58 protein-coding genes and 1 pseudogene (1 of these 59 only partly in view) are annotated in these 57671 nt (G+C 31.6%); 25 read left to right on the forward strand and 34 right to left on the reverse strand.

Annotation, left to right across the window (positions count from 1 at the left end; genetic code table 11):
* Window positions 1-67 precede the first annotated feature (67 nt).
* Window positions 68-725: pseudogene (locus ACAM25_RS08950) on the reverse strand (IS6 family transposase).
* Between the two features lie 186 nt (window positions 726-911).
* Between ACAM25_RS08950 and ACAM25_RS08955 the strand changes: the two are divergent.
* The 4 genes from ACAM25_RS08955 to ACAM25_RS08970 are packed head-to-tail and all read left to right on the forward strand — an operon-like array spanning window position 912 to window position 6994.
* Window positions 912-2501 (forward strand): ATP-binding protein, encoded by a 1590-nt coding sequence (locus tag ACAM25_RS08955; protein WP_369611652.1) that lies wholly within the window; start codon window positions 912-914, stop codon window positions 2499-2501.
* Between the two features lies 1 nt (window position 2502).
* Entirely contained in the window at window positions 2503-5391 is a 2889-nt protein-coding gene (locus ACAM25_RS08960; RefSeq protein WP_369609387.1) for a hypothetical protein, read from the forward strand.
* A complete protein-coding gene (locus ACAM25_RS08965; protein WP_369609388.1) occupies window positions 5391-6017 on the forward strand; it encodes a hypothetical protein in 627 nt (208 codons plus the stop codon). The genes ACAM25_RS08960 and ACAM25_RS08965 overlap by 1 nt, the downstream gene beginning before the upstream one ends.
* On the forward strand, window positions 6014-6994 hold the full coding sequence (locus ACAM25_RS08970) for a DNA double-strand break repair nuclease NurA (protein ID WP_369609389.1): 981 nt from the start codon (window positions 6014-6016) through the stop codon (window positions 6992-6994). The genes ACAM25_RS08965 and ACAM25_RS08970 overlap by 4 nt, the downstream gene beginning before the upstream one ends.
* Here the strand turns inward: ACAM25_RS08970 and ACAM25_RS08975 are convergent.
* On the reverse strand, window positions 6954-7313 hold the full coding sequence (locus tag ACAM25_RS08975; RefSeq protein WP_369609390.1) for a DUF4364 family protein: 360 nt from the start codon (window positions 7311-7313) through the stop codon (window positions 6954-6956). The two genes, ACAM25_RS08970 and ACAM25_RS08975, sit on opposite strands and share 41 nt — an antisense overlap.
* 91 nt (window positions 7314-7404) lie before the next feature.
* On the opposite strand from ACAM25_RS08975, the gene ACAM25_RS08980 reads away from it, so the two are divergent.
* A complete protein-coding gene (locus ACAM25_RS08980; protein WP_369609391.1) occupies window positions 7405-7737 on the forward strand; it encodes a hypothetical protein in 333 nt (110 codons plus the stop codon).
* Here ACAM25_RS08980 and ACAM25_RS08985 read toward each other — a convergent pair.
* Complete coding sequence (locus tag ACAM25_RS08985; RefSeq protein ID WP_369609392.1) at window positions 7708-8229, reverse strand: hypothetical protein; 522 nt, start codon at window positions 8227-8229, stop codon at window positions 7708-7710. The genes ACAM25_RS08980 and ACAM25_RS08985 overlap by 30 nt on opposite strands.
* A gap of 24 nt (window positions 8230-8253) precedes the next feature.
* Entirely contained in the window at window positions 8254-9027 is a 774-nt protein-coding gene (locus tag ACAM25_RS08990) for an AAA family ATPase (RefSeq protein WP_369609393.1), read from the reverse strand.
* A 160-nt stretch (window positions 9028-9187) separates the two neighbouring features.
* On the opposite strand from ACAM25_RS08990, the gene ACAM25_RS08995 reads away from it, so the two are divergent.
* On the forward strand, window positions 9188-9952 hold the full coding sequence (locus ACAM25_RS08995) for a CBS domain-containing protein (RefSeq protein WP_369609394.1): 765 nt from the start codon (window positions 9188-9190) through the stop codon (window positions 9950-9952).
* Here ACAM25_RS08995 and ACAM25_RS09000 read toward each other — a convergent pair.
* Window positions 9929-10684: a dioxygenase gene (locus ACAM25_RS09000; RefSeq protein ID WP_369609395.1), complete on the reverse strand. Its 756-nt coding sequence runs from the start codon at window positions 10682-10684 to the stop codon at window positions 9929-9931. The two genes, ACAM25_RS08995 and ACAM25_RS09000, sit on opposite strands and share 24 nt — an antisense overlap.
* A 177-nt stretch (window positions 10685-10861) precedes the next feature.
* Here ACAM25_RS09000 and ACAM25_RS09005 point away from each other — a divergent pair, with 177 nt between their 5' ends.
* A complete protein-coding gene (locus ACAM25_RS09005) occupies window positions 10862-11233 on the forward strand; it encodes a helix-turn-helix transcriptional regulator (protein ID WP_369609396.1) in 372 nt (123 codons plus the stop codon).
* Between the two features lies 1 nt (window position 11234).
* Here ACAM25_RS09005 and ACAM25_RS09010 read toward each other — a convergent pair whose 3' ends face one another.
* Genes ACAM25_RS09010 through ACAM25_RS09035 form a run of 6 tightly spaced genes read right to left on the reverse strand, consistent with a single transcriptional unit; the run spans window position 11235 to window position 17183 of the window.
* Entirely contained in the window at window positions 11235-11633 is a 399-nt protein-coding gene (locus ACAM25_RS09010; protein WP_369609397.1) for an SRPBCC family protein, read from the reverse strand.
* A complete protein-coding gene (locus tag ACAM25_RS09015) occupies window positions 11626-12135 on the reverse strand; it encodes a class I SAM-dependent methyltransferase (RefSeq protein WP_369609398.1) in 510 nt (169 codons plus the stop codon). Before ACAM25_RS09015 ends, ACAM25_RS09010 begins: the two co-directional genes overlap by 8 nt.
* Before the next feature lie 43 nt (window positions 12136-12178).
* The gene (locus tag ACAM25_RS09020; RefSeq protein WP_369609399.1) at window positions 12179-12844 is read right to left on the reverse strand and encodes a DUF72 domain-containing protein; all 666 of its coding nucleotides are present in this window, start codon (window positions 12842-12844) and stop codon (window positions 12179-12181) included.
* A complete protein-coding gene (locus ACAM25_RS09025; RefSeq protein ID WP_369609400.1) occupies window positions 12841-13314 on the reverse strand; it encodes a PaREP1 family protein in 474 nt (157 codons plus the stop codon). Before ACAM25_RS09025 ends, ACAM25_RS09020 begins: the two co-directional genes overlap by 4 nt.
* Window positions 13280-15397 (reverse strand): serine/threonine-protein kinase, encoded by a 2118-nt coding sequence (locus tag ACAM25_RS09030; RefSeq protein ID WP_369609401.1) that lies wholly within the window; start codon window positions 15395-15397, stop codon window positions 13280-13282. The genes ACAM25_RS09025 and ACAM25_RS09030 overlap by 35 nt, the downstream gene beginning before the upstream one ends.
* Window positions 15398-15431: 34 nt before the next feature.
* Window positions 15432-17183 carry a prolyl oligopeptidase family serine peptidase gene (locus ACAM25_RS09035; RefSeq protein WP_369609402.1) on the reverse strand — a complete coding sequence of 584 codons (1752 nt, stop codon included), beginning with the start codon at window positions 17181-17183 and terminating at the stop codon, window positions 15432-15434.
* 30 nt (window positions 17184-17213) lie between these two features.
* On the opposite strand from ACAM25_RS09035, the gene ACAM25_RS09040 reads away from it, so the two are divergent.
* Entirely contained in the window at window positions 17214-18326 is a 1113-nt protein-coding gene (locus ACAM25_RS09040) for an MFS transporter (protein ID WP_369609403.1), read from the forward strand.
* Here ACAM25_RS09040 and ACAM25_RS09045 read toward each other — a convergent pair.
* Window positions 18315-19430: a hypothetical protein gene (locus tag ACAM25_RS09045; protein WP_369609404.1), complete on the reverse strand. Its 1116-nt coding sequence runs from the start codon at window positions 19428-19430 to the stop codon at window positions 18315-18317. The genes ACAM25_RS09040 and ACAM25_RS09045 overlap by 12 nt on opposite strands.
* Before the next feature lie 17 nt (window positions 19431-19447).
* On the reverse strand, window positions 19448-21427 hold the full coding sequence (gene acs / locus ACAM25_RS09050; RefSeq protein WP_369609405.1) for an acetate--CoA ligase: 1980 nt from the start codon (window positions 21425-21427) through the stop codon (window positions 19448-19450).
* Between the two features lie 117 nt (window positions 21428-21544).
* Here acs and ACAM25_RS09055 point away from each other — a divergent pair, with 117 nt between their 5' ends.
* Together ACAM25_RS09055 and ACAM25_RS09060 are read left to right on the forward strand one after the other, a co-directional pair.
* Window positions 21545-22549, forward strand: coding sequence for a hypothetical protein (locus tag ACAM25_RS09055; RefSeq protein WP_369609406.1), 1005 nt, complete (start codon window positions 21545-21547; stop codon window positions 22547-22549).
* A 25-nt stretch (window positions 22550-22574) separates the two neighbouring features.
* On the forward strand, window positions 22575-23138 hold the full coding sequence (locus ACAM25_RS09060) for an ATP cone domain-containing protein (protein ID WP_369609407.1): 564 nt from the start codon (window positions 22575-22577) through the stop codon (window positions 23136-23138).
* Here the strand turns inward: ACAM25_RS09060 and ACAM25_RS09065 are convergent.
* Complete coding sequence (locus tag ACAM25_RS09065; protein WP_369609408.1) at window positions 23118-24407, reverse strand: ATP-binding protein; 1290 nt, start codon at window positions 24405-24407, stop codon at window positions 23118-23120. The two genes, ACAM25_RS09060 and ACAM25_RS09065, sit on opposite strands and share 21 nt — an antisense overlap.
* A 193-nt stretch (window positions 24408-24600) precedes the next feature.
* On the opposite strand from ACAM25_RS09065, the gene ACAM25_RS09070 reads away from it, so the two are divergent.
* Window positions 24601-24882 carry a transcriptional regulator gene (locus ACAM25_RS09070; RefSeq protein ID WP_369609409.1) on the forward strand — a complete coding sequence of 94 codons (282 nt, stop codon included), beginning with the start codon at window positions 24601-24603 and terminating at the stop codon, window positions 24880-24882.
* Here ACAM25_RS09070 and ACAM25_RS09075 read toward each other — a convergent pair.
* The 7 genes from ACAM25_RS09075 to ACAM25_RS09105 form a co-directional block, all read right to left on the reverse strand.
* Window positions 24879-25124 (reverse strand): STK_08120 family protein, encoded by a 246-nt coding sequence (locus ACAM25_RS09075; RefSeq protein ID WP_369609410.1) that lies wholly within the window; start codon window positions 25122-25124, stop codon window positions 24879-24881. The two genes, ACAM25_RS09070 and ACAM25_RS09075, sit on opposite strands and share 4 nt — an antisense overlap.
* Window positions 25090-25299 (reverse strand): STK_08120 family protein, encoded by a 210-nt coding sequence (locus ACAM25_RS09080; protein WP_369609411.1) that lies wholly within the window; start codon window positions 25297-25299, stop codon window positions 25090-25092. Before ACAM25_RS09080 ends, ACAM25_RS09075 begins: the two co-directional genes overlap by 35 nt.
* A gap of 75 nt (window positions 25300-25374) precedes the next feature.
* Window positions 25375-26301 (reverse strand): nucleoside hydrolase, encoded by a 927-nt coding sequence (locus tag ACAM25_RS09085; RefSeq protein ID WP_369609412.1) that lies wholly within the window; start codon window positions 26299-26301, stop codon window positions 25375-25377.
* The gene (locus ACAM25_RS09090; protein ID WP_369609413.1) at window positions 26298-27167 is read right to left on the reverse strand and encodes an FAD-binding protein; all 870 of its coding nucleotides are present in this window, start codon (window positions 27165-27167) and stop codon (window positions 26298-26300) included. Before ACAM25_RS09090 ends, ACAM25_RS09085 begins: the two co-directional genes overlap by 4 nt.
* Before the next feature lie 26 nt (window positions 27168-27193).
* Window positions 27194-27775: a hypothetical protein gene (locus tag ACAM25_RS09095; RefSeq protein WP_369609414.1), complete on the reverse strand. Its 582-nt coding sequence runs from the start codon at window positions 27773-27775 to the stop codon at window positions 27194-27196.
* Window positions 27776-27809: 34 nt separating this feature from the next.
* Window positions 27810-29930: a molybdopterin-dependent oxidoreductase gene (locus ACAM25_RS09100; RefSeq protein WP_369609415.1), complete on the reverse strand. Its 2121-nt coding sequence runs from the start codon at window positions 29928-29930 to the stop codon at window positions 27810-27812.
* A gap of 237 nt (window positions 29931-30167) precedes the next feature.
* A complete protein-coding gene (locus ACAM25_RS09105; RefSeq protein ID WP_369609416.1) occupies window positions 30168-30767 on the reverse strand; it encodes a hypothetical protein in 600 nt (199 codons plus the stop codon).
* A gap of 1213 nt (window positions 30768-31980) precedes the next feature.
* On the opposite strand from ACAM25_RS09105, the gene purE reads away from it, so the two are divergent.
* The 6 genes from purE to ACAM25_RS09135 all read left to right on the forward strand — a co-directional run bounded on the left by purE (window position 31981) and on the right by ACAM25_RS09135 (window position 37415).
* Entirely contained in the window at window positions 31981-32454 is a 474-nt protein-coding gene (gene purE, locus ACAM25_RS09110) for a 5-(carboxyamino)imidazole ribonucleotide mutase (RefSeq protein ID WP_369609417.1), read from the forward strand.
* Window positions 32426-33520 (forward strand): 5-(carboxyamino)imidazole ribonucleotide synthase, encoded by a 1095-nt coding sequence (locus tag ACAM25_RS09115; RefSeq protein ID WP_369609418.1) that lies wholly within the window; start codon window positions 32426-32428, stop codon window positions 33518-33520. The genes purE and ACAM25_RS09115 overlap by 29 nt, the downstream gene beginning before the upstream one ends.
* The gene (locus ACAM25_RS09120) at window positions 33517-33855 is read left to right on the forward strand and encodes a winged helix-turn-helix domain-containing protein (protein ID WP_369609419.1); all 339 of its coding nucleotides are present in this window, start codon (window positions 33517-33519) and stop codon (window positions 33853-33855) included. The genes ACAM25_RS09115 and ACAM25_RS09120 overlap by 4 nt, the downstream gene beginning before the upstream one ends.
* A gap of 49 nt (window positions 33856-33904) precedes the next feature.
* Window positions 33905-35107, forward strand: a complete 1203-nt coding sequence (locus tag ACAM25_RS09125; RefSeq protein ID WP_369609420.1) for a hypothetical protein — start codon at window positions 33905-33907, stop codon at window positions 35105-35107.
* 59 nt (window positions 35108-35166) lie between these two features.
* The gene (locus tag ACAM25_RS09130) at window positions 35167-37158 is read left to right on the forward strand and encodes a protein kinase (protein ID WP_369609421.1); all 1992 of its coding nucleotides are present in this window, start codon (window positions 35167-35169) and stop codon (window positions 37156-37158) included.
* Between the two features lie 68 nt (window positions 37159-37226).
* On the forward strand, window positions 37227-37415 hold the full coding sequence (locus ACAM25_RS09135) for a hypothetical protein (RefSeq protein WP_369609422.1): 189 nt from the start codon (window positions 37227-37229) through the stop codon (window positions 37413-37415).
* On the opposite strand, the gene ACAM25_RS09140 is transcribed toward ACAM25_RS09135, so the two are convergent.
* The 6 genes from ACAM25_RS09140 to ACAM25_RS09165 are packed head-to-tail and all read right to left on the reverse strand — an operon-like array spanning window position 37412 to window position 44061.
* The gene (locus tag ACAM25_RS09140; RefSeq protein WP_369609423.1) at window positions 37412-37789 is read right to left on the reverse strand and encodes a RidA family protein; all 378 of its coding nucleotides are present in this window, start codon (window positions 37787-37789) and stop codon (window positions 37412-37414) included. The genes ACAM25_RS09135 and ACAM25_RS09140 overlap by 4 nt on opposite strands.
* A 17-nt stretch (window positions 37790-37806) precedes the next feature.
* Entirely contained in the window at window positions 37807-38214 is a 408-nt protein-coding gene (locus ACAM25_RS09145) for a DUF3211 domain-containing protein (RefSeq protein ID WP_369609424.1), read from the reverse strand.
* 32 nt (window positions 38215-38246) lie between these two features.
* Window positions 38247-39068 (reverse strand): CBS domain-containing protein, encoded by an 822-nt coding sequence (locus ACAM25_RS09150; protein WP_369609425.1) that lies wholly within the window; start codon window positions 39066-39068, stop codon window positions 38247-38249.
* 45 nt (window positions 39069-39113) lie between these two features.
* Window positions 39114-40940 carry an amylo-alpha-1,6-glucosidase gene (locus ACAM25_RS09155; protein ID WP_369609426.1) on the reverse strand — a complete coding sequence of 609 codons (1827 nt, stop codon included), beginning with the start codon at window positions 40938-40940 and terminating at the stop codon, window positions 39114-39116.
* A gap of 14 nt (window positions 40941-40954) precedes the next feature.
* Complete coding sequence (locus tag ACAM25_RS09160) at window positions 40955-42805, reverse strand: glycoside hydrolase family 15 protein (protein ID WP_369609427.1); 1851 nt, start codon at window positions 42803-42805, stop codon at window positions 40955-40957.
* The gene (locus ACAM25_RS09165; RefSeq protein WP_369609428.1) at window positions 42802-44061 is read right to left on the reverse strand and encodes a DUF4954 family protein; all 1260 of its coding nucleotides are present in this window, start codon (window positions 44059-44061) and stop codon (window positions 42802-42804) included. Before ACAM25_RS09165 ends, ACAM25_RS09160 begins: the two co-directional genes overlap by 4 nt.
* 40 nt (window positions 44062-44101) lie before the next feature.
* Here ACAM25_RS09165 and ACAM25_RS09170 point away from each other — a divergent pair, with 40 nt between their 5' ends.
* The 3 genes from ACAM25_RS09170 to ACAM25_RS09180 are packed head-to-tail and all read left to right on the forward strand — an operon-like array spanning window position 44102 to window position 47786.
* Window positions 44102-45433, forward strand: coding sequence for a glycoside hydrolase family 57 protein (locus tag ACAM25_RS09170; protein ID WP_369609429.1), 1332 nt, complete (start codon window positions 44102-44104; stop codon window positions 45431-45433).
* On the forward strand, window positions 45430-47139 hold the full coding sequence (locus tag ACAM25_RS09175) for a glycosyltransferase (protein ID WP_369609430.1): 1710 nt from the start codon (window positions 45430-45432) through the stop codon (window positions 47137-47139). Before ACAM25_RS09170 ends, ACAM25_RS09175 begins: the two co-directional genes overlap by 4 nt.
* Window positions 47140-47183: 44 nt before the next feature.
* Window positions 47184-47786, forward strand: a complete 603-nt coding sequence (locus ACAM25_RS09180) for a sulfite oxidase-like oxidoreductase (RefSeq protein ID WP_369609431.1) — start codon at window positions 47184-47186, stop codon at window positions 47784-47786.
* A 2-nt stretch (window positions 47787-47788) separates the two neighbouring features.
* Here the strand turns inward: ACAM25_RS09180 and thsA are convergent, their stop codons facing one another.
* Both thsA and ACAM25_RS09190 read right to left on the reverse strand, forming a co-directional pair.
* Entirely contained in the window at window positions 47789-49423 is a 1635-nt protein-coding gene (thsA, locus tag ACAM25_RS09185; protein WP_369609432.1) for a thermosome subunit alpha, read from the reverse strand.
* Window positions 49424-49732: 309 nt separating this feature from the next.
* Window positions 49733-50047, reverse strand: coding sequence for a hypothetical protein (locus ACAM25_RS09190; protein ID WP_369609433.1), 315 nt, complete (start codon window positions 50045-50047; stop codon window positions 49733-49735).
* Window positions 50048-50238: 191 nt separating this feature from the next.
* Between ACAM25_RS09190 and ACAM25_RS09195 the strand changes: the two genes are divergently transcribed.
* Together ACAM25_RS09195 and ACAM25_RS09200 are read left to right on the forward strand one after the other, a co-directional pair.
* Window positions 50239-50643: a hypothetical protein gene (locus tag ACAM25_RS09195; RefSeq protein ID WP_369609434.1), complete on the forward strand. Its 405-nt coding sequence runs from the start codon at window positions 50239-50241 to the stop codon at window positions 50641-50643.
* Window positions 50644-50665: 22 nt separating this feature from the next.
* A complete protein-coding gene (locus tag ACAM25_RS09200) occupies window positions 50666-51385 on the forward strand; it encodes a CoA-transferase subunit beta (protein WP_369609435.1) in 720 nt (239 codons plus the stop codon).
* On the opposite strand, the gene ACAM25_RS09205 is transcribed toward ACAM25_RS09200, so the two are convergent.
* From ACAM25_RS09205 to ACAM25_RS09225, 5 genes are read right to left on the reverse strand one after another with little or no spacing between them, the layout of a single operon-like run.
* Window positions 51380-52135, reverse strand: a complete 756-nt coding sequence (locus ACAM25_RS09205; RefSeq protein WP_369609436.1) for a CoA transferase subunit A — start codon at window positions 52133-52135, stop codon at window positions 51380-51382. The genes ACAM25_RS09200 and ACAM25_RS09205 overlap by 6 nt on opposite strands.
* A 23-nt stretch (window positions 52136-52158) precedes the next feature.
* A complete protein-coding gene (locus ACAM25_RS09210) occupies window positions 52159-52767 on the reverse strand; it encodes a hypothetical protein (protein ID WP_369609437.1) in 609 nt (202 codons plus the stop codon).
* Between the two features lie 45 nt (window positions 52768-52812).
* Window positions 52813-53196 (reverse strand): CBS domain-containing protein, encoded by a 384-nt coding sequence (locus tag ACAM25_RS09215; protein WP_369609438.1) that lies wholly within the window; start codon window positions 53194-53196, stop codon window positions 52813-52815.
* A 10-nt stretch (window positions 53197-53206) separates the two neighbouring features.
* Entirely contained in the window at window positions 53207-53878 is a 672-nt protein-coding gene (locus tag ACAM25_RS09220; RefSeq protein WP_369609439.1) for a DsbA family protein, read from the reverse strand.
* Between the two features lie 27 nt (window positions 53879-53905).
* Window positions 53906-54988: a VWA domain-containing protein gene (locus tag ACAM25_RS09225; RefSeq protein ID WP_369609440.1), complete on the reverse strand. Its 1083-nt coding sequence runs from the start codon at window positions 54986-54988 to the stop codon at window positions 53906-53908.
* Window positions 54989-55174: 186 nt separating this feature from the next.
* On the opposite strand from ACAM25_RS09225, the gene ACAM25_RS09230 reads away from it, so the two are divergent.
* The 3 genes from ACAM25_RS09230 to ACAM25_RS09240 all read left to right on the forward strand — a co-directional run.
* Complete coding sequence (locus tag ACAM25_RS09230; RefSeq protein WP_369609441.1) at window positions 55175-56752, forward strand: NCS1 family nucleobase:cation symporter-1; 1578 nt, start codon at window positions 55175-55177, stop codon at window positions 56750-56752.
* Window positions 56753-56929: 177 nt separating this feature from the next.
* Window positions 56930-57643 (forward strand): FHA domain-containing protein, encoded by a 714-nt coding sequence (locus ACAM25_RS09235; protein WP_369609442.1) that lies wholly within the window; start codon window positions 56930-56932, stop codon window positions 57641-57643.
* Between the two features lie 13 nt (window positions 57644-57656).
* Window positions 57657-57671 carry the 5' end (the start) of a VWA domain-containing protein gene (locus ACAM25_RS09240; RefSeq protein WP_369609443.1) on the forward strand. It continues 1125 nt past the right edge of the window, so only the first 15 of its 1140 coding nucleotides appear in the window; it begins with the start codon at window positions 57657-57659; the stop codon falls past the right edge of the window.

Raw genomic sequence — 57671 nt, forward strand, 5'->3', positions numbered from 1 at the left:
TATTGAGTATAGTTAAACAGTATAAATATTTTACCTCTTTTGTCTCGAGTGTGTCCAACAATTTCTTTCACCTTTTATAAACGGAAAGAGTAAGGTTGAATATTAATAGGAAACTACCGAACCATGCCTTCAAACTTGTTTTACTTGAATTCCAAGGGAAGTGAAAATCCATCACGGAAAGTCTATGCTTTACACTTCTAAACACTTGTTCAACCACATTTCTCTTCCCAAATCTCACATGTTCGTGTTTTACCTTCAAGAGGGAGAAGTAGTTGTATGCTGGTAAACCATCGTGGATATAATAATCATCTAGTTCTTTATCAAGGATTTTAATCTTAATCCTCCTCATGTTATTTACAAGTACTATAACGTCTAATCCACTTCTTGCTTCTGTTATCATGAAGAAGGGAACAAAACCAGTGTTAACATCTCTAACAACCCATAAGTAGTATATTAACCCATTGACTAACAAGATCTTAGTCTCATCAACAGCATAATAACCAGAAAGAGAAATATTTGATAAGGCAAAGTTACTAAGCCTTCTCCAATAGTAATGTACTCTTTGGAATATTAGCCTTTCTCAAGGATAATCCCAAGTAGTATATAGCAAGAGCTTTAGCAATATTCATCAAGTCCCAGAATTTAGGAGAAAAAAGCTTATTATACAATAAAAAGTAATAAATTACTTGGGACAGGAGGGGGACATTAAGATTAAACTTGTGCATTTAATGTTTCCCCAAGTAGAACCTCTCCTGTCCCTTTATAAGGTATTACTACAATAAATTTCTAACAACTTAACAAAATTGTTGGACACACTCTCTCTTCATAAGCACATAATACTCTGTTAAATTAAAAACGAGGAAATACTAAGAAGTCAGAGAAATATAACTTAAGGTAAAAAAGCAAACCTTATCATTGTGGAAAGTGTAGGCATAGTACTACAGAGAGGTGAGAATAATAGCATTTCTGCTCTTCTTAAAGCAGACATTGAAATTACTAGCGGACAACTTTTCCTTATTGAAGATGGAAGTAAGAAAACCGTAGTTAGGCTTGATGAGTATTCTTACATTAATGAGTTCTTTGATGAGAAAGCCCCTTTCAGTAAGACATTATTAAATGATAAAATTGACGTTGAATTACTCCATATGAACACAGTAATAAAGGCTGAAATGTCTATAGTAAAAAGATATAATCATTCTTCAGTACCCAAGCCTGGGTCAATTGTTAAGTTATTACCAGAAATAAAAGATGAAAAAGATCTACTTTCATTTTATCAAATTCCTTCTCTTCAAGGTTACATAGAATATGGAAGACTAGCTGGATCAAAAATTCCCCTTTTACTTGATTTAAATGCAATAACTATGCATATAGGTATCTTTGGTGAAACTGGAAGTGGAAAAAGTTACAATATGAGATATTTAATCACACTTCTTTCTAACATAAAGCTAGGTGATAAATTAACTGCAATACCAATGATAATAATTGACGCTAATGGTGATTATTCTGATTTCACTTCCTTTAACATTGATTTAATTAGCGGTGGTAGAGGATGGATAAAGAAATATGTGATGAGAGATACTCTAAGTGATGCTGAAGTAAGGCTTTCCATTGACCTTTCATTATTTACAGCCAAAGACTTAGCTGACTTCATAATTTCATTAAAATATGGTGACTCAGCTCCAAACTCTCTTCAATCTAACTTATTAGAACAAGTTTTACTTCAGCATGATCCTCAAGAGTATAATTGGCTTTTAGGCAGCAGAGAAGGGATAGAAGCTTTAAAAACGGAGCTTGAAGAGCTAAAAACTTCGGGCTTCAGTCCTAGTACTATAAGAGCAGTTAATAGTTCATTAGAAGTCTTCTATGGAAAGGTTAAAAAGTACAATCTTGTCTCTTCATCTTCATCTATAAATGAACAAACTTTAGATGTAATTTGGAATACAAAAGGATTAGGAATAATAGACTTCTCCTCTGATGGATCTCCAGGGGTAGATATTTCAACTAAACAGTTAATAGTAAGTTACATTGCACGTTTAATTCTTGATTATCTTACTAAGTCTAAGTATTCTGGGAAGCAAAAGCTCTTAGCCTTAGTAATCGAAGAGGCACAAAATTATATTCCTTCAAGCGATTATCCAGTAAATGCAAGAATAACTAAAGATGTATTAGTAACATTAGCGACACAAGGAAGAAAGTTTGGTGTTTCACTATTCTTAGTTTCACAGAGACCAGCATTTGTTGATAAGTACGTTTTATCAATGCTTAACACTTTCTTTTTCCACAGGATTTATCATGAGGACGTTAAATATGTTATGTCAGCAACTGGAGGTTTACCAGAACATTTGTCAAAAAGCTTACCCTCATTGGACACTGGTTATGTAATAGTGTCTGGATTAATGTCAGCCTTAAGATCGCCAGCATTAGTTAAGATACCATGGGATGATAGGATTGGATCTTACGCTGGTTACGTTTCTGATATAGAAAGCATTTTGGTGGGTTAAAATGTGTGAGTTTAGGCTTAGTGAAACCTCTGCCTCGTCAGAAAGCATTTATAAACTATACGAGTGTGTAATGAGCAAAACTGAAGTAGTTAACAAACTTAAGTTCTTTAAACAGATAGGAGAAGAGATTCAAAGAATAAAAAGCGCTAGAGAATCACCAGAAATTATTGCTTTAGTTGCTGATTGGGGACAAGGTAAAACTACTTTGCTTAGTGTGATAGAGGAAGTAGAGAAGGTAACTAGATTAAACTTCGTTGATTTGCTTAAAGGAGAGATCAATTTTAACAATGAAAGTAAAGTAATCTTAATAGATGAAGTAGAGACAAGTATTGAATATTTACCAGAGTTTAGAGATAAAATAAGAGATTTCTGGGTAAAGATAAAAGAGATTGCTAATTCAAAGGGGAATAAAGTAATTTACTTATCCATGACTCCTAGTGCTTACTCTAGGATATTTGGAGAAATATTAAAGGATCTATTCCCAGAAACTTATGAGGCAATATCACAAAGAGTAAAGAGAATATTCCTTATGCCTCCCTCAAAATTGGAATTCTTAACTGTAATGGATTGTTTACTTGAGTTTAATAAAATTGACAAAAAACTCCTTGAATATATGGATTTACCTTATTGGACAATTGGACAAGAAAGAAGAAGACTAACGAGGTTCTTTAATGACGTAGTTTGCAAAAGTAGTGAAAGTGAGAATAAAGTAGATTCAATGTTTAAGTTAATTGAAGATAATCAGAATCTTAACGAAGAAGGAGAGACAATAAGGATAAATGAGGTTATGAAGTTTGAAAAAGAGTTAGATCAGGGTGAGATAAAGAGATTTCACGAAATTTTGCTTAAAAGAATATTCACTGAAAAACCCATAGAGGCGTTAAAAGACCATGTAGTAGAAGGTTACTTAGTTGACTATTATTCATGGTTAGAAGTAGCTAAGGAGTTAGACATGGTTGAAGACTTTTTATTAACTTACTTAGATGAAAAGGATTCTTTTGATAGAAATCTTTACGTATTTCTCTCTGACAATATAGACAAGGTAATATATGAAAATATAAACAAAGGGAATTTAGATGAGCTCATCAGTAAGCTAAAAGTTAGAAGTAAAAAGAAGGCTTATGCTTTAACCTGGAGTCTATTTGAGACATTAGTTAATACTAATGTTGGAGGTTCTGTAGTAGAATTTGAGACTAGAGAACTTAAGGAAAAAGCCATTAAGTTTGTTAACGAAAAATTACTTGATGAAGAGAAAGAAATTGAAGCCTTTATATCTTTCCTAAAGTACGGGATGAACCTCGAATTTAAGGAGAAAAAGATAGATAGTTTGCACGTTATCCTCTCGTTCCCTAAGTTTAATGTTATACTCACTAATAAGCCAGATAAAATACCAGAGAATGAAATTATTCACGGGATAATAATTCTTTCAGAAGATACATCCCTTGACGCATATTACGATTCTCTTTCAGTAAAAGTTCTGCATTTACCTTTATCAACTCCGTTAAAGAGGCAAATGCTTTACATTAACTTTTATGAATTGTATTCAAGAGGAATAAGATTAAGGAAAGAGGCACTTAAAATTAAGCTAGGAGATGTAATTGATACAGTTTCGATATTTCTTAACTCCATTAATGAAGAGCTAACATTACCTTCCCTACCTTTAACTAAAGGAAATAAGCGGCCTATTCAATCCCTTAATTGGATAGTTTTTGCACCAGAAATTTATCCAGCAAAAGCTGATGAGGTGTTTGTAAAAGTTAATGAAATAGTTAATGAAAGATTTAGAATCTTTGGTTCAAAACAATTCCACTTAGACGATATAGAGACCTCTGACACTTTCATAAACGATATAGTTCAATACTTTGCCGAGAACGAGATAATTAACGTAATAAAAGATAACGTGATCGATTATTCTAATCTGCCCGGGAAAAGAGTAAAAGAGTTTACTAAAATTATTGTGGGCTTACTTAGGCAGATACTAAAAGATAAGCTTGAAGCGGAAGTAGTTAAATTTGTTCAAGATGAGGAAAAGAGTGAATTACTTAATGCTTTACAAAAAATCTTTGGTACTAAGAAGAACAGTAGTTTAGAGTTCTTATTATATTCGTCAATTGCGACTGGTGAAATTGCGAATTATGTAAAACTTAGAAATTTAATACCCTTGAAGGCCATCAAGGAGAAATTAAGTAAAATTAACGTGAACAACGCATATTTTATAACTGCTAAAAAGAGGGAAGCTGGAATAAGGAATGTTTATGACATGATTAATGTAATACAAAGTTACATTGAATTAGCGGAAAGAAGTGATGACAAAAACTTCTTAAGATTTGCAATTGTCGTTTTTTCTCTATATAAACAACTAAACAAATTCCTAGATGAAATATCATTAGCAGAAGAAGAGATAGCAAAAATACAAAACGAGATTAACAAGAAAATTGAAATAATAAGAAGAGCTAAAAGTCTTGTCAATGTAGAAAAGATTGACGAAGAAGAACTTATTTCTAAGATACCAGATTTTGTCAATAAAATAAAAGACAGTCTAATGAAAGTTATAAAAGAAGAAGACCCAGAAAATATAATGAATTTCATAGAGACTGTTAAAAAAATTAATGGAAATGACTCCAATAATTTACTCTTGATAATCTGGGAAAGTATAAAAATAATCATGGATGGAGCATCATTACCACTTACTCAAAAATTGAAAGAAGTATTTTCTCCGATTTTACCTTTAGCAGGAATTAATAACTATTTAATTAAACTAGAAGCTGAATTAAAAGAAATAGAAAAAATTAGTCCGGAAATAGTTAAATTACAAAGTCAATTAAATGAGAAAAAGAAGGAAGTTGAGAAACTTGTAAAGGAAATTAAGAAGGAAATTGGTGAAGATTAATGCAACTAATTGAATTGGTCGAATTAATTTCTTCTAAAAAGAGAGAGTTTAGTAAGGATAAAATAGAATATGAGTTAAGGAAAACTCTTAATGATCTTTCTAGTTTAAGAAAATCTTTAGAGAAAATTAGGGATATAAAGGGCAAAATGCTATTCTGCAATGACTTAATAAAAGATGAGAAAGAAAGAATACTTAACTCTAATGACCCAGAATACATCTCTAAATTGATTGATATTATGTATGAAAAAGTTATTGCTTGTTATAGGAAAATGGAGGAAGAAAAAAGAAAGAAAATAGAAGAAGAAACTAAAGAAATAAGAGAGATTAATACAAAACTTTTACTTTATAAGAAAATATTAAAGAATATATTTAATGAAAATATCGATATTTATATGTTAAATGATAAATCAGAAGACTTAGAAGAAGAAATAAAGAAGGGTAAAGAGGAGTTAACTCAACTATATAACGTCTTAAAGTCTAAAGCAGGTGAAAACTTAGAGCTACTTATTGAATTAGTTGATAATAATGAGATAGAAATAGATAGTAGAAACTATGATGAAGTAATAGAATTAATAAAATTTTTAGTAAGCAAAGGAATTTCTCTGTCTTTAAGGTTTTCAAAATGAGTGACATAATTGATAAAATAAAAAAATTAGCAATAGAGGAAAAGGAAAAAGCAAATAAGTTAAAGGCTGATGTCATTCTCTTGGCTGAAGATATAAGAAAAGGGAGACTGAATATTGAATTCAAAAAAATAGATGAAAAAGTAAATGAACATAACGCATGTGCCATTGATGGTGGAAAATACGAGGTTGATCTTGGTGATTCGTATCTAATCATTGCAAAGGCAGTTACTGTTATGGGAAAATACGGTGAAGTGAAAGAAATTCCTCCTACAATAGTTAGGGATTTTAAAATAATTAGTGACTATTATGGAGAAGATGAGGTTAAAAAACATTCAATATCCTTAATGCTAACTTTAGAAACTAATTTACTTTCTCGAGCAAATTGCGAAAAGATCTTCATTGACGGGCCTTTACTTGATCCACCAGTTTATGAACCTTCATTAGAAGAATATTTCATAGTTAGAAGCAATATTATACAGAAAAAGAAACCTATTGGAATAGTGAAAAGATTTAGTCATAGGATTTTAATTAAAGAATTAGAAAATGAGGGATATAATTTATTAAACATGAGGGAAAGTTATCTTGTCACTACCTTAATTATGGAGTTAAGGAAAAATATGAAAAATAAGGATACTGTAATGCTTGGCTGGATAGATTGGGATGAGGTATTTAAGAGAGGGGAAATTATTTCCGATTTAGAGGGACTAAGTAAGGCTTATCAGAAGTTTAATACTAAAATTTATTCTGCATACTTTCAGTTAAGTGCTATATCTCCAATAGTAAGAATTGACTCTCTTATTCCTGAAGAGTTAGAGTACATAAAGGCATGGGGAATAGAAGGGGAAAAGGAAGTAACTATCTTAAATAAACTTGCTGATAGTTTAGCAAAAATAAAAAATGAGGAAGTTAAGAGTTATGTCACCCTATTTCAATCAATTAAAGGGACTGATTTCTTTTCATATCTGTCGAGGTTTTAGCTTTCTTTTTCGTTTTTATTAGCTTAATCAAATCTGAAACATTTTTCTTTTCTTTTTCGTACTCTTTTAATACTTCTACATATTTTCTCAACCTTTCAAGTGCATCTTTACCTTTTTCTGTTAAACTATACTTAGGATTCTTTTCGGTTTTTTCTTTTGTAATATAGCCTTCTTCTTCTAAAAATTTTAAATATCTATTGAGTTCAATCAAATTAATTCCAGAAGCATACATAATCCTAGTTTTAGTAACATTTTCGTTACAAGCATTAAGAATAGAAAAAAGTATCTCAAGAGAGCTCCTTTTAACTCTTTTACTCATTGTAATATTTATATCGCATAATGTATTTAAATGTTACGTGGTAAAAATAGTTACAGTTAACTCTTAGTTTCTTAAAAAAGTAGAAAATAACATGATTTATGATTTAAAAAGGATAGATAACAAATTTGTAGAATTATTATTGGAAGAGTACTTTTCAGATAACAATAGCGTGGTTAACGATTTTTATATAGTTAAGCTAGTTGAAGATGAGGAAAAGAAAGTATATAGGTTTAAAGTCTGGTTGTTTAGGCCAACTGATACTAAAGTTGATGGATTTACTGGTTATCTATATTTTTATAGAAATAAGGTTGTAATGAAACTGCCAGGTTTGAAAGAAATAAGAATTAGCGAGGAATTAATTGAAAAGATTATATATTTATTCGAGCAAGTATATTTAAGACTTGGTAGACAGAAAGTTCTTTAACCATTGTAAAACTTTCTCATCGTTATTATCTTCTAAAAATTTCATATAACTAACAATAAAGTCCTTTAGATCAGAACACCTATTTAAATAGTCTTTCAAGGCTTTTATTGCAAATGTTTTATTAATCTTATATTCTCTTCTTTCTCTCTCAAACTCTATCATCGTTCTATCCTCATAAAAAACTATCCTGCCAATGAGGCTATCTTCGTTCAGAATATCGTACTCCACACCATAAATAGTCTCGCTAATGTAACTCCCATCATCAAAGACCTTTACCGGTTTTTCCTTAAAGTAACTACCCTTAATTACAGTAATTCCTAAGATTCTTAAATATCTCCTAGTTAACTCTAGGACCTCATTCTCACTACATTTATTGCCCTTATTATGAGAAATCAAATGCTTTATATCATCTTCAAATACTTTTCTTCCTCTAATTAGTCCACTGTTAAATAATATATCTAAGATTTCTAATACTTCTTTTTCACATTCCATAACGAATTCTTTGATAGGAAGCTTTTAAACTATTATCTCCTCTTTCATATCGTTATTCATTACCCTTTCAGCTAAAACCTTTATTTCTGGCACTACTGGTAAATCCTCAATACTACCATAAAATTGGAAAATTGAATCATAAAATCTAACTATCACACCTTTGTAAAACCCTATGGAAGACATTAGTTTTTTCAAACTATCCACATATTTCTCTTTTTCCTCTATTGCCATATTTATTATACCAGCAAGAGGACTCCAAAATATTGGAGCTTCTGAGCTTATTCTCCTTAAGTATATTATTGAATCGTCTATTGAAAATGACAAAGGATCGCTTACTAAAATCACATAGGCTTTATCATTTGGGAATACCTCGTTATATGCTATTGTTTCATATTTGATCGGATTATGGTCCCAACTTAAAAACACTGGATTATCTAAGATGATATAATCAAACACTTTACTTCTTAGGAATTCTTTATATATTTCTTTAAATTCTTTCTCTTTATTAAATTCATAAAGAACTTTATAAAACTTTATTCCCGTAGAAAATAGTTTTACTACTTCAACGCTTCCACTTCCGATCTTAATCTCCTTAGAAAAGTTCTTTGGTTCTTTGCCTAATCCTATTTGAATAAGCAAACCATCTTCATTTATCTTAGCTAGCTCTGAAGCCCAACTCATTAGATCTCTATCTATAAAAAGAACTTTTTTACCCTCCTCTGCTAATGCTTTTGCAAACATTAATGATAATGTGGATTTACCTATGCCACCTTTGAATCCATGAAATGCAATTCTCATTATATATAAAAAAGTATCAATCTAATTAATCTTTTTATTTTAATATCTTCATATATATCCTAGAAATTTTAATGTGTATTAATACAGTTATCAATGCCAGTAAAGATAATTTATCATTATAATGCAAAAAGCTTTTCTTTTCATAGTCAATATTATATCTATGAGAGCAAAAGTCTCGGATTATATGAATACAGTTGTTGTGACAGTAAGTTTAAACTCCTCAATGGAAGAACTACTTAGTATTCTATCTAGAGAAAGCAGTGGAAGAGTTGTAGTATTAAACCAAGAAAAACCAGTAGGAATAATAACTACAAGAAGCATTGTAGCAGCGTTTTCAGAATATGGATTAGATGTTTTTAATCTAAAAGCGAAAGATCTTATGTCAGAAGATTTAATTTCAGTCTCACCAGATACTCCGATCATTGATGCAATAAAGATAATGATTAATAACAATATTGGTGGGTTACCAATAATTGAAAATCAAATTATTAGAGGATTATTTACAGAAAGAGAAGTTATCGATGTAATTACAGATCTAAAATTTTCCGGAATAATAGATTCAATTATGACAACTAAAATAGAGACAATTCCGCAAAATGCAAGTATATTGGATGCTGCAAAACTTATGACAATGAAAGGAGTAAGAAGATTACCGATAGTAAACGAATATAGGATGATTGGAATAATTACTGCAGCAGATATCGTAAAATATCTTGATAAGCACAAACAAATAGGAAATGTCTTAGATGCTGGAACAAGAAACCCATGGACTGTTAATAGATATATGAGTATTATTGATGCTGCAAAAATGATGAAAGAGAAGAAGATAGGAACTTTACCAGTGGTTGATGACTCTAAATTAGTCGGTATTGTAACAGAGAGAGATTTAATGTATTCCTTATTAACTGTAGAACTCAACAGCTAACATACTTACTCCTCCATATGGAACTTCATAGCCTATAATATTAGCTTTTTTTGGTTTTATTGCACCTAAAACTGTAAATAATGGTCTTAGCATTCCTTCTGGTTGAGCAATTTCCCATTCTTTTGTTCCTTCTAAATTAAATATTGAAGAGAATTCTCCTTTTTCTAACTTTTCTATTAAGATCTGATCAAATTTCGTTTGTTTAGGTTTTGCGTTAAGATACATTAATTCTAGTCTATGAGTTGGAGATCCAGTTCCCATAATAAGAACGTTTTTATTTTTAGTAACTTCACTAATTACCTCTCCTAGCCTAAAGTGTATTTCTGCTGAAAGGTCAGTAATTGAAATTGCTACAGCCTTAACTCCATCTGGAAACATATACATTAAAGGAATCCATGCACCATGATCTAAACCCCACTTATTATCCTCTTTAACAGGTAATCCTCGCTTTTGGCCTTCTATAACAATACTTCTAGCTAACTCAACGTCATTTTCAGCTGAATAACAATACTTATATAACTCATCTGGAAAACCGTAGTAATCTTGAATACATTCTAGTTTAGGTTGAATTTCCACTAAAAAACTGCTAGACCAATTAAAGAAATGTGGACTTATAACTACAACTGTATCAAATTTTCCTAATTTTTGTCCCCATTTTTTTAGCATATCTTTCCAAGGATCATTCTCTACCAATATCATTGGAGAACCATGTGATACAAAGATTCCTTTCATTAAACTAATTTTGTTTTATATTATTATTATACATTAAGTTTCTGAACAGAAAGTTAGTTCTTAGTATTTAATTTATATTCAAAAATCTCATATATAAAACCGTAAATAAACTTTCTTTCTTATTTATTTAATTTTTAAAAAGGTGTTAAGAGCGTTTGTTAACATATAATTATAAAAATGGCGACAATTAAAGTACTACTGATGAAAGGAGAGAAGATGATTATTCTTAGGGGATTGATACCAGTATTTATTGCTTATGTTATATATAAAAGAAATGGAAAAGCTTATGGTGGTGATATAAAGAAGGATATAGAAAGATTACTGCAGAAACCAGTTCCTAGAAGTCTAATTTACGGTACTTTAAAAAGAATGGAAAAATATGGGATAATAGAAAAGTGTAAGGAAAAGAATAAGATGGCTTATAAGTTAAATGAAAGAGGTAAAATTTTTCTTATTAAACACGTGGAAATATTAAGATATTTATCTCCAATAATTAATCAGGTAATTTATGATATGGATAGAAAGCTGACTATTGATAAAAGCGAGTAGATTACGTTATCTCACTTATAATTCTTTCAATTGCATGAATGGTTCCAGATTTAAAATGTTCCTCAGTTCTTTTCTCCATAGGTTTAAGAAGAAGTGATAATTCTACACTCCACTTAGAACATAATTGTTTATTTTCAATTGTTATTTCATGAATTCCTCTAATTGGTCCAGAGAGATAATTAATTATTACTCTCTTACTGTTGTCGTCTACCATTATTCTAACTTTTCCACTAGAAGGAAAAGCGAACTTTATATCTCCTTCGTAGATATTTCTCCCTATTTCCTTTATGTTAAGTTCTCTTGTTCCTTTCCAATAATTTGGTATTTTATAGGGATCCTTGATTATCTCCCAGACTTTATCTTCATTGCCTATCTCTTTACATATGGTAAACTTAATCATTTTTAATAAACACTAAACCATATTGATATTCACTAGGTTTAAACTTATCTATAAGCTTAAAATCCTTAAAATATTCTATGTATTCTTCCTCGCTCATCCTTATCCATGATGGAGGTCCAATACGTGTATTTCTCTTATCCCAATCAATAATAATAACTCTTCCACCTTTTTTCAAAATTCTTTTTACTTCTTTCACCACAAGATCCTTATTTTTCATGTCATGAAAAGAATTAGCAAATAAAACCACATCAACACTTTCTGAAGGAATTGAAGTTTTTGATGCATCTTCGCATAAAAATATAGCTGATGGAGCTTTTTTCTTAGCTTCCTCTAATGCAGGACAGAAAGCATCAACACAATAAAGTTTTGCTGCAAATTCCTTAAGAAATTGGCAATAAAATCCAGTTCCACAACCTAACTCAGCTATAACTTCTCCTTTAGTAAGAATGTTCCTAAGAAATGTTTCAGGGTTCTCAAAATTCTTTCTAAAATCTTCATTCATTCCATGATCATGCATGTTATAATAATATTCTATGGGCTAAATATTACTTCATGCTAAAGGCTTCTTCTAAGATCTTTCTCATTAACCTAGCATTTTCAAGCATCCAATGATCATTATTAAAGAATACAAAAATTTCCTTAGGTTTTAAACTTATTACTTTCTCAGCTAACTCCTTTAACTCTTCTTCCGAATAATCATACATATACCAGTTATCCTTTCCGTGTAATCGTAAATAAACGGTGCCTGAAGTATTAACTATGTAAGTTCCTATAGGGGAATCTATTGAAACTACTGTTACTTTCAAATCTGGAAGCTTTTTATACCATGAAGGATCTCTAAACTCTATGGCCATTTTTTCTCCAACAAGCTTTTCAAATTCCTTAACCCTTTTTATATTCTCTTCATTTAACTTAAACGTTGGTGGCATTTGGAATAAGTAAAACCTTGGGTTTAACTCGTCAACTATTTTTCTAAATTTCTCCCAACTTTCAATATCTTTTAACCTTTTTACATGAGTAATATATCTGTTAACTTTTACACTCCATACAATATTGTATTTTTTCCAAGCCTTTATTTGCCTCTCATAGGGGAAACGGTAAAAGCTCATGTTAAGTTCTACAGCGTTTAAACCAGAATTTTTTACATACCATTCTAAGTTTTCTCCTTCATTCCAATCATATAACCACCCGGATGTACCTACAAATATCATTGCAGGATCTCTCTCAATTTTTTAACTAATTTCTTTAGTTGTTCTTCTCTATATTCAAATTCTTTCTCTCCTTGAGGTCTTGGATGGTATTCTCCATGAAGTCTTTCAGAGTTAGTAAACATCACAACGAGTTCTCCATCATTATACTTGAAAGCAAGATAATCGACAAGCGAAAAATAATCTTGATAAGTTTGGATCTCAAATCCTAATCTTAATGCTACAGCCTTCATTAAATAAGATAATCCTCTCCAATACATTTCACCAGCAACAACAATATCTCCTCTGTTTTTTAGTTCATCACCAAGCTTTAGGTATTCGTCAGAGATATCTGCCAAATATTTGGGTCTATCCTTTATATCAATACTATTTAGAATTAATTCAACTACAATATCAGATGGAGTAAGTCTCTTAATTACTCCTAAATTTTCTAAATATTCATAAAGCTTGTCCGGAATCACTACTTCTTTCATTATTATTTAATATTTCTTTGAGCCTATTATAAACTTCGTTAGCACTTGGTCTTTTATCTGGGTGAACCATTTGCTTAATTAAGTCTACTAATTTTGAATTCACTTCTGGTATTTCTAACTTTTCATAAAACTCTTTGTATATCTTTCTAGCCTCTTCTAGAATAGGCTTTGGATCTCTTTTTTGAGAAAATGCAAAAGAAGCTTCATTAAAGAGCTTGATTAATTCCGGTGGATTAAAATCATTCCTAGTTAGCATTTTATAAAGAGTTGCTCCTAGCGCATAGATGTCCATTGAGGGATCTGCGCCTTTTCCTTCTATTATAGCTTCAACTTGATCTATTGAGCAATATTCTGGAGTGTATTGTATGAATTTTTCTCCTGTCTTTCTTGCAGAACCTAAGTCACTTATCTTAACTTCTACCTTATTATTATAAAGATTATCTAAAACCTCCTTTCCTGTTCTACCAGGGGGAGAAGAGAAAAGAATGTTAGAGGGTTTAATATCTAAATGTACAAATCCAGAAGAATGAATTTCATCTAACGCTTTAGCTACTCTTAAAGCTATAAGTATAACTATTTTTTGCCATTCATCTGAGTAAAATATGTTATCATTATTTATTAATTCCTTTACGCTTTTTCCTTCCATATATTCCATTACCAAAATCGGTGGATCGGAAAGATAAGCTAATACATCTCCTTGAGTTATTCTCTTTATGGCCTCACTATCTATTCTAGCATCAATAAACTTTACAATATTGTTTGACCTCTGTGACAGTTCTCTAAGTTGAGAATATTCGTTTATAAAATCATAATAGCTTTCAGTAGCATTGTTTGGGGGCATAAGTATTGGTATTTTTACTGCATACTTTTTCTCATCCTTTTCTCCTACTAATACATAAGCAGATCCACCTTTACCTAAATAATCAACAATTTTGTAACCAAAAATTTCTCTGTTTAGCCAAACTTTAGGATCCCAATTATACTTTAGGTGTTCTCTTCTAGATATTTCGATTTCATCCATTATTTTTATTAGTTTAGGGTTTGGGGTAACTGATAATGCCAGCTTACCAATTCTTTCAGCTAATTCTATGTCTTTCTCTTTAGCAACGGACAAAAAAGAAATAATATCTCTTGAGGGAACTTGATTTAATTTCTCAAAACAATTTGCAATTTTATGCAAATCACAAAGAGAATAATTTATTTTGAATGGCAATGCTTCAGGGATTTTAACTATAGCTTTACAATTTTCTTTTTCAGCAAGCTTACAGTAAAAGGAGGTAATGTCTCTTTTATAAAGCGAAAAGAGGTCTACTAATAAACTCTGATTATCAAGATTACTTAAGATTAGTTCTTCTATGTCATCATTAGAGAGAGTTGAAGAGGCTACTATAGCTGAAGAAGAGGAATACATTAAACTAAAATCTGGCTTAATGAAGAGGAATGCTACAGCAACACCTAGAGATGCTATAATAACTAATGTACTTAAGGAAGTATATAATGAGTTTCTTTTCAAAAAGGATATTATTAAAACTATTATATCAGCTGGTAACATGAACTTAGAAAGTTTTGCCATCTCATTTAAGATCAAAAAGGGAGAAAAGCCTACTCTCATAATAGAAAAAGAGTATAAAAAGAACAACTGAGTTAAAAAGAACGGAAGAGCTAAAAGTAACAATAAATTAGGATAAATTTTTCTCTCAAATAAGATGAGAACTGATCCTAGAACAGTAAAAGAGTATAGATAGAGAGAAATATCAGGAGAAAATATATAAAGTAAAATAGAAAGTGGTAGAGGAATAAATCTAGCAATTTTAATCTTTAATGATAAGATAGATAGTACGGTTAGAATTAAAGCTTGTAAAAGTAAGAATAACGAAAGAATTCTTATAAAGAGTATTGATAAGTCCAGTGAACCTATAATTAATCCTAAGCCTAGAATTTGCGGAGAAGAAGAAATAGTGGTCATAACAGAAAAGACTAGTAAAGGGAGAAATTGAATTTGTATTCCCTTTTCTAGTATAAAATATGCTACTACAGCTAAATTAGCTAAACCTATTAATCTATTAAGTTTATAGTAGTCCACATATAAAATAATTTAGCCTTTAATTTAAAGCTTATTAGTTATTCAAATATTTGCTAAACCATTCTAACTTTCTTTTTAGCCTATCAATCATGTTTTTAGGGTTCCCTCTTCTTGCGTGTTCATGACCATCACCTAGATATCTGACTAGCTCTGTTGGCACTCCATTCATTTTAAGTGCCATAAAGAACTGTTCAGCTTGTTCAATAGGACATCTATAATCAATCTCCCCATGAATTAACATAGTCGGAGTTTTAACGTTTTTAACATAATAGATTGGTGACATTCTCATTAGCTTTTCAATTCCATCTTTACTCCATGGATCTTGTACATTAGCCTCAATTGCGTTAAACCAAAAACCTATATCACTAGTCCCGCACATACTAACTAAATTCGATATACTCCTTTCGCTTATTGCTGCTGAGAAAATATCTGTCTGAGTAACAATCCAATTTGTCATAAAACCTCCGTAAGAGCCACCAGTTACTCCAAATTTACCAGTCAAGTTAAACTTTTTCTTTACCTCACTTACGAAATTAATTAACTCTCTCATATCTTTTCCACCCCAGTCTCCTACACATGCTTTCGCAAATTCTTCACCATATCCTTGACTACCACTTGGATTTGCATAAATTACATTAAATCCGTTTTTAGCAAAAAATTGAAACTCAATGAAATAAGCATACCCATAAGCCATATGTGGACCTCCGTGAATGAAAAGTATAGTAGGTTTAGAAGGATCTGTAATGATAGCCCATCCTTCAATTTCTCCCTTTATATGCACTGGAGAAATTCCCTTAACGTTAGGATTAGGATCATAAATCTCTCCATCTTGAACCATTAATACTGGTTTTTCTGGAGTAGAATAGAAATAGACTAATTTCTCATGCTTATAATCAAAACCTCTTACAACTATTTCTCCTTCAGTTAGTTTATTTACCTTATCTGCTACAGAGTAAAGGTGAGCTTCACCACCAACTTGACCTAATGTAATTACCTGATCATTTTCATAAATAATTTTCTCTTTCACTCCATCGAAAAGGTCCGAAAGTACTGTACTTCCACATGTATTGCCACAAAGATAACTCTTTTCTTCCTCTGGGAAAATTATTTCTCTTATTGCCCATGGTGTTTTACCTTTCCTATGACCTAAGTAAGCAATTTTACCCTCCTTGTTCATTGATATAGCTGATATATTTCCCTCTCCTTTGGTTATCCTTTTTAGTTCTCCCGTATTAACATCAACTTCATAAATGTCAGCTAAACCGTAATCATCATTTTCTTTTGTCGCAGAAATTATAACTCTATTACCATTAGTTGCAATATCAGTAACGTCAAAGTTTCCATAAACTAACTTTCTAAGCTCTTTATCAAAAATGAAAAGTGATTGTCTAGTCCAAAAGAAACCTTTTCCATCAAACCTATATTTAAGTTTGTTAGCAATAAAAGGAGAGCTAGGTCTTACTTTCTCTTCACCAATTATTAGTATTCCTTGTTTATGGAAGACATACTTATGAATCTTCCCTAATGAAAGTATTTCTTCAGCTTCTCCGTAAGGTTTCTGTCTAATTAACTTAGCCTCTTTTTTAGTGCTTTTCACGTAATATAAATAACCTTCATGATATACTGGAGATGCTTCGTTTCCGCTGAAGGTTATTTGTTGTTTATTAAGAAATATTGCAGATTTATATTTCTCTTTTTCAATCCATGTTTCAACATGAAATAAACCGATTTCACTAATTTTTACATCTGAAATTAATCTTAGTGAATATGCTTCCTCTGGCGTCATGCTTAAATCTAGTTTTTCATTTTTATAAATATGACTCTTAAAAGAAGAGGAGAAGTATTAAAAATATCTTTTTCAGCCTTCTTTGCTGATTTAGGGTATCAAGCTGCCGTTGCCTCATTTCCCATAATTTTTGTATTCTATTTTCATGCTCCTATTTTTCTTTATGGCATAGCAGAAGCCCTAAATTATGGTGGAGGAAGTTTAATGTCAATTTTAGGAGGTTATTTAGCTGATAAATATGGAAGAAAAATCATTGCTGTTTTAGGTAACTCACTCATCATAATCCTATCTTTTACTGGTTTAGCCGTAAATTACATACAAGCTCTTTTCCTTTTCATGTTTGGCTGGTGGTTTAGAAATTTTAGAACTCCAGCACGGAGAGCTATGTTAGCTGAGGTAACTGATGACAATGAAAGAAAAGAAGCTTATGGAATCTTACATGCTTTAGATATTGGAGGAGCAACTTTAGCTGTTGCTTATTTAACCGTAGCCTTATATCTAGGTATAAAGGCCACAGTTATCTTAATTTTTACAGCAATTCCCTTGTTAATTTCTACCGTCTTTTTAGTTTTAGTTAAGGCTGGAGGTAAGGGATCTCCAAAACGACCTGGAAGATTGGCTTTAACTATAGTAATATCAACTATGTTCTTTGCTTTTACTCAATATAGTTTTGGTTTTCCAATAATAACAACGGAAGAGTTTACTCAAAAGTTTTATCTAGCAACGCTTACTTATGGTATATTTCTTGCTTCATCTTCCATTTTTGGATATATTTTTGCAAAAATTAAGCTTGAAGATATAAAAGGTTTAGCTTTCTTAGGATATCTTCTTGCCGGTTTAATCGCATTTGGTTATGCTTTTCTCTCTCCTTATGGAATTATTACTATTTATCCTCTTTCAGCAATTATGGGGATTGCTGTTGCATCTACAGAAACTTTCGAACCAACAATAATTTCTAAGCTTTCTAAAGGTGAGACTGGGACAGCAATGGGGGCTCTATCGTTTGGCAGAAGTATTGGGGTTTTAATCGGAAATACAGTAATGGGGTTTCTTTATCAATTTAGTTTCTCGTATGCATACATATTCGCTGGAATAATGGGTTTGATAGCCTTTATGATAGTGTTAAGTTTATTAAGGAAATAAATAGGCTTTAATAATGAGTGGAAATATAGAAAATATACTGCTAAGGTTAAGCTTTTTTAAATACTCACCTTTAGTCTCATAGTTCTTACGAAGAATGTAGTCAATTACCCTAGAGAAAGGTACTTTTATTATCTTTCTATCGTGATTCCATACGTCGAGCAATATTTTAGAAATATCTTCATCATCGTTTTTAGGCAAAGGAATAATTATAGTCTTATACGTCATTAAATCATAAACGTTAGATACGTCAGTATAAATCATGGGATAAATAAAGTTCTTATTTAGTTCTTTAATAATTTCGCTTTCTATTTTAAATATACAGCTACCTGGATTAGTGCTAAGAACTGGGGACCTAAAGTTTCTCTCACTTAGATTTAGCACTTCCTTTAATTTAGATAAATTGAAAGATGAAGCTGAGATTACACTAATCTGAGAGAATATAACTTTACCATAAGCTGAACTTAATTTTAGTAAGTCTATTACCTCCTTTTCATCTCCATAAGATAACAAGTCTTCAGAGATCAAGTTAACGTAATTATGATATTTAGATTGTAATTCTAATTCTTTTTTTACAATATCTAACGGAATTTTTCTCCCTTTACGCATAATTTCTACCTCAGCCATTGAAGAAGGCCCTTTAATAGGATAGAATTTTTTAGCTTCTTCACCATATATAACTTTAGGCATTTTTTCTCCTTCTTTAATTTTCTTTAGCAAGACTGGTAGAGTAGTCTCAGCTTCTCCAATTAAAATGTGGTCTATCCAATCCTCATTTACTAACTCCCATGCTCCTGGACCACCTACAATAATCTTACTTTTCATTTCTCTTAGCTTAAAAGAAAATTCCTTAAAAGATGTAACATAGTAAGGTTCTCTTTTAAATATCTTAGTTAAACCTTTTGCAGCCTCTGTTAATCCAAAAGGATCATTAACATAGACTCCAATTATTTCATCTTCTGTTAGCTTATCTGGAGGAACAATTCTAGCCCCAGTGATTGCCTCTACTTTTCTTAAACCATATGGTGGGTATTTTCTCCTTAAGTTCAAACGAAAAGGTAAAGGGGGAAGAGAGTAAAAAGTAGCGTAATCAGAGGTTAAAATCATTATTAAAAAACACTTTCTTACTGATTTAAGGATTTCTTAAATTCTTCAACTGCTTTCTTAATCTCGTCCATTGATGCTTCATCTTCCAGCGTTGTTACGTCTCCAGCACTTTGCCCCATCATTACAGCTTTAATTACTCTTCTCATCACTTTTCCAGATCTAGTCTTTGGCAGTTTATCCACGAAATGAACTTCAGGAGTGACTATTGCTCCCATATATTTTCTTATATGTTCTTGTATTTCTTTAGCTAACTGAGGTGATGGTTGATAGCCTACTTTAAGAACAATGAATAAGTGAACAGCTTCACCTTTAACTGGATCTGGAATTCCTACTGCCGCAGCTTCAGCTACTGCAGGATGTGAAGTAGCAATGGACTCAACTTCACCAGCGCCAATTCTATGTGCAGCAACTTTTATAGTCTCATCTGCTCTTCCCATCACCCAAATATATCCATCTTCGTCAATCATTGCATAGTCTCCTGGATAGTAAATTCCTGGGAATTTGCTGAAATATGTCTTCTTTAATCTTTCATTCCCAGGATCATTCCACATTCCAATCATCATCATTGGCGGGAATGGAGGTAACATTACTAAGTAACCTCTCTCTCTTGGTTTAGTCTCTTTTCCTTCATCATTTAATACTGTCACTTTATTACCTGGTAAGGCAAAGCCTACAGCTGGTCCAGATTTCATTGGTAAATATACTAAACCTGGAATGTAACCAATGTTGGGTCCACCAGTTTCAGTCTGCCACCATTGATGGGACATAAAGACTTTTCCTCCACCTACAACTTCTAATCCCCACTTCCATGGAGCATAGTTTAACGGTTCACCGTTTGTAACAATAATTCTTAATGAAGAGAGATCATGTTGCTTGACATAATCTTCACCATATTTCATTAATGTCCTTATTGCTGTTGCTGAAGTTCCAAACGTTGTAGCTCTGTATTTTTCAATCATCTCAGCCCATTTATCTGGGTAGGGATAATCTGGTGCACTCTCATAAATTACAATTGTTCTTCCCATAACTAATGGAGCGTATGTTATGTAAGAGTGACCTACAATCCATCCAATGTCTGAAGTATTAAATAAAACGTCATTTTCTTGGCTTAAACCATAGCTCCAAAGTAACATAGCAGAAGTTCCAACTAAATATCCACCAGTACTATGTACAATACCCTTTGGTTTCCCAGTTGTACCAGAAGTATAGAGTATAAATAGTGGGTCTGTAGCTTCAACTGGTTCTGGCTCTATATACTTATATTTTCCTACTTCATCAAAGTAAACATCTCTTCCCTCTTTATAAGGAATCTCTACCCCAGTCCTTTTATATATTAAAACTTTCTGTACTGGGCTTTTATCTCCTAAAATGTTTATTGCATCATCGACAGTTTTCTTTAGTTCAACAAGTTTTCCTCTCCTATAATAAGCGTCAGCCGTTATTACAACTTTTGCCCCTGCATCAGCTATTCTATCTGCTAAAGCTTGAGCACCAAACCCAGCAAATACTACTGAATGTATTGCACCTAACCTTGCCACAGCTAACTTTGAAATGACTCCTTCTGGAGTTAAAGGCATATAAATAGTAACTCTATCTCCTTTCTTTACACCAAGTTCTCTTAATGCGTTTGCCCACCTATTTACCTCATAAAATAAATCTTGATAAGTAACCGCTTTCTTTTCTCCTCTTTCACTTTCCCAAAATATAGCAGCCTTAAACTTTCTGGGCGAGTTCAAATGCCTGTCAACTGCATTATAAGAAGCGTTAAGTTTTCCACCAACAAACCATTTTGTTAATAATCCTTCTTCTTGGACAAAAGTTTGTTTCCATGGTTCATACCATGAAATTAGCTCTTCAGCTAATTCTCCCCAAAATTTATCTGGTTCTTCAATACTTCTTTTATAAAGATATTTATAATATCTCATGTTATAATCTGCTTTCTCCTCTAAGTTTTGCTCTCCTAATTGTTGTAATTGTTCTGAGAGTTTTTCAGTCATATCTATCAGTATAAGTAATTTAAACAAGCATAAAAATCTTTTACCCTAACCTTTTAATGTATTACAAATAGAAAAAAATAAAAATAATCTTAAAAGGATAGAAAGGTTTTTCATGTTATGAATAACGAGACAAAGCTAGCTGGAAGTTGGTTTATTTGGGGACTTTCTTATTATCTTTATTATCCATTTGTCTCTCTTTTTGTAATTAAGTTTATAAGCGATGTAACTCTCGTTTACTTAATTTCGACTCTGTTTGCTATTCCGATGCCTTTAATTGGAGCTAAGCTTACTAGGAAAATTGGGCTAATTAAAACTATTGAATTAGGAAGTATACTATCTGGCTTAGGTTTAATCTTGTTCTCTTTTTCAGAAAATTTAGTTTGGCTTATTATAACTTATACTTTGTCTTCAGCCTTTTTCATTACATTACCCAGCTACTACTCTTATATGAACAATCTAGGAAAGGGAGTAATAGCCAAGCTTTGGGCGATATCAATAATTCCGTCTCTTTTTATACCTTCAGTAGGCGGTTTGATTGCTTCATTTTTTGGATTAAGAACTATTTTTCTTTTAGGTGGAATACTTATGATTTTAACTTTTTTGCCAATTGCTAAACTAGAGGAAATTGAAATTGATAATGAAAAAATTAAAATTGATATAAGAATCTTATTCCCTATACTAGTAATCTTACCTATAGCATTAACGTTCCCTTACATATATTTAATTCTTAGAGAAAAATATTTCCTATCTTATGGTGAAATTGGATTCTTAGCTACAATAGCCGAAATTATTGGAGCAGTTTTTACGTTTATATATTCTAGGTTTACTAAGAGATTTCTTCTTTCTCTTTATTTAGTCTTATTCTCTTTAGTTTATTTAACATACTATAGTTTTGTCTTCTCAATATTCTTTGGTCTATGGGAGTCTTTAATTCCTACAGCTTTAGAGGAGAGTAAAGGAAAAACTCCAGAAGCATTTGGAATAATTAATAGTTTACAACAAGCTATGTGGGAAGTTGGTTATTTAGTAAGTTATTTCACATTTTCTCCTAGATTCTCAATCCTTATATCTTCTTTATTAGCTATCATTTTAAGTATAATTTTCCTTTTATTTAAAAAATAAAAACTCTTAGTTTAATATATTGCTTATGACAAAAGTTATTAAAAGAACTCAAGAAGAGGAAGAATATTTACCAGATAAAATATATAATTCATTAATAAGAGCAGGGGCATCTGATGAAGTTGCTAAAGAAATTGTTAATGAAATAAATGAAAAGATTAAAAATAGAGATAAAATTTCAACTGATGAGATAAGAAGATACGTATTAACTAGGCTCTCACAATTAGAACCAGAGGCTGCAGATGCTTGGCAATTTTTTGATAGAGTTTTCAAAGGTAGAATAACTTTCTTAGATGGCAAGGCCATTGTAGTTGATAAGGGCAAGCTTTACTTAGGAAGGTCTGTTAAGGATTTTGGTCCTCATCTAGTTAATTCTGAACAAGTTAAAGAGATCTTAGACGAGTTAAAGGAAGATATGGAATATGGTTTAAGTCCTAAAGTAATAAATGCAAGATTGTATGCTCTTTTCATGGGTGTATTACATGATAAGAGAATGAATGTAGAAGAGAAAGAGAAGTCAATTGAGTTAATTAATGAATTTAGAAAATCTTTGGGATGGAAACCATATGAGTTAAAAGAACCTCTTGAATGATTCTAAAAGCCATTTCCATGTTTTTAACACAGGGATTTTTTTACCATTAATTTCAATCTCTTTCTCTTCATCAAAAGTTAAAATATAAACCTTAATATCCTTTTTTCTTTCTAATATTTCCTTAATTCCTTTTATCTCTCTTTCCATATCTTGCAAGGAATATGTGACTTGATAAGCTTCTTTAACTTCATTATCTTTAATAACAAAATCCACTTCTCCTCTTTTACCGCGATAATAGAAAATTTTGTTAATACCATATCTGCGTAACAACTCTATGAACACCACGTTTTCTAACAAAGAACCTAAACTCTCATTTAACCTAAATCCTATTACGTTAGCTAAACCCTGGTCAATCGAATACACTTTCTTCTCAGCCTTTACCATTTCTGAAAGTTTAGAATTTAATGGATTAACAAAGTAAATGAGAAAGGAAGAAGTTAAACACTCAGTATATTTTAATACATTCTTTATTGGTATATTTAGTGACCTAGATATTTTTCTGAATGATATTCTATTCCCTATTTGAGATAGATAAAAGAGAGAAAGTGTTCTAACCTCATGTACGTTTTTAATTTTACATCTTTCTATGACGTCTTTAGATATAATGTCTTCATAGAGGTTAACTAAGACTTTTTCTTTTAACTCAGAGAGAGCAACTAAAGGAAATCCACCTAATTTCACAAACTCCAAAAATAAAGACTTGATTATCGGCTCTTTAGCTAAAATATCAAGATCATTTTTTATTTCTAGTTTCTTAAATTCTAAAAACTCCTTAAATGAAAGAGGGTATACAATGAAAGATAGATGTCTACCAGAAAGAGATTCACTAATATTCATCTTCACAGAACCTGAAACAATTACATAAGCTTCTTTTCTGTCAATTAAGGACCTTACAAACCCTTCCCAATTCTCAACCTTTTGAACCTCATCTAGAAATATATAAGTTCTTCCTTCTTTTCTTTTAATTTCTTTATAAATTTCATAAAGCTGAAATAAGTCATTTCCATTTCTAATATTAAATCTAGGATCTTCAAAATTGATTATTAAAGTGTTGAAAGGATCAACCCCGTTATTAATCAGCTTTTTTACTACTTGATTAATTATGGTAGATTTACCACATCTCTTAACCCCAGTAACATCTATTGCTAAACCAATATCCATCATTTGAAGCAAGGAATTTACATACTCATCTCTAATTATTCCAGTATATTGTTCCTTATACCAAAAATTCCAGTCTATTAATGCTTTAAGTACTGTTTCTCTGTCCATTAAGTGTTTAGTACAATAAGCAAAAATAAAAGTGATTCTTATCAAGAATCAAAAATACGTATTTTTGATTCTTATTGGGAATCAAAAATAACATACTTTAAGCTTATCATTTTCATTCTACAAAATAGAATGTTGTCCTTAGTAAGAACTATTTCATACAGTTGTTTTTATACCACTGTGACTAACTATACTTGTGAATGTTATTCAATTAGCAATACTAACAATCCTTTCGGAGGAAGAGAGAAGCGTTAATGAGCTAAGAGAATACTTAGGCTTAGATAAAAAGAAATTAGTGAAGAATATAAGGACCTTAGAAAAGAAAGGATATATAACTAGAAAAACTTATCTAGGAGAAGGAGATGTTATCTTTGGAATAACAGATGAAGGAATGGAAGAATTATACAAGTATTATATGTTTCTAAGAGATCTTATAAAAGAAATGGAGATCTCAGTATGTACTAAATTTGATTGCTAAACTTTTTTCTTTATTCTTTCAAGTCTTATAATTTCATCAAAATTCGCTATGAAATCCCTCACTCTCCTTTTTATACTAATACTGTATAAAATGTCTAATGGTAGCGTCAAGTTTAAGTAGATTCTAATACTCTTATTTTCATTAATAAATCTTATTATACCGTCTCTATGCTTTGCAAAATCTGGAATAATAAAAACGTAATTTATCTTATTTCCAGAAACATATATGTACCTCAAGTACAAGATTATACGGAATAAAGAACCCTTTCAATGGGATATATGCTGTGAATTTTCTTTTCTCTTTATCAAACTTAACTTCACCTTTAAAAATATTAGCGAAAACAAAGTCAGGATCAGAAAAGAGTGATTTAAATACTTCATCTTCCATCTCATGATTAATTATAAACTCTTCCTCCATATGCTAAAGAAGAAAAAAGTAAAAATAATTTTTTACTACATAAACTATATATCTCAAAAAATAATATATAACTCTCTAAAACCAATTGAGCAAATCGGTTAACATTGAATAGAACTCTTTCTTGTTTATTTCATATACTACTTCGACATTAGGTTTCTTTCCCCATAATCCCAAAAAATCGATAACTGTCATTCCCCTAGTTAAACAATCACAATTCTCTATATCAACTGTTTGTTTTTCAGATTTAGCAATAACGTTTTTGTTTAGAGCCACTGAAGTAGTTATTAAATCTGGATGAGGAGTTCCTCCGATTTTCTCTTTTTCCATTGAATATTGCCTATAATGAGTGTAAATTTTAATGTAAAATTGCGCCATTTTAGTATTTATTTTCTTTATTTCCTCCCACTCTTTATCATTAATTGGATAGTTTATAATAACGTCCCAAGGTACCATTGTAATGTCAAATCCTGCATTAAAAACTATTTTCGCAGCATCTGGATCTACCCAAATATTATATTCAGCAACTGGAGTTATGTTTCCTCTTCCCCAAGCTGTCCCTCCCATAACCCAAACTTTCTTAATTTTATCTACTATACTTTTGTCTTTCAAATAAGCTAATGCAAGATTAGTTAAAGGAGAAATTGCTAAGAATTCAAGTTCTCCCGGATATCTATCCGATATTTCTACAATTGCATCAACAGCTTTTTTGCTCTGTGGTTTTAATTTTGAAGGTTTAACAATCTCATCTCCAATTCCGCCTTTACCATGAACTTCTGGAACACTTCTGAATTCCTTTACTATTGGCCTATCACTTCCCGGAAAAACTGGTATTTCTTTTCCTATGAATTCTAATGCCCACAAAGCATTATTAATCTCTTGCTCATAAGAAATATTTCCTTCAACTATAGTAACTCCTTCAACACTTACACCGTTTTTTATTAGCATAAAAAGACTCATGATATCGTCTTCTGCTGTATCACAATCAATTATGAAATGTCTCATACAAATATATTCTTAAAGTCGAGTAATCTCTTAAGCTTTAAGTATACTTCTTTTGGATTATCTCTAGTATAATATTTTACACCATGTTGAGATAAGGCCTCTACATTAGCATCATATAACTTAAACAAACCGCTTTTGTAAACCCAATAAGCGTAAACTGGTTTAGAGATTTCAACAACTCTTACGAACTCTGAAAGAGAATCTCCTTCAACAATTATTTCTCTACTTTCGTCAGCTACTTCCACTACCGGAACTCCTTCATCTTTAGAATAACCGTTTCCAACGTTTTTCTCATCTTCGAAAGAAGCATGGATATTGAATTTTTCTCTATCATAATCTACTAAGAGAACTAAAGGATTCAACTCTATAAGTTTAGAGACTTCATCTTCAGTTACGTTACTTTTTTCATATGTTATCACTTTTTTAGGTTTAGGAAATAATTTGAGTTCAGCCCTAGATACTGCTCCCAATATACCTCTAGATCCAATCAGGAAATTCCATTTAACTCCGCCATAAGGAGTTAAAACTGTTACCCATGAAGTAAAGTCTCTTGGTTTACCATACGTAGTTGAAAGAGGTGAAGGTTCATTTGTCGCTAACAAGCCTCCTACTGTACCATCATATAATGTTGGTAATAAAAGACCATTTTCACTTGCTTCTTTCCTAATCTTTACTACATCTGCACCAGCTAATGCTTCGACCTTATTCCCTTTTATTTCGAACCACTCCATTTTTCTAGTATAAATATACTCATCAGCTTTACTTTTTTTAGCATGCTTCCCATTTCCTAAGATCTGTATCTTTCTAGAATTAATATATGCATCTTTGATTGCTTTAAATAATTCTTCCTCAGAGTAAACGTCCATCAGTTAAAAATCTTTATATAAAAGCCTTAAATACCATTTGGCTTAAGTTCATATAGTTCAATATAACATAAGTCTTTACATAATTCTTTCGTTTCTTCCCCTACTAATTCTATCCCATTTACTATTTCTATGATATACTGTTTATCTATAATTAAAAAATAATAAGAAGAAGAATCTTTAGATAATTTAGATAAAAGTTCTTCTAAACCTCTACTATTAGTATACATTTTCACAACTAACTTTTTAGTTAAGGAAACAGATTTTTTAAACTCTACATCAATTATAAAATCTAAAAATCTATCTTGAATGAAAGATTTTAAGCTTCTTCCTATAAAACCCCAACTATCTACAATAAGCCTAACCTTGCAAGAATATTCGTCAATTCTAGTTATTAAAATGTTAACTTTTACCCCTCCTAACCTGGATGAAAATAGAAATATAATAGAATTTCCTTCAATTATTTTCTTAAATATTCCTTCAATTTTAAAATGAAAATATTTAAATCTGAATTTATCCTCATCAATTTCAATTTTATCATTATTAAATAACTCTCCTTTAGCTAAGGCTAATAATAATTCCTCAGGTTCTTTAAGAACTGTAAGTTCCACAAAAATAATTCTGTGTAAGTCTATTTTAACTTTTCTATTGGACTTTCTTCCTAATTTTAACTATGTTTAACGATTGCGCTATACTTCCAGAAATAGGATCAGTCAATTGATCACTAATTAAGAGATTTACATCGAAACCGTGACCATATGCAAATCTTTCTCCTTTTGAATGCCTTCCAAAACCAAAATACGTAAACACAGTATCTTCTCTAATAAAATTACTTACTTTCACTCTACAAATGACTTTTTCACCAGTAGCTAATGAGATAACTTCTACCTCGTCATTATCTTTTATTCCTAATAATTCAGCCTTACGAGAGTTTATCATTACTGGATTATCCGGTTGCAATTTAATTAATGTTGGAATATCAAAAGTAATACTATCTTGAGTATGATAAAGTGTATGTCCACTGGTTAAATAAAACTCATCAATATCTCTTGGAGAAATATTCTTCTCTATATATGTAGGGATTGGATAATACCCATATTTTTTTAATTCTTCAGAATATATTTCCACTTTACCGGAGGGTGTATTTAATTTCTCTTTATATGGATAGACCTCATAGATATCCATATCCTGGACTTTTACACATCCTTTCTCATATAATTCTTTTTCATTAATTCTTAAGGAGTTAATTATTCTTCTCTTTAAATCTTCAAATGTTTCATTTGATAAATTAAGTCTATGTTCTAATTCTAACAAAATCCACCATAAAGGTTTTGTATTATACAAAGGATCTATAGTTTTCTCATGAATATCAACCCATCCCTCTAAACTCCAACCTACTGGTAATGGTAGTTCGTCCCTTTCAAAGTAAGTTGACTCTGCCAAAACTACATTAGCATATTGTGTTACTTCGGATGGCATTATATCTATTACAACTAAGAAGACCTTTTGTAAGGCTTTTCTAACTAATTCTGAGTTAGGATCTCTACCATCTAAATTAGTTCCTACTACAATAAGAGCTTTTATTGGATAAGGATTTCCAGTAAGTATCGCCCTATATACCTCTTGAAAAGCTGCATATGTTAAAGGATATCTTATTTTATCTATCCTCTTCGCTTTAACGTTAGAAATATCATAAAGCTTTACTCTAGGTTTCTTAGAAAATACTAAACCACCTTTCTTATCTAAATTTCCAATCATTACGTTAATGATAAAAGCTGCCATCCATGTATAAGTCGAGTCTATAGAGAATGAAGTATGCCAACCATCATCAATAGCAGATGCCGGTCTGTTTTCCCATAAGTTCTCAGCTATATACTCAACATCTTCATATGTTGCGCCAGTTATATCTTTTAGTCTTGGATAAACTTTTTCAGCTTCTTTTTCTAAAAGCTTAAATGAAGTAGCTACTTTCCTACCATTTATAATTCCCTCAAAAAGTAAATTATCAGAGTATTCGTTAGCCGGAGTTAATGTATCTTCATAAATTAAAAGTGCTGCATTGGAATACTTCTTTAAGAAATCTTCATCATACATTCCTTTTCTTATCATATAATAAATTAATGAAAGGAGAAATGCCGTATCAGTACCAGGTTTTATAGGTATCCATCTTTCAGCATATCTTTGAGCAATTGCTGATTTTCTAGGATCTATAACAGCAATTCTTAATCCGTTCTTTCTTCCTTCATCAATTCTTCTAACTATATCCGGTACTATCCCTTCTAAGGGATTTCTACCTATAAAGACTATAAACTTTGAGTTAGGGTAATCCGGATCAATACTTCTAGGTCCTTCTGCACCTAAAACTAATTCGGCTGCAACAGTTCTAGGTCCATGACATACAGATTCGTGACCAATCAAATTCGGAGTACCATACAAGTTTGCAAATCTTTCAAGTAACTCTTTTCCATAATCATGATAAGTAATAGCTAAATATTCCGGATGCCCTTCGTCTTTCAATTCTCTCAGTACTTTAACTACTTCATCTAATGCTTTATCCCAATTAATTGGAACTAATTCATTTCCTTCTCTAATCAAAGGTCCTTTAAGTCTATCTGGGTGAGTTAAAAGATAAGGACCAGCAGCACCCCTACCACAAATACCAGGCTGAGGGTGATTTTTATTAGGAGCTACTCTAACTGTCTTACCTTCAACAGATGTAATTATTCCACACATGTTTTTACACATATAACAACGCGCAAAAGGCATAGAATAAAATAGCTAAAAATGAAATATAAGTTTAAACTAGAAGTTTTTATAGTATATCTATGGTGTCACACTAACGCATAAATTTAAGATTAGATGAAAAGGTTTTACGTGAAGAACAGCAAGTTATATTTTCGAGAAGTCATAAAAATAATTTATATTCCCTTAACTTTATTATCATACTTAAGAATTAGAAGAATAATAGTTAAAAAAGAACGAATTCATAAATTGCATTGCCATCTATTTTTCTTTCATTTCTATTATTTTTATCCAAAATGTTGGTACGAAGTATAAATCAATTACTGTCATCAAAATAACTCCTATAATTACTGCAATATGATAACTGATGAAGCTAATAATAATTGATGAAAGTACTGTAAATGCGTAATCAAACACTGAAGAAATTGATGATATTACTGAATCAGTAGTTGCAAAAACTTCTTCTGGGATTATCTTAAATATTGCTAATGAAGTATAATAAGAAGTATAAGAACCTATAATGCTTGATACAATGAAAACTAGATAAGCTAAGAATAATTCTTCTACATTTTTGACAAAATAATAAGCAATTGGGGAAAAATCTGGTAAAATTAATAATAAGGCAAGTAAGAACTTATTCTTAATCTTAGTTTTATAAGCAATAAAATTACCAATAAAGGAACCAAACATTGGTAAAACGTAAGTTAATCCCAATAATAATGGTGATAATTTAAGGACATAATATATGAGAAAGACAACAAATAGGAAAATCAAGTTAAGTGGAAGAAGAGAAACAATCTGATAAAACAATAAACCACGTAAAATTTTGTCAGAAAAGACTTTCTTAACTCCATTCTTCATAAGTTGAAAATAATTAATACTTGTTCCCTTACTTTTTTCAAACGTTCAATAAAAATACAAATATTACTGAGATCATAGCAATTATTATTGCTATGTAAATTAACGAAGATACTTAGATAGAGTAATAGGGGACCAACTATTTGTCCAGTTATTGAGGAAATTATTCTTGTGTTTCTTAAGTAATACATGCCACGCTCATAATTATCCATCAAGGTTTTCTCTAATACTGATTCTAAGGAGTATTCAATAGCCTTTATGAGTATTACTAATATTGAAATACTTACAAATAAAATTAATATAATTTATTTATAGTTATAAATATAATAGAAAATTGGATAAAGTCCAAAAAGAATTAAAAAATCAATTAATGTAAAAGTTTTTAACCATTTTACTTTAAATTTCGTCTTATCAGCGAAAGGTGATACTAACAAAGAAAAATGAGAGGATAAAAAATTTGAAGTTGAACGAGAGAAAATGTAATTACTAAACCGTAAATGCCTATAAAATGCCATAATAAAAGGTATCCTATAGAATTCTCACCAATATTTCTGAAAAATTCAAACAATAGTAATTTCTTAAATTCTTTGTTCATCTCATCTCCTTATAGATATTATTCTTCTAATTTAAAAATTTTTACTAAATATCTATTTATCAGTTTTTTATTACTAAGAGTAATTTTAACTTTCACATAAGTAAGATTCTTATAAGTTTTTAGCTTATTCTCCTCATTTTCAAAATCTAATATAATTTAAACTTTCTTGAAATATTAACGCAATTTTTATAAGATTTCACTCTCTAATTGTAGAATATATATTACATTTCCAGCAAGAGATAAAGTGAGAGTATTTTTAGGCAATTCTCATAATACACGCCCTCGAAGAAATGGTTTTTCATTAATTAACCCAGACTAATCCTAGGGGATAAACTCGTAAGGTTTAAGCAAGAAGTTAGTGAATAGAAGAAATGACAATTTATTCAGTAAGCCTTGTATTACGTTACTGTTTCCGTAAAGTCATTCTAAGTTCTTAGTCCATGCTCATAAACATGAGTATTAGTCTAAACCCTTTTCCATACTTACTAGTAAGAAAGGAATAATACCTTCATTACTACACTAGTTTTCCGGAAAGTTTTAGCTTCTTCAATGAAGGGAATATACTAAAAACTTAGTAACGTTAAACAAACAGCTTATTTATTTCTTCTCTTAATCTTTCATATGCCTAAAGTAGCCGTTATTATGGGAAGTAAGTCAGATTGGGAGTACATGAAGGAGGCTGTAGATCTTTTAAAACAATTTGGAGTTGAAGTTGAAGCAAGGGTTGTTTCAGCTCATAGAACTCCAGAATTCATGGTTGAGTTTGCAAAGACTGCTCCGCAGAGGGGTATTGAAATAATTATTGCTGGTGCTGGTGGTGCAGCTCATTTACCTGGAATGACAGCTTCGTTAACTCATTTACCAGTAATTGGTGTCCCAATACCATCAAAGAACTTGAACGGATTAGATTCCCTTCTCTCAATTGTTCAAATGCCTTATGGAGTACCAGTCGCAACAGTCGCTATTGGTGGAGCAAAAAATGCTGCCCTTCTGGCATTAAGAATTTTAGGGATAAAGTATCCGGATATTGCTGAAAAGGTTAAGAAGTTTATGGAGGATATGAAGAATGAAGTCCTTAATACAAAACTCGATTAAAATAGGGATTCTTGGTGGAGGACAGTTAGGTTGGATGATGATTTTAGAAGGAAGAAAATATCCCTTCAAATTTTACGTAATGGATGAACCTGATGCACCAGCTTGTAAAATAGCTGATAAATGTTATTCTCCAGAAGAGTATAAACAAATGATCGATCAATCGGATATAGTTACTTTTGAATTTGAACACGTAAAAGAGGAAGCATTACAGTATGCAGAAGAGCAAGGAAAGCTTCTTCCAAGATTAAATACGGTGGAATTAAAAAGAGAAAGATGGAAAGAAAAAATTTTTTACAAAGATCATGGACTCCCTACTCCGCGTTTCTATGTAGTTAATGATGGAGAGGAAGCTCTGAAAATTCTTAAAGACGAATTTAATAATATAGGAGTTTTAAAACAAAGCAAGGGAGGTTATGATGGAAAAGGACAATATTTCATCAAAGGAGATCCAGAAAAATACTCTTTTATAAAGGATATGAAATGCAAATTTGTAGTTGAAGAGTTTGTAAACTTTGATTATGAGGCATCAATAATTGCAGTTAGGGATAAAAATGGTAACTTCAAAGCTTATCCTCCAACCTACAATTATAATGAAAAAGGAATTTTAGTCTATAATTATGGACCCCTTAAAGATAATAGATTTGCTGAAATTGCAAAGAGACTTATGGATTCTCTTGAATATATAGGAACTATAGGAATTGAGTTCTTTGTAAGGAATGGAGAAATCCTAATTAACGAGTTTGCTCCAAGAGTTCATAATACTGGACATTATACTTTAGATTCCGCATTTATCTCCCAGTTTGAGCAACACTTAAGAGCTATTACGGGTCTTGAATTAGGTAATACTGATCTTCTTTCTTATGGAGGGATGGTTAACATTTTAGGAACTGATAAAGTTCCATTTGAGGTGATAAAATATGGAAAAGTGTATTGGTACGGAAAAAGTGAAGTGAGAAAAAGAAGAAAAATGGGTCATGTTAATGTTATTGGAGAAAACTTAGAGGATGTGAAACAAAAAATTGATATTATAATGAAACTAATTTATCCTCAAGGTTTAGATTTATGAAGTTTAAGTTTAAATTGTGGATAGAAACGGATGAGGGAAAACCAGTAATTGGAAAGGGAGGTATTTCTTTAATAAAAAATGTTATAGAAACTGGATCAATTTCTACAGCTGCAAAAAGAATGCATGTCTCCTATAAGTTCGCTTGGGAGTATGTTAGAAAAGTTAACGATATCTTAGGTGGAATTGAAATGCATAAAGGGGGTAAAGGTGCTGGGGGTACACTTGTTTCTGAAAAAATCAATGAAGTAATAAAAATTTATGAAGAGGCAGAGAAAGAAGTGAATGAAGTATTAGAAAAATACAATAAAAGAATTGAAGAGATTTTAAAGAAATAATTGCTTACCTAGCGTATTACCTTATAAATTTTGTTACTACTATTTTTTTGTGTTAGATAAGTTAAAAGAAGTTGAGGGAATAGATAAAACTGGAACTAATATACCACAAGAAATAGAAGAGATAAAAGAAAATTTTGTTGATTTCATAATAGGAAATAAAATTAAAGAAGCATATGAGTGGATAAGTTATCTTTACGTTACACTTGAAGAGTTAAAAGAAAAAATGACCATTAAGGGATGGCTATTTAGTAGAGAAATGAAAAGTTTCATAGAAAATCCTAAGAAACATTTAGTTAAAAAACTTTTCTTATATTTTCATGATTTAGTAAGAGGAAGAATATCTGCAGAGGAGTTCTTTACCAAGGGAAGACAAGCGATAAATAGCTCATTCGGTTCGAATATGAGAAGTATTTATCAAATATGGGGTTTTGCATCAATATTACTTGAATTAGCTAATAAAGACTTTAAATTAACTTATCCGGAACATGGATATTTAAGTTTCGATAGAACTGGTAAACAAAAAAGTGGTACAATACCACCTAATGCTGTTATCAGTGATATATTTGGAAGAAGTTTTAGCTTCTTCATAGAGGCGCCAAGACCTATTGCATGGGAAGATGGAAATGACTTAGAAAAAGTTTGGAAACTTTATTCTACCTTAAGACCTGATATGCTAATCTATAAAGGATTTTATGTAGATATTGTTGATTTATCAGGAGATATACCAATAAAAAGACCAAATTATGTTATTGAATTTAAGGAATTAGATAATTGGTGGAAAAGATGGAGATATTTAAAAGGTTATAAACCTCTTTCTGGTAATGAATGGAGGGCTAGATGGATCAAAGGACTTTATGAGGGTTTGGCAGAAGTTTTAGGAGCTAATTTGAAAGATGAAATGCCTTCTTTTACTGAAGAAAAAGGGAAGAGGATAAGAGAATATAAAATAATAAACCTCTATAAGTCTATATATAATCCAGATAAAGGAGTAGTTATTAGTAGAACTAAGGTTGATGATAATGTTGTAGAGGAATTAAAGAAGGATGATATTTTAGTTGTTGATGATACTCAATTCTCTTCAGAGAAACTTCACCCAATTGCCGATGAACTTCTTTCTGGCTCACAAGTTAAATTAAACTACAAAGAATTAGCTTACGAGTTCGCTATGGAGAGAAAAAATGAGTTTGTTAAGTGGCTTTATGAAAAGCTTAAAAGACTTGGGATTAATAATATTGACATAGCTTTTTCATGAGGGTTTAAATAGTATTATTTACTAGATGATTAAATAAGGTAATACATAAGCATTAAATTATGTACTTTGTGTTCACAAAAGATGATAAGGTTTACTTATATCTTGATGGCTCCTTAAGAGAGACTGACATAAAATTAAAATTAAAGGACAATATAGGATACGTAGTTAAGTACGATAATGGAAAAATAAAGACTACTTCAACTCCAGTTTATGATAGTAAAAAGATTTCTGGCCTAAAAGAAGCCACTTTAATTGGCAAAATACCGTCATTAAATGCATATATCTTTGATGCACATGATATGATAGTTCTTCACTTTGATAAATTAGAAAAGGAAATAATAAATGGAGACTATCTTTTAGTTCAAGGAATTCCAGCCCTTAAAGGCGATATAAAATCCTTGCTTAACTTAATGGATATTAGCTATGATTTAGTACAGTATATGCTTAAGAACTTCCCTTCTTCTGATGAAATTAAAAGAAGAGCAATCATCAGTTTATCAAGGTTGGGAAAATGTGTAGAAGCCATAAGTCATTATAAGGAACTTGATAAGAAATTCCCAGAAGAGTCTTTGGCAGTTGCTGAATGCTATGAAAAAGTAGGGGAAGAACTTGAAGCATTAAAAATATACTCATTCTTTTCTGAAAGTAAATACAGAGAATTAGAAAGGAAATTGAGAGATAAGGCAAATAAGTTAATCGACGAATTTGAAATTCAAGGAAATGTAAAGCTATTATTTGAGGCATTATCAGTTTTACCTACTTATGATGCACCAGCTATAAAACTTGGATGGTATTTCTTAGCTAAGAAAAATTATAAAGAGGCTGTTAAATACTTTGAAGAAGCGTTAAAGAGAAGAAGAGACTTTAGCAATATGCTTACCTTAGCAAACGCTTATATTCATGCAGGAGAGTATAAAAAAGCTTTAGACTTACTAGAGGAAGCTGAAAAGATAAGAAGAAATGCACAAACTGCTTATCTTAAAGGTTTAGCATTAGAGAAATTTAATGCCCCTTCTAATGCCCAAAAAGAGTTCTTATTTGCTTGTAAAGAAGGAGTTGTTGAAGCTTGTAACAAAGTTAAACCTTATGAACTTTATACACCTACAGAAGAATTTGATCCTAATTCATGGGTAGGATATGTACTTTATGGTTACAAAGTTGAGAAAGTTATAGGAACTGGAGGAATGGGGTTTGTCCTATTAGTTGAGAAAAATATGAAAAAGTTTGCTATGAAAGTTGTAAAAAAAGAGTTCAGATACGACGAATTATTATACGAAATAGCAAAAATGCAAGAAATATCTAAAGGATCAAAATATTTAGTGAAAATAAGTGCAAGCTTCGTAGACGAGAATTTCTCTGATTATTATTCTTCCCCACCAGCTGTAGTTATGGAATATATGGAAGGAGGGGACTTAAGAGAGATACTGGTAAATTCTGAGTACTCGACTTTACGCCATTCTAGCAAATGGCCACAGATAGTTTCAGTTATATTTAGCAAAATAGCGGAAGCAGCTATTCATATTCACAAAAATGGTTATGTGCATTGTGATATAAAACCATCAAACATATTGTTTAACAAAAAAATTCCTAAGTATGGAGAAGAGGCATTAGAGGCATTATTAAATGAAGACATAATTCCTAAAATATCAGACCTAGGCTCTGCTGTGAGAGTCGGAATACCAGTTATACATTATACTCCATACTATGCTCATCCTATGCAGAGATTTGGAAGTAAAGCAGAATATAATTTTGATGTATACTCATTTACTGTTTCCTTGTACGTTACTTTAACTAATAACTTTCCATTTTCAGAATGGTTAGAAAGAGAAATAGAGGAAGCTGTAACAGATCCTTCAAAGAGAGATATTGCATTAAAGGACTTTTATCTAGCTGAACCAAGATTAGACCAAGTACCAGAAGAGTTTAGAGAGTTAATTGAAAGAGGACTTCGTGGCGAAATAACTATGGAAGAAATTAGTAGAGAGTTAAAGTACATAAACAAATACACATATAATTTGCCTATTTCTGATAGAGAGGAGGTAAAAATTTGAGAGTAAAGCTTATAAGGGAAAGTCTTCTATTTTATTAAATAAAAAGAGAGCAAACAGTGTGATATAATATGGCAGAAACAGAGAACTTCAGAATAAGTTTTGAGGGGGCATTTTATAAGATAGTGGAAGACGAGGATGCGGCAATATTGCTATTTGAGGGTATGCCTATTTCAGCGGCTTGCGTTGAGCACGGTAGTCATAGAGATCCACATGAATGCCCCCACACAGAAAAGCTACTAAAAAAGATTTTTTCTTAACCTTTCGAGCATATAACAGATATTTCTATTAATACGTCTTTTGGTAATTTTGAAACCCCTACTGTTACTCTTGCAGGAGGTTTTTCCTTGAAGTATTCAGAGTAAACAACGTTAAAATCACTAAACATATTCATATCCTTAAGAAAAACAAATGACATAACTACTTCAGACATACTAAATCCAGCTGCAGTCACTATTTCCTTTATATTTTCTAATACTTGCCTTGTTTGAATTTTTATGTCTCCTTTTACTACTTCATTTGTTTTAGGATCTACTGGAATCTGACCAGAGACATATAGAGTATTTCCAACCTTTATTGCTTGAGAATAAGGACCTATAGGTTTTGGGGCCTTATCTGTAAATACTATTTCCATAGGAGAAAATATTAAAACTAGATTTTACGTTTAATCCTTTCAAGCCTAATTATTTCATCAATATTTTCTGCTAATTTATCGAGATTAGATGAGACTAATCCTTTTCCAATAAATGCAAGAAACTTATTATCATGTTCAAGCTTTATCTTTAAGGTATGGTCATCAATCTTCTTTATATATAAAATTCCGTTTCCTTTATCACTATCATAAATGTATCTAATTTCATCTATTCCTTTGTAAACTCTTCCCTTAGCCTTATAAGGGATTCCTAAATATTTTCCTTCTGCTTCAAAAGTTTCAGGATTTACGCATTTGATTGAGGAAACGTTAGGGAAAATTTTGGGTATTGCAAATGAGGGATCTCCAAATATTGTCATTACAACGTCAATGTCATGATTTACTTTAATTTCTTTTTCGACTCGCATCATTTATAGTTTTAAAATGATAGAATATATATTTAACTTGCTTTTAAATGTAGTTGATAATGTAGAGCAATTATTAGATCTCTCTCAGTTATGATACCCAATGGTTTATTTTGAGAATCCAAAATTAACAATGAACCAATTTTCTTCATTAACATTGTTATAGCAGCTTCATTTATTGATTTTTCTGGATCAATACTATATATTTCATTTGTTGCAACTTCCTTTACTTTCTTTGAAAAGAACATTTCTGGTTCATTTTTCAGTATAGCTTTAGTTAATAGTTTTAATGAATCAGCAGCAGTTATAATACCAATAATCTTTCCATCTTCATCTGTTATTGGTAACCTTCTGAATCCCCTCTTTATCATAAGCTTTGTAGCATCGAATATTGGTACATCTTCATAAACAGTTGTAACTCTTTTAGTCATAAATTTCTTAACAGAAAAAAGAGAATCTAGGTCTTGAAACAATAATAACATTTCTCTTTCTGTAACTATACCAGTAACTTGCTTAACTTCATTTACAACTGGGAGAGAACCAAAATTTCTTGCTACCATAAGTGTTAAGGCATCTAATACATCATCTTTTTCATAAACAAACACTGGATTTGGTGTCATCACATGCTTTATATCTTTATCTACAAGAGCGAATATGTCTCCTCTATCGCATCCATTTTCACATCTTTCTACTACATAGGTTAATAAATCTCTCGTAGAGATGATTCCTTTTATTTCCTTATCTACAACAATTACTCTCCCTATTCCTTTTTCATTAACTTTCTTAAATGCCTCTAATAATTTACTATCAGTTGAAACAATTGGAGGGTTTGTAATCATAAGAGTTTTTATTAGCATTGTTTAAAAGTTTGAACTAACCATTATAAATCTTTAGAAATAACCTCAGATGGAAAGTAACTTATTAATAGCTCTATAAACTTCAGCAACACTCCATGCTTGAGCTATACACCCTCCAGATAAGTATGGAGGAACGTCCTCAAAGAGTTCTGGTATAAAGCCCCTATTTCTTTTAGCATAATCTAGTAATGGCTTGAATACGTCTAAAATAAGTTTGTTTTTTATTATATCATTTTCCAGTTTTAATTTTGCATCTACGTATGCTCCTATTAACCAGGGCCAAATAGGTCCGTTATGATAAGCTTCATCTCTACTTTTCCTATCTCCTCTATACATTGGTTTGTATTTTGGATCTCTCCTTGAGAGAGTACTTAAGCCAAATGGTCTAAGAAGCTCATTTTCTATGGTGGTCAACATTACTTTTCCGATCTCCTCATTCATAACATTAAAAGGTAAAGAGAGTGCGAACAATTGATTTGGTCTAATTGACTTATCTGGGATTAAATAAGGATCTAAATAGTCATAAGCTCCCCAACTTGAGACAAACTTTTCATTAAAACTACTCTTAACTTTTTCGGCAAGCTCTCTATAGAAGGAATTTTTGTCACCAATTAAATTAGTAAAGAAATCCATTATCATTAAATCATTATACCATAAAGCGTTTGTTTCTACTGCTGCTCCTTCTCTTGGAGTAACAATATGACTATTGTAAGAAGCATCCATCCACGTTCTAGGGGCACCGTTATGAAATAGAAGTCCTTCCTTTATGTAAACTATCCCATTTCCTTTGGCATAATTTTCTACAATATCTTGCAATTTATCGTAAATTTTTCTGATAAACTCCTTATCTCTTGTGTAAATATAATAAGAATAAATTGCGTTTATGGCCCAAAGACTTATGTCAATTCCTACATATATAGGTTCACCCTCAGCAGTTATATGATTAGGCAAAAGACCTTTATTCTCAAAGCTTAAGTAACGAGAGATTATATTCTTAGCTTGATCAAATAGCCTATTGAGTAAAAGTAATCCTTCCATGGAGATAAATGTATCTCTTCCCCACTCATCAAACCAATGATAACCAGCAATAATAGCCCATCTATCTTTACCTTTAACAATAAAATCCTTAGAAGCTATAGATAGTAATTTAACTAAATCTGCTGGAGAATTTTCTTCCTTTATAATCGTAGATTTATCATAATAAGCAGTTACACTGATTTCGTTTCCAGTATAGATACAGAATGGATTAAATAAATCCTCTTTGTAATTTGAGCCCCTTTCATAATCTAATCTATAAAAGAAGTTATAATACCAATAACCGGTTTGTTCAATTCTAACTTTGTTTCCTTCAAATATAAAGTGAAGAATTGGAGTTATATCCTTGTATATTTCTACTTTGTTTCCTTCAATGAAAGTGTCAAAATAAATTCCTTTTTCCGTAACTAGATGGTGACTTCTAAACGTAATAAGTGGGCAAATTTTAAGATTTCCTTTATCAGCCTTATATTTTACTGTAATAGCATTCTCATATTCATGAGCAATTAGACTCTTTTCTAAGATTGTTTTACCAAATTCGTAAGTCCATTTTACATAATTCTTTTCCCACTTGAAGTCAATTAAGTATTTATATCCTTCTGGGTAGTATACGTCTAAATACCTGTTTGTATTTATTGGATATTCTTCATTATCTATAGTAATAAAATCTTCAAATTTTGATAAAACTAAATACCTCTTATGTGGCTGATTCAATGGCACTATCAAATAGCCATGATAAGTTCTACTATTTATTCCACAAATAGTTGAAGAAGCATATCCACCAGTTTTTAAAGGCAATATCCATTCATTTCGTTCGCACTCATCTGGATCAATCATTATCTAAACTTTTCTTACTTAGTAGATATTAACTTATCTACTGTAATGATAAACTCAGCATGAGACCAAACTAAAGGAACTACTGAAGTCGAAAGAAAGTTTTCAGGGTCTACTTGTTCTGGAAATAAACCACTTGGTAATGCCCTATTCATTACCCAATTTATATACTTCATTGCTTTATCTTTTTGTCCAATATCCAAATAATATTCAGCTAACCATAAAGTAGTTATTATCCATGGGTTTGGTTGTGGTTTAATTCTCTTATACATGTCATTTTCATACCTTATAATTCCTCCATTAACTTTCAAAGTATTCTCTATAGCATTTATTGTATTTACCATTAAACTATCTCTTGGGTCAACCATTCCGAAGAAATATGGAGAATACATACTTGCATCGACAATTAAGTCTTTATTGCCGTTTTCATCAATTCTTCTTACGAATCTACCATTATGAGTCATTCTCTTTAACGCTTCTTGTTTCATATACTCAGCAACATCGAGCATATCAGATGCTAAGACTTCATCACCCATATCTCTTACTAGTTCTGAGGCAGTAACTAAGGCACCATATACTGTTGAAACTGTATAAATGTGAATTCCGTATCTTTCTTCCCATAAATCAAAACTAGGTTTTGGAAGCCCATCTTCAATGTATCTCATCAAAAATCTTATAGCTGGTCTCAGAAAATTTCGAAAAATTTCTGTAAGTTCATCAATATCTTTATAAATTTGATAATGAGAAGCTATAGCCCAAACTTGCAATGCCGTCTCATCTTCTTGAATCGGATAAATTTGTTTCCCCCTATATATCCAAGGATGCCAAGAACTTGCAATTGTTTTATCTGGGTTATACTTGTGATAGAGAAATCCTTCTTCACTAACTACTTCTGAAATAAAATTGTAATGCTTTATTGCAATATCGCCATAGCCAGAAATATCTAAAGCGTGAGCAGAAATTGCACTATCTCTCGGCCAACAATAATTGTAAGAATCACCATATAGGCCTACAAAGCTATAATCTGAAGAAGCTATTATAGATCCATTAACATCCATATGGTTTTTTATCACAAGAAGGCTAATTTTATAAAGACGTTCGATGTTTTTATCTCCTATAAATTTTGATCTTTTCATCCAATTTTGCCAAAACATGTAATTACTTGTGAAAGTAGTTTCAATGGAAGTTGATGAAATCTTTGATAACAACCTCCTTAAAGAATTTAGGTTCCTTTCAAATGCGATAGTAAAGTAAGCTTTATCACTGCCATTAGGTGGTAAATCTAGGTCTATAGCTAAGGCAAATTGTACATTACCATTATCAATGGGCTTCATACTTAATTTTCCATCGAGAACATCATAGGGAACTTCGTCTTTACCAATTGTATATTCCTTTAACTCTTTCATTATTCCAAAGAGTTTTACTCCAACATATCTCTTCGATTTATAATGTATTATTGAATAAGTTTGAGGATCATAAAATGCAGTATCCCCAAAAGAGCTAGAGTACAAATCTAAATCAACGAGGAATAGCAACTTTCCTTTTATTTCCTCATTACCCTTGTTAAGAACCTTTATTATTCTATAATAGATAGGATCATGAAGATCTATGAAATCGTAAAATACTAAAGAGACGTTCTCATTTATAGTACCTCTAATTTCAGCAATATTAGTGCCTTGTAAATATTCTACTGAAACTTTCCATCTTGAATCATCGTAAATAGATTTGCCATCCCAAAAATAATGTCTGATAGGCTTACCCGCACTTTGGTTTTCCATTCCTACATTAGGATAGTATAAATCTGTAGGTCTTCCTAGTTCATCAATATTGATTAGTATTTTTCCATTGCCAATGCTAAGATACCTCATGTTAATATCGTATCGTATATCTTACTCTCAGCATTTATAAATTTATGAGGATAGATCTTTGAATTCGTTATTTCACTTCCTTCTCCAATTATAGTATCGTCTGCAATAACACTGTTTATGATTTTAGTTGGTTTCTGTGGAGTAGATCTTATTTCAACATGTCTACCTATTATTGAATTTTCAATAATTGCATTATCACCTATGTAAACTCTATCCATAATTGAACTTCTTACTATTTTTACGTTTTTACCAATTATAGTAAAGTTATCAATTCCAGACTCTTCAATATATGTTCCACTTCCTATTTGACAGTGTCTCCCAATTAAAATATCCCCTTCAAGTTTTAAATCACCTTTCCTATACATTCTTTTTATAATTACTCTTCTCTTTCTTGAGTCTGGACTAGTACCTTGAACAAATATTCTCCTATTCTCATCAATTCTCATTCCTTGCATATCTTCATCTGATAAGGTCCTTAGTAGTGTTAACATTGCTTCTAAATATCTGTCTGGTGTACCGACATCGAACCATAAATCGTTAGTAACATATCCATAAACTGGGTAGCCCTTTCTAATCAAATAGGGAATAATGTCTTTACCAAAATCCATCTTACCTAATTTCAGCATTTCCTCAACTTCTTCACTATTAAATATCTCTCTAATTTCCGGACTTAGTACATAAATCCCAGTATTAGCTAGATCTGAAGGAGCGTCCTCCCTCCTTTTTGGCTTTTCTACAAACCTTTTAATTCTCATATCATTATCCAATTCTGCAACGCCAAATTCTTCAACGTTCTCAACTTTCTTCAATACAATAGTCATATAGGCTTTCTTTTGCTCATGATATTCGAGGACTTTTTTTATGTCTAACTTAAAGAGATTATCACCTTGAACTACAAAGAACGGTTCTTTTACATCATAATATTCTACAGCAATCTTCACAGCATGAGCATTTCCTACAGTCTCTGCTCTAGGAATATATTTAAAATGCACTCTAGGCTTAATATGATATCTTGCTGAGAATCCTATCCCCTCTTTATACAAATCAAATAATGAGCGATAGTTCACATAACCTTTTACTCCAAAAATAAACTCCTTTATTCCTTGTCTTGCTAACTCTAAAATTGTATACTCTATTAATGGTCTATTTAAAAGTCTTACTGCTGCCTTAGATGTCTCGACTGTTAATGGCCTAAGTCTTGTTGCTTCACCACCAATTGGAATTATTACTTTTATATCTTCTAGTTTCCATGCCATTATGTAATTTTTATAATTCATTACTTATAAAGAATATAGTATGAGAAGACTGATATTAGGGTTTGAAGTTCATCAACCATTTAGGATAAGACGACATTACTTCTGGAATCCCGTGATAAAAGGAAGTCCATTAACAAAGTATTTTGATGAAGATCTCAATAAAGACATTTTTGAAAGAGTAAAAAACAAATGTTACATTCCGGCTACCCGAATTCTTCTCGAAGAGATTGAAAAGGGGGAAAATGAAGGTTATGATTTTAAATTTTTCTTTTCAATATCTGGTACTTTTATTGAACAAGCTGAGAAATGGGGAAAAGAAGTCCTCGAATTATTTCAACAGTTATCTTATACTCATAAAGTTGAGTTCCTTTCTCAAACTTATTATCATTCTGTGACTTCCCTTTGGGAAGATCTTTCTGAATGGAAAGAACAAGTTGAATTACATCGAAGGCTTATAAAGGACTATTTTGACCAAGATCCAATAACGTTTGAGAATACTGAATTACTTTTAACTCCTAGAATAGTTAAAGAAATTGAAAAATTAGGGTTCAAAACAGTAATAACTGAGGGAAAAGACTCTCTATTGAGAGGTAAGAGCCCTAATAGAATATACAAAATTAGAGACAGTAAATTATCTGTTATTTTTAGAAACTATAGGCTAAGTGATGATATAGCCTTTAGGTTTTCAAATCCGAAATGGGATCAATATCCATTAACAGCATCTAAATTTGCCGATTGGGTTTCATGGTCTGAAGGAGAAATTGGTTTAATCTTTGTTGATTATGAAACATTTGGAGAACATCATTGGCCTGAAAGCGGAATTTTAGATTTCTTAAGATGGTTACCAAGGGAATTGCATAAAAGAGGGGTAGAGTTTAAGTTACCAAGAGAAGTTTATAGGGATTATTATGATGAAATAACTATAGACACTACAGTTTCTTGGGCTGATATAAACAAAGATGAATCTAGTTGGCTAGGGAATATTATGCAATGGGCTTATGATGAAATGGTAAGAAGGACTGAAATGTTAGCTAAAGAAGCTGGTGGTGAATATTTAAAAGCCTGGAGGTATTTTACAACTAGTGATCATTATTATTACATGTTTTTAGGTACTGGTGGACCAGCTGAAGTACACTCTTATTTCAGTTCTTTCAATTCTCCTATAGATGCATTTATAAATGAATTTTACGCAATAACAATGTTTCAAGATGAGTTACTTAAATTATTAAATATAAATAATGAACCATTCGTATTTTATAAAAATGGAAAAAGAAGCAGTGAAGCATGGAATGAAAACCAGTTTAAGGAAATTATAAATAGGTCACCAGAATATAAAGAGTATGAAAAATATTTAAAGGAGTGGCTTAAATGAAAAGAATAGATGCTATATGGTTTCCAGAAGATATTAAAAATGTTTGGATGATTACTGTTGAATTAGCAAATGTGGCTAGTGTAGGAGGATTAGGAAATGCTGTATATAATATGGCAAAAAGTTTGGCAGAACAAGGAATTAACGTTACTGTTATTATGCCAAGCCATGGAAGGCATTTAAATGATCACTATCGCTCAATGTTAAAGCTAAGGGAACTTTCCTTAGTAACTTACGGAGATCGAATAGGTACTGATGGAAAAAAATATCCATATGGTTTAGGATTTGAAGAAGGAAAAATTGACGGATTTAATGTAATTTTAGTTAAAGGATTAGATTATAACACTGGAATATTAATTGATAGTTGGAACGTTTATGACAACATAATGGAGAAATCTGCTTTATTAGCTAGAGGAGTACAAGCATATTCAGTTTTTTCTATCCCAGGAAATATTCCTTCACTTATTCATGCTCACGATTGGCATTCTGTATTAGCTGGAGTAATGGCAAAACAGACTTTTGAAACAAGAAAAATTGTAGTCCCCCTAGTTTTCACGATTCACTTATTAAATAAAGTAGGTGCACCTTGGCATTATGCCTCTGAGGATTGGGCTGGATTAAGTAACTGCCCTCACTATATTTGGCAAGTTGTTTCTCATAAGCTTTATACAACTAAACAAGTTTGGGATGAGTTATCTCAAGGACTAATAGAAAAATTTGGTGCTTGGGAGGCTGATGTAGTAACTACAGTTAGCAAAAGTTACTTAACTTACGATGTTTACAACTTCTTAGGAAATTGGATAGAAAATAAAAGCTGTGTAACATATAACGGAACTGACTGGTCAATTGACGAGGTTAAGGGATATGCTAGGAAAATATTTAACACTGAAGATAGAGTTGAAATAAGAAGAAGACTTTATAATATGTTAGAGACTCTAAGACTAATCCCAGAAGATTATAACACTGGGAATATTTTATGGAACAATAGGTTTAGAATTGGAATTAAGGATGATTGGACCTATTCGAAATTAGATGACGGACCATTAGTCTTGTTTGCTGGTAGATTAGTTTACCAAAAGGGAGTAGACTTGTTAGTTAGAGCATTTAAGGAGGTTGTTAATAAAATCCCGAATGCTAGGTTAATAATCTTAGGCTTACCTTCTGGAGATTATGGTTTACTTTATGACTTAATTAACAAGACTGCTGAAATGGGAGGAAATGTAAGAATAATTGTATCAGCGTCAATGCCAAGGGACTTATATAAACTCTTTTATTACGTAGCATCGGCCTTTATAGTACCTTCCAGATGGGAGCCTTTTGGAATAGTTGCCTTAGAGGCAATGGCTGTAGGAACGCCAGTAATAGCATATGCTGTTGGGGGTTTAAGAGAGACTGTAGTTGATTTAAGAAACGATATTAATAATGGTACAGGGTTCTTAGTTGAACCAGAAAACATTTGGGAGCTTCACAGAGCTATTTTGACCTCTATTTCGTTATCAATGGCTACTGAAACTAAAGATAAAAGATACTTATACAGGGACGATTTAATTTTAAGGACTGATGATATAGAAATTTGGAACAAAGTAAGGCAAAACTCGATTAAAAGGGTTGAGGAGAACTTCAGATGGTCTTCAACTGTAAAATATTTACTAAATTGTTATAGTAAAGCACAAACTATGGCTAAGTACAGAGCAGTTGCTTCATTCTAATTTTTCTAACATTTCTTTAAATAGTGTTAAAATAAATTACACTTATGCAAAAACAATCCCCACCAAATCAGCATTATGTAAAAAAATTCATTTATTATGCAGCCTTAGGAGTTCCAAGAGTTGACATACAAAAATATAGGCTTAGAGTTTCTGGTTTAGTTGAAAATCCATTAGAATTTACTTATGAACAATTGCTTAACATGATTGATACGAAGTATACTAAAGATTTTCACTGTGTAACTGGATGGAGTGTAGCTGATGTTGAATGGGAAGGAATAAAAATGAGAAGGATTACTGAAATGGCTAAAGTAAAGAGTGAGGCAAAATGGGTTGTATTTTATTCTCTTGACGGATATACATCAATAATTCCTATAGAAGATGCTCTTCATGAAGACACTATAATCGCGTTAAAAATGAACGGAAAGCCATTAGATATTAAAGCTGGATTTCCTGCTAGACCATTTATTCCACACTTATATGGTTGGAAGAGCGCAAAGTGGCTAACAGAAATTGAATTTGTAAAAGATTACGTTGATGGATTTTGGGAAGAAAGAGGATATCACGAAAGAGGAAACGTTTGGGAAGAAGAGAGATTTAAAGGACAAGGATATTCACATATGGGATGGAAAAGAAATCTTATTTTATAACTTTATCCCATCATTCCTCCAGGCATCATTCCTCCTTGCTCTGCACTACCACTTGCTTGCTGTGGTTTAGCTGGTGCTGCTGCAATATAATCATCTATTTTTAAGATTGCTGTAGATGCCTCTGTTGCACTCTTTATTACTTGCTCTTTTACTATTAGTGGATCTAATACTCCAATTTTAGCCATATCTTCTTCAACTTTTCCATGTTCAACGTCAATCCCAGCATTCTTTAGCCCTTTAGCATGAAGATTCCTTAGTTGAACTAATGCATCAACACTGTCTAAACCAGCTGTTTCAGCTAAAGTAGTTGCAAATTCCTCTAATGCGTCAGCATAAGCTTCAACTGCTAATTGCTCTTTTCCACCTATCTTTCTGGCTTCTTCTCTTAACTTTTGGGCCATTTCCATTTCGAATGCTCCACCGCCTGCTACCACATAAGGATACTGAAGAACGTTCTTTACTGTATTGAGTGAATCTTGAAAACTTCTTTCTAACTCATCCATAACAATATCACTAGACCCTCTTATTAAAATTGTAACTGCATCTCCATGTTTTGCTCCTTCAAAGAATATAGCTTTAGAGTTTCCTATTTTTCTCTCTTCAACTAGATCTGCATAACCTAAATCATCTGATGAAACATCTTTTATCGTAGTAATTATTTTAGCTCCTACAGATTTCGCTAACTTCTCTAGATCACTTCTACTAACGTTCTTTATTCCCATTATTCCTTTCTTAGCCATAAAGTAAGAAGCAATGTCATCCATTCCTTTCTGAGAAACTATTACATTTGCACCAGCATTTGCTAATGCATCGACTAATGATTTAACATACTTTGATTGCTCTTCTAAAGCTTCTCTTATTTGATCCGGAGAAGTAAAACTCATCTTAGCTGATATTTCTGGTTTTTCTACTTCTAATGCAAAATCAATAATTGCAATTTTAGCCTTTTCAATCCTTTTAGGCATATTTTCATGAGCAACTTCTTTATCTAGTACAAACCCTTTTACAAGTTGTGTTTCATCAACACTTTCCCCTCTTTTCTTAACAAATTTTATATCTGAAAGATCTATGTTGTAGGTATCTCCATTCTTTTTAGCTATCATTGTAACTGCATCAATGGAAATATCAATTATTTTATTCAGTGTTGACTCACCAGAGAAGAATTTGCTAGATAATGAAGTATAAGTCACTTTCCTTAAATAGTCCCTATCCTTTGTGTCAATTTTAATTGCCATTTCCTTATCAGAATTTAAAATTATATCAGATGCTTTCTTATAACCTTCAATAATTATTGTTGGATGAACTTTCTGATCTAATAACTTCTCAGATTGTTCAAGTAGGAATCCAGTGAGGACAACTGCTGATGTTGTTCCATCACCAACTTGCGTATCCTGAGCTTTTGCTGCTTCAACAACTAACTTAGCTGCTGGATGTTGAACATCCATTTCCTTAACTATTGTAACCCCATCATTTGTCACTGTAACATCATTAGTTGAGCTGATTAGCATTTTGTCTAATCCTCTAGGACCTAGACTACTCTTTAACATTTCAGATAAAGTTCTCACTGCTAATATATTCGATCTTAATACATCTTCCCCACTTTCTTTTTGTGTCCCTTGTTTAAATAGACTGTACATGAATTTAAAAGTAGAAGCGGTTATATTTAAATGATGAGGAAACTCTGCGGGACTGAATTTTGATGAAGAACCAGGGGCTGATGACCTTTAATGAAGTTAACTTTCACAGAATTCTTTGATATATAGGATGAATAAAATTCAGTTATAGTGATTATAACGTCGCTATTAACCTACAGTTATGCTGTCAATATTTCTTACCAAATTAAGGAACTTTATTCAAATGACTAGTTCTATATGGAAAAATTTATATAATTTAATAAATCTCTCAATTATTTAATAAAGCTATAGTGTATAATAAAAATATGTGCATTAATCAAATTCTGCTTGTATCTTCTTCTTCCCTTCTAGCAACTTTTCTGGAAATGGAAGCTTGTTAACATCCTCGATGTTTATTCCCATTTTTCTTAGTTCAGCAACAGCCTTAATAAGGTCGTCTTCATGAGTTGAATATTTGATTTTTTCCTTTATTTTATTCAAATTAGAATCATTAGTTCTAAACTTTTCTGCACTTACGCTTTCCCAATGATTACCATTTTTGTATATAAAAACTACATCTTGAAAATAACCTGGTACAACGTGAGCTACTCCACCAAAATAATAGTCTCCGTATTTATATACCTTCATATGGTAAAGTTTGCTAAGTGAAATAAAAACCTAACCTACCATTTTACAATGTAAAAAACTCCGTTTAAGTTTTCTCCCTAAGAAAGATCTATGCTAATTCTTGTAATAATATTAAGATTTCTTTGTTTGCAACAATTAAGCACACTTATGTGAGGAATAAAAATAAATTTAACAAAATAAATCTTGTAGTTGTGAGAAAAATATTTTTCTTAATTCCAATAATAATATTGATTATTGGCATAATACCATTTCTAACTTCATTTCATTCATCGCAAGGAAAAGTGATAGTTATTTGTAGTAAGATCGGCAAAGGATATCTTAAAATAGAGAAAGAATTTGGATTGAACTTAACAAACTATGTAATCTTGATTATAAACAACACCGGAAAAACTATAGCAATTTGCTACATTAGAACTAACTCAACTACTATTTCCTTTAACGACATCTATGTTATATCAAATGGGAAATATTATGGAGATTCTATTCCCTCAGGTTACAATAACATTACAATTCTTATAAATGGAACTATTACAATACCTTTTTCAATCTATTTATCAAATGGAGAAACGTTACTTGTTGGAAATAAAAATTCTTAAGCATAGCTTACAATTAAAACTCATGATCATCGAACACGTTGCGAAAGGAATTTCGTTAGTCGTAGAAGATGGAGAGAAAATTTATATAGGACTAAACTCAATCCCAGCAATATTTGGCGCGTTCTTAGCTAGAGACTTATATAAGAAGAAAATAAAAATATTAGGAGTAGCAGAAGCTGATAACCCTAAAAGCGTAACCATAACTCCATCAACCGGTGATCCTTTTTACTCAGAAGAGGCACCAATAATGATAACAGCTGATTCTTTTGATCTATTTCAGAAAGGACTCTTAGACGTAATGTTTTTGGGCCCGGTTCAAGTAGACGAAGAAACTAACGTTAACTTATCAGTTATTGGAAATTACGAAAAACCAAGAGTTAGATTAACTGGAGGTGCCGCTACAGCTTATTTAATGCCTTTAGCTAAAAAAGTGATCCTATGGAATTTGAAGCATTCCACTAAATCACTTGTTAAGAAAGTTGATTTTGTTACTGGAACGGCTAAGTACTCTAACAATAAAGTAATATTAGTAACTAACTTAGGTATACTTAACTTCGACAGAAATTTAAAGAAATGGAAAGTAACTCATGTTTACCCCTGGAGTAAATGTGAGGAAATTAAGAAAAATACTGGTTTTGAGGTAATTTGTGATAATGTGGATATTGTAAAAGTTAGCGAGGAGGATTTAAATTTCATCAATAAGATGGATCCATACAATCTAAGGTCATCATTAGAACTATAATGGTTGCAATTCTTCAACTATCTTTTCCCAATTAACATCGTATAATCCAAACATACTTGTTGGTTCTGCGCCTCTAGGTAAGTGAACTACTGCTGTAACATATTCAGAATTAATTGTTGGCCTTTTACCGTAAAAGTATGATTTAGGAACTATTTCTTCTGCGGTTATTATAACTTTTTTAGATGCTTTTGCCTTATATTCGTCTTCATAAAGAGGGCCAAGAATTTCAGCATTTCCCTCTTCATCTGCTTTATGAACGTGAATTATTGCGACATCTGGAGTAATAGCCTTTACTAGTAGAATTTTTTCGCCAGAAAATGGATCTTCAATAACTTTCCATGTACCTGCTTTTTCATGCAAATTTACTAAATCAGATCCTAAAATTCCTTTAACTGGCATAAAAGGAACTCCAAAAGATCCAGCCCTAATGCCAGCAATAAAAGCACCACATGTGTCTTCTAAGTATTCAATTTCACCTTGCTCTACTTTTTTCCTAAAATTAGGGGGAATTCCAAACCACTCTAAAGTAACCATTGGAGCTCTAACTTTTCTTACAACATTATATTTTAATAAAACTTCAAGTCCAAAACCAGGTTCTCTATCTACGAATCCTAAGTTTTTTATTCCACTCTTTATAAGCCCATATATAAACCCCATGGGATTTCTGTGAAATGACATTCCACTAATCGTTATAGTATCTCCTTCTTTAATTAGCTTTAGAGCCTCATCCAAGGACATTAATTTGCTCATACAAATAAATAGTTAATTACGTTTTAATTCTTTTTTGTACCTTCAATTATCCAAAATCCATTCATTTCCTTTACAAATTTCGTAATAAATCTAATTGAAAATGCTCTTATAGCTTCAGCTGGTCTTACACCACTGAAAGCATTAATAATCAGATAGCCTTTTCCATTATTCTTTAAGACTCTAGACGCTTCTTTAATTAGATCATAATCAAGTACTTCAGAGATTATAACATTATCAAAAGAGAGATCTCTAAATGGTAAAGGATATACTGAATCAATTAGTTCATTAACGAAAAAATATGCTATTTCGTTACTAACAGTGACAGTTGAGTCAACTAACGGTGAACCTATTTGTAAAGTCCTTCCCTTTAATTTAAGATCTAGCTTAGTTTTTTTATTATATTGATAAAATTGATCATTGACAGCAAGAAAACTTGTAAAATTATGTAAAATTAATGCTTCCCCATCTAACAATTTATGGGAAAAAATAAAATCGTACTTATCTTGCAAAAGTTGAGGTATTTTGCTATAAGCTAAGTCTATTACTTCACTCTTTCCATTGTCATGAATTATTGCTTTAAGGCTTTGCTTTAAGGTCTTAGCATGAGTTGGCAAAAGCTCTAAATATTTCACAAGTAATAAATAATTCTAAGACTATATATTTATATCCTTAAATATTTATGGGAATACATCGTGAAGTGCTTTTGAAACATCTGTTATTGCGAACATTCCAATAATATTACCTTCCTTATCCTTCACTGGCAAATGCCTAATCTTATTTTTAGTCATAATATCAATTGCAACAAATACATCAGTATCCTCATCAACAGTTATTAGATTCCCTAGCGTTGATGCTAATCTGACTTGGTCATTTGGACTTAATCCCATTGAGAGTGCTTTTACAGCATCTCTATCCGTAAAAATACCTTTTGGTTCTCCATTTTCTGTTATGATTACTGAACCTACTCCTTTTTCAATCATTAGTTTGCAAACTTCTTGTATAGATGTATTTGCTTCAACTTGAAATACCGGAGTTGACATGTAGTTTTTTACAGCTTTCATATGTAGTATATTATTCTCTTTCCCAAAAAGCTTTTAGCTTAACATTTTTCGGTTCACCGTGCTCTAAGATATCTTCAATTGTTTGCTTCAAGAAGTCTTCAGATTGAACACCTCTAATAAGCCATGTATCATTAACTAAAATAGCTGGAACTCCGTGAATTCCCATAGCTTTAGCCTCTTCCTCATCTTCTATTACTGCTAACTTAGCTTTCTTAGATTTAAAGTCTCGTTTAAACTGTTCAACGTCAAGTCCCACCTCATTAGCTATTTCTATCAAAACTTCCTCATTTGTAATATCTTCTCCCTCCATAAAGAACTTGTTTTGTGCTTTATCAAAGTACTCCCAATGTCCTTCATCACCTTTTTGAAACTCAGCAGCTTTGCAAGCCATTAAAGGTGGAATTGACCAAACATAACCTATTTTACCTTTTCCTATAACTTTTTCTGGGTCATAATCTGGAAAGTACTTTTTCACTATTTGGAATTCATTCAGAAATACTTTCCTAGCATCCTCTACGGTAGGTGCAATTTCTTTCAAATCTTCTAGTGACGAAATAATAGAGAATGCTTTATGCTTTACTATTACCTCGCCTTTAAACTCCCTTACAACGTTCCTTAATCTTTTTGACATAACGAAACAAAAAGGACATATAACGTCATGAAAGAACGTTAGTTTGATCATACCACAAAAAATCTAATCCTATGACTTTTAACTTTTTCTCATAGTTCTTGTAACTTCAGATAGGTCACTCTTCGTATCCCCAGTAAGTCTTCTAGTTTCCTCAATTAGATCTTCTCTCCTCGTCTGTTCAGCTGCAGCTCTTAACTCTTGTGCAATTGTAGTAACTTCTTTACTTCCACTAGCTAAAGCATTACTATATTGCTTTAGTAAACTAAAGTATCTAACTTCAGAAATTATTCCTTGATTTACAGTTTGCATAACTTGTATCTCGCTAGCCCTTTGCAATATTAATTGTTCTTGTATAGGCACATTCATTCTTCTAACTGGGTCAAAATAACTACCAGTAAATAATAATTGAACTGGTTGATTCCCTGGTGGAATTGAACCAATTGCATAAATCGAAATTGTCCTATCAATTATAGGTAAGTTAACTGGGACTTCATAGTTTATTGATTCAAATCCAGGTGGCAGATTAAGAACAAAGTTGTATGCAGCAACATCAGTTACTTTTTGTTGAGCAAATACTGAAGGAAGCTGTGTTGGATCTTCAATATGATAATAAACGCCAGATCCCTTATCAGATAATCTTTTTAATATCACTTCATTGTAATCTCTCCCTATTCCTACTGAGATAATTTGAACATTTGGAGGAATTTGAATACTTTCGTAGTCTTTTACATTTCTCTTATCAGTAGGTTTTCCATCTGATAAGATAATCAATTTTACTGGTAATTGACTATAAGCTAACTGTTGCAAAATCTTAGTTATAGCTTTATGGAAATTTGTTGTATATCCTTTTTTAACATTCTGAAGGGCTATTGGATTACCAGAAGGTCCTTCATATACTTTCTCTAGATCATTAGAGAACAAGTAAATTGAAAGATAATTTCCCGGTGGAATTTCGTAAGATAGCTTGTTCGCTGAGGCAATAGCAATATTTAATTTATTGTCCTTTAGCATAGAAGGGCTATTATCTATTAATATTACATAGTGTATACCAGAAAATTGTGTAAAGGCCTCTGGGACAACTCTGATTATTAAACTTACTTGTGTTGGTCTTTCAAAACTGACAAAAGTGTGTGACGATCTTATTTTTAGACTTACTGTCATTTCTACTTAGAATATAATGCAAGTAAAACTATATATGTTTTTATATGAAATATTATAATTACACATACGTAATTTTAACGTAAAATTTCTAGTTTTAACACAATATTATGGTTATGGTTGATGATTTTACTTTATTAGAAATTATTTGAGACAACTATTTTAGTTGGTTTAAAGTTTGCATTGTCTGTGGAAGAAGCATATAAAAATGTAATATATTATCGAGAAAAAGGACAATTAGAACTGCTGAAAGTATATCCAGAAGAAAAATACCTATGGAACTCTGATATCCATCCGACTCCAATTAAGAACAGAAACTGGGGAGCATTTACATATGCTATGATTTGGATTTCTATGGCTTTTATTGTACCCTCATGGACTTTAGCTAGTGTTGGCTTAGTTTTTGGCCTAAACGTAATACAGTCAATCTTTTTGGTCTTCCTGGGTAATGCTATAGTAATTATTCCAATGATTATACAATCCCACGGAGGTGCCAGATACGGTTTAGCTGAACCACAATTAACAAGAACTAGATGGGGAATTTACGGAGCTATTATTCCTAGCTTAATTAGAGCTATAATTGGGGCAGGTTGGTGGGGAATTGAATCTTATATTATTACTGAGGCAGCAATAGGAATTTATGTAATTCTTACTGGAAAGGTAAGTATTGTAGCTTATACAGCATCACACTATTCAGACTATCCATTTATTTTAAGTAAAGATTTTCCTACAATATTCTGGTTAACATTTATATCTGTAATTGCATTACAACTGTTAGTCTTCTACTTATCTCCAGTAAGAAAATCTCAGCCAATATTGAAGTGGTTGGCTAGAATTAGTGGACCGATTATTTTAGTAACTTATCTCGTTATATGGATATTCTTCATGAGCAAAGTAAACTGGAGCACAGATGTCTTTACTTTGTCTTCTAACTCTTCTCCTTCATTGCTTTCATCCTTAGCGTTTTTAAATGCAAACATCGCATTCTGGGCAACTATGGCGTTAACTATGCCGGACTATACTAGATTTGCAAAGAGCCAATTTTCACAAGCTTTAGGACAGATACCTATGCCATTTTACATGTTATTTGTAGCATTTATGGGAACAACAACTACCGCATCTTCTTTAAAACTTTATGGAGAAGCAATATGGGATCCTATCCTACTTATTACTCTCCATATAAATAACTTAATGGGTGTTGGATTACTTTTAGGAATAATTTTGGGAACTTTTCTAGTTAATGTATTTGCTAACGCAGTAGGTCCTGCCTATGATTTTGCAAATATTTTACCAAAGTATCTGAATTGGTTTAGAGGTTCCATCATTTTGATAATCGTAGGATTAGCTATTGGAGCTTGGAGCTATTATGGAAATGCTTATTCGTATATTCAAAATTGGTTATTAACTTATGGAGGTCTTTTAGGAAGTATTGAAGGAATAATAATATTTGATTATGCTATAATAAGAAGATTTAAATTTGAGCTACCTGATGTTTTCTTATCTCATGGAAGATTTAGATATTGGAAAGGAATAAATCCAGCTGCTCTAATAACATTTATAATAATTTCTGGAATAATATATCTACCATATCCTGGAGAACAAATAGCATTAGATAATTCATGGATTCTTTCGTTCTTATTGTCTGGACTAATTTATATTCCGTTAATGATTTTCTGGGTTATACCTAAATATCAACCATTCCTTAAGGGAAATATATTAAAAGGCTATATATCAGAAGAAGGAAAAAAGATTTTTGAGCAGAGCTGATCGATTTTGAAAGGACATTCTCTTTTCTTTTTATGGTCATTATAAGATTAAAGATAGAAATCTTTATCTTTCTTCTTATTAATGTAAACTATAATAAAACCTTCAAATTATAATAATACCAAGTCAAAATATTACGCGAGTAAAACTATATATACTTTTATACAAAATACTTTATATATGCCGTGGAAATGTCCGGTTTGTGGATATGAAAATGCTGATGATGCAAACTTTTGTATTAGATGTGGAGCTCAAAAGCCAGTTGATCTTCAAAGTTCACAAACTCCCCCACCACCCCCTGTTACTATGAATCCAACACAATCTACATCACCAGGTCAATCAGCACAAACTCCCCCGCCTCCACCACCAGTGACTGCAAATCCAACGCCTCCTTCTCCTGATCAGTCAGGTCAAGCACTACCTTCACCACCAGTAACAATAACTCCACAAGATCAATCAGCACAACAAGCACCACCTCCTGTTACTTCAAACACACCTCCACCAGTAACTACAACACCAGCTCAACAAGTAGTTACAGCACCACCAGTAACTCAACCTCCTTTAACTCAAAAATTCTACTTACTCTTTATTCAAACGCCATATGCTGGTCTAATTAATCAAAAAGTACCTCTAAACTTAGACATCTTTCCATCAATTTCAATTGGAAGAAGCCCAGAAAATGTTATTATAGTTCCAGATCCGGAAGTTTCAAGAAGACATGCAGTCATTACATTAGAGGGAGGAGAATTATATATTGAAGATCTTAACAGTACTAATGGGACTTATATTTATGATGGAAAATTATTCCAACCAGTTAAGGGTAAACAGAAAATCTCTCCTAATACAATAATAAAACTCGGAAATCAGACCATAGTTAAAATTGTCGCAGAGTAAGTAGGTGATTTTTTTGACCATCTCTGCA

It is taken from the genome of Sulfurisphaera javensis (genome assembly GCF_041154675.1).
Classification (GTDB): Archaea; Thermoproteota; Thermoprotei_A; order Sulfolobales; family Sulfolobaceae; genus Sulfurisphaera; species Sulfurisphaera javensis.

What these genes read in the sequence shown, in the direction of transcription:
- ACAM25_RS08995 (WP_369609394.1), top strand. Translation starts at nt 9,188, where the DNA reads ATGAGAGCAAAAGTCTCGGATTATATGAATACAGTTGTTGTGACAGTA.
- ACAM25_RS09140 (WP_369609423.1), bottom strand. Translation starts at nt 37,789, where the DNA reads ATGGAAATAGTATTTACAGATAAGGCCCCAAAACCTATAGGTCCTTAT.
- purE (WP_369609417.1), top strand. Translation starts at nt 31,981, where the DNA reads ATGCCTAAAGTAGCCGTTATTATGGGAAGTAAGTCAGATTGGGAGTAC.
- ACAM25_RS09165 (WP_369609428.1), bottom strand. Translation starts at nt 44,061, where the DNA reads ATGGCATGGAAACTAGAAGATATAAAAGTAATAATTCCAATTGGTGGT.
- ACAM25_RS09225 (WP_369609440.1), bottom strand. Translation starts at nt 54,988, where the DNA reads ATGACAGTAAGTCTAAAAATAAGATCGTCACACACTTTTGTCAGTTTT.
- ACAM25_RS09085 (WP_369609412.1), bottom strand. Translation starts at nt 26,301, where the DNA reads ATGAGACATTTCATAATTGATTGTGATACAGCAGAAGACGATATCATG.
- ACAM25_RS09180 (WP_369609431.1), top strand. Translation starts at nt 47,184, where the DNA reads ATGCAAAAACAATCCCCACCAAATCAGCATTATGTAAAAAAATTCATT.
- ACAM25_RS09215 (WP_369609438.1), bottom strand. Translation starts at nt 53,196, where the DNA reads ATGAAAGCTGTAAAAAACTACATGTCAACTCCGGTATTTCAAGTTGAA.
- ACAM25_RS09145 (WP_369609424.1), bottom strand. Translation starts at nt 38,214, where the DNA reads ATGCGAGTCGAAAAAGAAATTAAAGTAAATCATGACATTGACGTTGTA.
- ACAM25_RS09135 (WP_369609422.1), top strand. Translation starts at nt 37,227, where the DNA reads ATGGCAGAAACAGAGAACTTCAGAATAAGTTTTGAGGGGGCATTTTAT.
- ACAM25_RS09015 (WP_369609398.1), bottom strand. Translation starts at nt 12,135, where the DNA reads ATGAATGAAGATTTTAGAAAGAATTTTGAGAACCCTGAAACATTTCTT.
- ACAM25_RS09160 (WP_369609427.1), bottom strand. Translation starts at nt 42,805, where the DNA reads ATGAGGTATCTTAGCATTGGCAATGGAAAAATACTAATCAATATTGAT.
- ACAM25_RS08970 (WP_369609389.1), top strand. Translation starts at nt 6,014, where the DNA reads ATGAGTGACATAATTGATAAAATAAAAAAATTAGCAATAGAGGAAAAG.
- thsA (WP_369609432.1), bottom strand. Translation starts at nt 49,423, where the DNA reads ATGTACAGTCTATTTAAACAAGGGACACAAAAAGAAAGTGGGGAAGAT.
- ACAM25_RS09100 (WP_369609415.1), bottom strand. Translation starts at nt 29,930, where the DNA reads ATGCCTTTTGCGCGTTGTTATATGTGTAAAAACATGTGTGGAATAATT.
- ACAM25_RS08985 (WP_369609392.1), bottom strand. Translation starts at nt 8,229, where the DNA reads ATGGAATGTGAAAAAGAAGTATTAGAAATCTTAGATATATTATTTAAC.
- ACAM25_RS08990 (WP_369609393.1), bottom strand. Translation starts at nt 9,027, where the DNA reads ATGAGAATTGCATTTCATGGATTCAAAGGTGGCATAGGTAAATCCACA.
- acs (WP_369609405.1), bottom strand. Translation starts at nt 21,427, where the DNA reads ATGACTGAAAAACTCTCAGAACAATTACAACAATTAGGAGAGCAAAAC.
- ACAM25_RS09005 (WP_369609396.1), top strand. Translation starts at nt 10,862, where the DNA reads ATGGCGACAATTAAAGTACTACTGATGAAAGGAGAGAAGATGATTATT.
- ACAM25_RS09035 (WP_369609402.1), bottom strand. Translation starts at nt 17,183, where the DNA reads ATGACGCCAGAGGAAGCATATTCACTAAGATTAATTTCAGATGTAAAA.
- ACAM25_RS09175 (WP_369609430.1), top strand. Translation starts at nt 45,430, where the DNA reads ATGAAAAGAATAGATGCTATATGGTTTCCAGAAGATATTAAAAATGTT.
- ACAM25_RS09065 (WP_369609408.1), bottom strand. Translation starts at nt 24,407, where the DNA reads ATGGACAGAGAAACAGTACTTAAAGCATTAATAGACTGGAATTTTTGG.
- ACAM25_RS09025 (WP_369609400.1), bottom strand. Translation starts at nt 13,314, where the DNA reads ATGAAAGAAGTAGTGATTCCGGACAAGCTTTATGAATATTTAGAAAAT.
- ACAM25_RS09200 (WP_369609435.1), top strand. Translation starts at nt 50,666, where the DNA reads ATGATCATCGAACACGTTGCGAAAGGAATTTCGTTAGTCGTAGAAGAT.
- ACAM25_RS09155 (WP_369609426.1), bottom strand. Translation starts at nt 40,940, where the DNA reads ATGATTGATCCAGATGAGTGCGAACGAAATGAATGGATATTGCCTTTA.
- ACAM25_RS09115 (WP_369609418.1), top strand. Translation starts at nt 32,426, where the DNA reads ATGAAGTCCTTAATACAAAACTCGATTAAAATAGGGATTCTTGGTGGA.
- ACAM25_RS09205 (WP_369609436.1), bottom strand. Translation starts at nt 52,135, where the DNA reads ATGAGCAAATTAATGTCCTTGGATGAGGCTCTAAAGCTAATTAAAGAA.
- ACAM25_RS09040 (WP_369609403.1), top strand. Translation starts at nt 17,214, where the DNA reads ATGACTCTTAAAAGAAGAGGAGAAGTATTAAAAATATCTTTTTCAGCC.
- ACAM25_RS09080 (WP_369609411.1), bottom strand. Translation starts at nt 25,299, where the DNA reads ATGGAGGAAGAGTTTATAATTAATCATGAGATGGAAGATGAAGTATTT.
- ACAM25_RS09090 (WP_369609413.1), bottom strand. Translation starts at nt 27,167, where the DNA reads ATGGACGTTTACTCTGAGGAAGAATTATTTAAAGCAATCAAAGATGCA.
- ACAM25_RS09010 (WP_369609397.1), bottom strand. Translation starts at nt 11,633, where the DNA reads ATGATTAAGTTTACCATATGTAAAGAGATAGGCAATGAAGATAAAGTC.
- ACAM25_RS09120 (WP_369609419.1), top strand. Translation starts at nt 33,517, where the DNA reads ATGAAGTTTAAGTTTAAATTGTGGATAGAAACGGATGAGGGAAAACCA.
- ACAM25_RS09170 (WP_369609429.1), top strand. Translation starts at nt 44,102, where the DNA reads ATGAGAAGACTGATATTAGGGTTTGAAGTTCATCAACCATTTAGGATA.
- ACAM25_RS08980 (WP_369609391.1), top strand. Translation starts at nt 7,405, where the DNA reads ATGATTTATGATTTAAAAAGGATAGATAACAAATTTGTAGAATTATTA.
- ACAM25_RS09190 (WP_369609433.1), bottom strand. Translation starts at nt 50,047, where the DNA reads ATGAAGGTATATAAATACGGAGACTATTATTTTGGTGGAGTAGCTCAC.
- ACAM25_RS09045 (WP_369609404.1), bottom strand. Translation starts at nt 19,430, where the DNA reads ATGATTTTAACCTCTGATTACGCTACTTTTTACTCTCTTCCCCCTTTA.
- ACAM25_RS08960 (WP_369609387.1), top strand. Translation starts at nt 2,503, where the DNA reads ATGTGTGAGTTTAGGCTTAGTGAAACCTCTGCCTCGTCAGAAAGCATT.
- ACAM25_RS09220 (WP_369609439.1), bottom strand. Translation starts at nt 53,878, where the DNA reads ATGATCAAACTAACGTTCTTTCATGACGTTATATGTCCTTTTTGTTTC.
- ACAM25_RS08975 (WP_369609390.1), bottom strand. Translation starts at nt 7,313, where the DNA reads ATGAGTAAAAGAGTTAAAAGGAGCTCTCTTGAGATACTTTTTTCTATT.
- ACAM25_RS09105 (WP_369609416.1), bottom strand. Translation starts at nt 30,767, where the DNA reads ATGAAGAATGGAGTTAAGAAAGTCTTTTCTGACAAAATTTTACGTGGT.
- ACAM25_RS09060 (WP_369609407.1), top strand. Translation starts at nt 22,575, where the DNA reads ATGACAAAAGTTATTAAAAGAACTCAAGAAGAGGAAGAATATTTACCA.
- ACAM25_RS09130 (WP_369609421.1), top strand. Translation starts at nt 35,167, where the DNA reads ATGTACTTTGTGTTCACAAAAGATGATAAGGTTTACTTATATCTTGAT.
- ACAM25_RS09020 (WP_369609399.1), bottom strand. Translation starts at nt 12,844, where the DNA reads ATGATATTTGTAGGTACATCCGGGTGGTTATATGATTGGAATGAAGGA.
- ACAM25_RS09150 (WP_369609425.1), bottom strand. Translation starts at nt 39,068, where the DNA reads ATGCTAATAAAAACTCTTATGATTACAAACCCTCCAATTGTTTCAACT.
- ACAM25_RS09000 (WP_369609395.1), bottom strand. Translation starts at nt 10,684, where the DNA reads ATGAAAGGAATCTTTGTATCACATGGTTCTCCAATGATATTGGTAGAG.
- ACAM25_RS09235 (WP_369609442.1), top strand. Translation starts at nt 56,930, where the DNA reads ATGCCGTGGAAATGTCCGGTTTGTGGATATGAAAATGCTGATGATGCA.
- ACAM25_RS09055 (WP_369609406.1), top strand. Translation starts at nt 21,545, where the DNA reads ATGAATAACGAGACAAAGCTAGCTGGAAGTTGGTTTATTTGGGGACTT.
- ACAM25_RS08965 (WP_369609388.1), top strand. Translation starts at nt 5,391, where the DNA reads ATGCAACTAATTGAATTGGTCGAATTAATTTCTTCTAAAAAGAGAGAG.